Source organism: Streptomyces sp. NPDC047869, from assembly GCF_040704065.1.
In the GTDB taxonomy this organism is placed as follows: Bacteria; Actinomycetota; Actinomycetes; order Streptomycetales; family Streptomycetaceae; genus Streptomyces.
The window spans coordinates 227505-281708 of the sequence record NZ_JBEYRK010000007.1 but is presented as its reverse complement, the minus strand read 5'-3'; the positions used below and the strand labels follow the sequence as shown (position 1 = coordinate 281708).

At 72.2% G+C, this 54204-nt stretch carries 49 protein-coding genes and 2 pseudogenes (1 of these 51 cut by a window edge); 34 read left to right on the top strand and 17 right to left on the bottom strand.

All coding sequences use genetic code 11. The annotated features are described in order from the left end of the window. Nucleotides 1-255 precede the first annotated feature (255 nt). Nucleotides 256-897, bottom strand: coding sequence for a hypothetical protein (locus AB0924_RS12745; protein WP_366911369.1), 642 nt, complete (start codon nucleotides 895-897; stop codon nucleotides 256-258). Continuing rightward, a complete protein-coding gene (locus tag AB0924_RS12740; RefSeq protein ID WP_366911380.1) occupies nucleotides 894-1169 on the bottom strand; it encodes an SHOCT domain-containing protein in 276 nt (91 codons plus the stop codon). The genes AB0924_RS12745 and AB0924_RS12740 overlap by 4 nt, the downstream gene beginning before the upstream one ends. Nucleotides 1170-1362: 193 nt before the next feature. On the opposite strand from AB0924_RS12740, the gene AB0924_RS12735 reads away from it, so the two are divergent. Further along, complete coding sequence (locus AB0924_RS12735; protein WP_366911368.1) at nucleotides 1363-1698, top strand: metalloregulator ArsR/SmtB family transcription factor; 336 nt, start codon at nucleotides 1363-1365, stop codon at nucleotides 1696-1698. Between the two features lie 2 nt (nucleotides 1699-1700). Continuing rightward, a complete protein-coding gene (locus tag AB0924_RS12730; RefSeq protein ID WP_366911367.1) occupies nucleotides 1701-2420 on the top strand; it encodes a cation transporter in 720 nt (239 codons plus the stop codon). Between the two features lie 27 nt (nucleotides 2421-2447). Here AB0924_RS12730 and AB0924_RS12725 read toward each other — a convergent pair whose 3' ends face one another. Together AB0924_RS12725 and AB0924_RS12720 are read right to left on the bottom strand one after the other, a co-directional pair. Continuing rightward, entirely contained in the window at nucleotides 2448-3704 is a 1257-nt protein-coding gene (locus tag AB0924_RS12725; protein WP_366911366.1) for an MFS transporter, read from the bottom strand. Then, on the bottom strand, nucleotides 3701-5080 hold the full coding sequence (locus AB0924_RS12720; RefSeq protein ID WP_366911365.1) for an MBL fold metallo-hydrolase: 1380 nt from the start codon (nucleotides 5078-5080) through the stop codon (nucleotides 3701-3703). The genes AB0924_RS12725 and AB0924_RS12720 overlap by 4 nt, the downstream gene beginning before the upstream one ends. 88 nt (nucleotides 5081-5168) lie before the next feature. Here AB0924_RS12720 and AB0924_RS12715 point away from each other — a divergent pair, with 88 nt between their 5' ends. The 3 genes from AB0924_RS12715 to AB0924_RS12705 all read left to right on the top strand — a co-directional run bounded on the left by AB0924_RS12715 (nucleotide 5169) and on the right by AB0924_RS12705 (nucleotide 7646). Next, complete coding sequence (locus tag AB0924_RS12715; RefSeq protein WP_366911364.1) at nucleotides 5169-5858, top strand: metalloregulator ArsR/SmtB family transcription factor; 690 nt, start codon at nucleotides 5169-5171, stop codon at nucleotides 5856-5858. 238 nt (nucleotides 5859-6096) lie between these two features. Continuing rightward, the gene (locus AB0924_RS12710) at nucleotides 6097-7350 is read left to right on the top strand and encodes an MFS transporter (protein WP_366911363.1); all 1254 of its coding nucleotides are present in this window, start codon (nucleotides 6097-6099) and stop codon (nucleotides 7348-7350) included. Next, nucleotides 7347-7646: a sulfurtransferase TusA family protein gene (locus AB0924_RS12705; protein WP_366911361.1), complete on the top strand. Its 300-nt coding sequence runs from the start codon at nucleotides 7347-7349 to the stop codon at nucleotides 7644-7646. Before AB0924_RS12710 ends, AB0924_RS12705 begins: the two co-directional genes overlap by 4 nt. Before the next feature lie 162 nt (nucleotides 7647-7808). On the opposite strand, the gene AB0924_RS12700 is transcribed toward AB0924_RS12705, so the two are convergent. The 4 genes and pseudogenes from AB0924_RS12700 to AB0924_RS12685 all read right to left on the bottom strand — a co-directional run bounded on the left by AB0924_RS12700 (nucleotide 7809) and on the right by AB0924_RS12685 (nucleotide 10562). After that, complete coding sequence (locus AB0924_RS12700) at nucleotides 7809-8228, bottom strand: arsenate reductase ArsC (RefSeq protein WP_366911360.1); 420 nt, start codon at nucleotides 8226-8228, stop codon at nucleotides 7809-7811. A 354-nt stretch (nucleotides 8229-8582) separates the two neighbouring features. After that, nucleotides 8583-8627: pseudogene (locus AB0924_RS12695) on the bottom strand (hypothetical protein); the annotation flags it as partial. A gap of 89 nt (nucleotides 8628-8716) precedes the next feature. Continuing rightward, nucleotides 8717-8881 (bottom strand): annotated as a pseudogene (locus AB0924_RS12690) (three-helix bundle dimerization domain-containing protein); the annotation flags it as partial. Nucleotides 8882-8957: 76 nt separating this feature from the next. Beyond that, entirely contained in the window at nucleotides 8958-10562 is a 1605-nt protein-coding gene (locus AB0924_RS12685) for a type ISP restriction/modification enzyme (protein ID WP_366911358.1), read from the bottom strand. A 177-nt stretch (nucleotides 10563-10739) separates the two neighbouring features. On the opposite strand from AB0924_RS12685, the gene AB0924_RS12680 reads away from it, so the two are divergent. The 9 genes from AB0924_RS12680 (at nucleotide 10740) to AB0924_RS12640 (ending at nucleotide 17967) form a co-directional block, all read left to right on the top strand. Next, on the top strand, nucleotides 10740-11408 hold the full coding sequence (locus AB0924_RS12680) for a transposase (RefSeq protein WP_366911357.1): 669 nt from the start codon (nucleotides 10740-10742) through the stop codon (nucleotides 11406-11408). Nucleotides 11409-11440: 32 nt separating this feature from the next. Then, nucleotides 11441-12727, top strand: coding sequence for a 4-carboxymuconolactone decarboxylase (pcaC, locus tag AB0924_RS12675; RefSeq protein WP_366911356.1), 1287 nt, complete (start codon nucleotides 11441-11443; stop codon nucleotides 12725-12727). A 36-nt stretch (nucleotides 12728-12763) separates the two neighbouring features. Then, nucleotides 12764-13399: an MBL fold metallo-hydrolase gene (locus AB0924_RS12670; RefSeq protein WP_358927661.1), complete on the top strand. Its 636-nt coding sequence runs from the start codon at nucleotides 12764-12766 to the stop codon at nucleotides 13397-13399. 40 nt (nucleotides 13400-13439) lie between these two features. Next, complete coding sequence (locus AB0924_RS12665) at nucleotides 13440-14219, top strand: exodeoxyribonuclease III (protein ID WP_358927663.1); 780 nt, start codon at nucleotides 13440-13442, stop codon at nucleotides 14217-14219. Between the two features lie 15 nt (nucleotides 14220-14234). Beyond that, nucleotides 14235-14654 carry a DUF6278 family protein gene (locus AB0924_RS12660; RefSeq protein WP_358927665.1) on the top strand — a complete coding sequence of 140 codons (420 nt, stop codon included), beginning with the start codon at nucleotides 14235-14237 and terminating at the stop codon, nucleotides 14652-14654. A gap of 109 nt (nucleotides 14655-14763) precedes the next feature. Further along, complete coding sequence (locus AB0924_RS12655) at nucleotides 14764-15507, top strand: amino acid ABC transporter ATP-binding protein (protein ID WP_358927667.1); 744 nt, start codon at nucleotides 14764-14766, stop codon at nucleotides 15505-15507. Nucleotides 15508-15524: 17 nt separating this feature from the next. Continuing rightward, complete coding sequence (locus tag AB0924_RS12650; RefSeq protein ID WP_366911355.1) at nucleotides 15525-16436, top strand: glutamate ABC transporter substrate-binding protein; 912 nt, start codon at nucleotides 15525-15527, stop codon at nucleotides 16434-16436. A gap of 11 nt (nucleotides 16437-16447) precedes the next feature. Beyond that, nucleotides 16448-17092 carry an amino acid ABC transporter permease gene (locus tag AB0924_RS12645; RefSeq protein WP_366911354.1) on the top strand — a complete coding sequence of 215 codons (645 nt, stop codon included), beginning with the start codon at nucleotides 16448-16450 and terminating at the stop codon, nucleotides 17090-17092. Beyond that, nucleotides 17089-17967 (top strand): amino acid ABC transporter permease, encoded by an 879-nt coding sequence (locus AB0924_RS12640; protein WP_358927673.1) that lies wholly within the window; start codon nucleotides 17089-17091, stop codon nucleotides 17965-17967. The genes AB0924_RS12645 and AB0924_RS12640 overlap by 4 nt, the downstream gene beginning before the upstream one ends. A 48-nt stretch (nucleotides 17968-18015) precedes the next feature. On the opposite strand, the gene AB0924_RS12635 is transcribed toward AB0924_RS12640, so the two are convergent. After that, nucleotides 18016-19581, bottom strand: a complete 1566-nt coding sequence (locus tag AB0924_RS12635; protein WP_366911353.1) for an alpha/beta fold hydrolase — start codon at nucleotides 19579-19581, stop codon at nucleotides 18016-18018. A 116-nt stretch (nucleotides 19582-19697) separates the two neighbouring features. Next, nucleotides 19698-20444: a hypothetical protein gene (locus AB0924_RS12630; protein ID WP_358927677.1), complete on the bottom strand. Its 747-nt coding sequence runs from the start codon at nucleotides 20442-20444 to the stop codon at nucleotides 19698-19700. A gap of 142 nt (nucleotides 20445-20586) precedes the next feature. On the opposite strand from AB0924_RS12630, the gene ggt reads away from it, so the two are divergent. Next, nucleotides 20587-22389, top strand: a complete 1803-nt coding sequence (gene ggt / locus AB0924_RS12625) for a gamma-glutamyltransferase (protein ID WP_366911352.1) — start codon at nucleotides 20587-20589, stop codon at nucleotides 22387-22389. 35 nt (nucleotides 22390-22424) lie between these two features. On the opposite strand, the gene AB0924_RS12620 is transcribed toward ggt, so the two are convergent. Then, on the bottom strand, nucleotides 22425-25124 hold the full coding sequence (locus AB0924_RS12620) for an ATP-dependent Clp protease ATP-binding subunit (protein ID WP_366911351.1): 2700 nt from the start codon (nucleotides 25122-25124) through the stop codon (nucleotides 22425-22427). Between the two features lie 157 nt (nucleotides 25125-25281). Beyond that, nucleotides 25282-26058 (bottom strand): type I methionyl aminopeptidase, encoded by a 777-nt coding sequence (gene map, locus AB0924_RS12615; protein WP_366911350.1) that lies wholly within the window; start codon nucleotides 26056-26058, stop codon nucleotides 25282-25284. A gap of 62 nt (nucleotides 26059-26120) precedes the next feature. On the opposite strand from map, the gene AB0924_RS12610 reads away from it, so the two are divergent. The 10 genes from AB0924_RS12610 to AB0924_RS12565 all read left to right on the top strand — a co-directional run bounded on the left by AB0924_RS12610 (nucleotide 26121) and on the right by AB0924_RS12565 (nucleotide 37625). After that, nucleotides 26121-26372, top strand: coding sequence for a helix-turn-helix transcriptional regulator (locus AB0924_RS12610; RefSeq protein ID WP_358927685.1), 252 nt, complete (start codon nucleotides 26121-26123; stop codon nucleotides 26370-26372). A gap of 148 nt (nucleotides 26373-26520) precedes the next feature. Beyond that, nucleotides 26521-27930, top strand: a complete 1410-nt coding sequence (locus AB0924_RS12605) for a hypothetical protein (protein ID WP_366911349.1) — start codon at nucleotides 26521-26523, stop codon at nucleotides 27928-27930. A gap of 157 nt (nucleotides 27931-28087) precedes the next feature. Further along, on the top strand, nucleotides 28088-28930 hold the full coding sequence (locus tag AB0924_RS12600; RefSeq protein ID WP_358927689.1) for a nitrilase-related carbon-nitrogen hydrolase: 843 nt from the start codon (nucleotides 28088-28090) through the stop codon (nucleotides 28928-28930). After that, nucleotides 28927-30210: an aspartate aminotransferase family protein gene (locus AB0924_RS12595; protein ID WP_358927691.1), complete on the top strand. Its 1284-nt coding sequence runs from the start codon at nucleotides 28927-28929 to the stop codon at nucleotides 30208-30210. Before AB0924_RS12600 ends, AB0924_RS12595 begins: the two co-directional genes overlap by 4 nt. Before the next feature lie 17 nt (nucleotides 30211-30227). Beyond that, on the top strand, nucleotides 30228-31847 hold the full coding sequence (locus AB0924_RS12590; protein WP_366911348.1) for a PucR family transcriptional regulator: 1620 nt from the start codon (nucleotides 30228-30230) through the stop codon (nucleotides 31845-31847). Nucleotides 31848-32002: 155 nt separating this feature from the next. After that, nucleotides 32003-32845 carry a nitrilase-related carbon-nitrogen hydrolase gene (locus AB0924_RS12585; RefSeq protein WP_358927695.1) on the top strand — a complete coding sequence of 281 codons (843 nt, stop codon included), beginning with the start codon at nucleotides 32003-32005 and terminating at the stop codon, nucleotides 32843-32845. A 31-nt stretch (nucleotides 32846-32876) separates the two neighbouring features. Next, nucleotides 32877-34280, top strand: coding sequence for a dihydropyrimidinase (gene hydA, locus AB0924_RS12580; RefSeq protein WP_366911347.1), 1404 nt, complete (start codon nucleotides 32877-32879; stop codon nucleotides 34278-34280). Nucleotides 34281-34291: 11 nt separating this feature from the next. Beyond that, entirely contained in the window at nucleotides 34292-35311 is a 1020-nt protein-coding gene (locus tag AB0924_RS12575; RefSeq protein WP_358927699.1) for a TIGR03842 family LLM class F420-dependent oxidoreductase, read from the top strand. 137 nt (nucleotides 35312-35448) lie between these two features. After that, nucleotides 35449-36987 (top strand): NCS1 family nucleobase:cation symporter-1, encoded by a 1539-nt coding sequence (locus tag AB0924_RS12570; protein WP_358927701.1) that lies wholly within the window; start codon nucleotides 35449-35451, stop codon nucleotides 36985-36987. Between the two features lie 95 nt (nucleotides 36988-37082). Next, a complete protein-coding gene (locus AB0924_RS12565; protein ID WP_358927703.1) occupies nucleotides 37083-37625 on the top strand; it encodes a TlpA disulfide reductase family protein in 543 nt (180 codons plus the stop codon). A 7-nt stretch (nucleotides 37626-37632) separates the two neighbouring features. Here the strand turns inward: AB0924_RS12565 and AB0924_RS12560 are convergent, their stop codons facing one another. Both AB0924_RS12560 and AB0924_RS12555 read right to left on the bottom strand, forming a co-directional pair. Continuing rightward, a complete protein-coding gene (locus tag AB0924_RS12560; protein WP_366911346.1) occupies nucleotides 37633-38301 on the bottom strand; it encodes a hypothetical protein in 669 nt (222 codons plus the stop codon). A gap of 162 nt (nucleotides 38302-38463) precedes the next feature. Further along, the gene (locus AB0924_RS12555) at nucleotides 38464-39528 is read right to left on the bottom strand and encodes a biotin/lipoate A/B protein ligase family protein (protein ID WP_366911345.1); all 1065 of its coding nucleotides are present in this window, start codon (nucleotides 39526-39528) and stop codon (nucleotides 38464-38466) included. 172 nt (nucleotides 39529-39700) lie between these two features. Here AB0924_RS12555 and AB0924_RS12550 point away from each other — a divergent pair, with 172 nt between their 5' ends. The 4 genes from AB0924_RS12550 (at nucleotide 39701) to AB0924_RS12535 (ending at nucleotide 44459) form a co-directional block, all read left to right on the top strand. Further along, nucleotides 39701-41518 (top strand): gamma-glutamyltransferase, encoded by a 1818-nt coding sequence (locus AB0924_RS12550; protein ID WP_358927707.1) that lies wholly within the window; start codon nucleotides 39701-39703, stop codon nucleotides 41516-41518. Nucleotides 41519-41610: 92 nt separating this feature from the next. Beyond that, a complete protein-coding gene (locus AB0924_RS12545; protein ID WP_358927709.1) occupies nucleotides 41611-42456 on the top strand; it encodes an inositol monophosphatase family protein in 846 nt (281 codons plus the stop codon). An 87-nt stretch (nucleotides 42457-42543) separates the two neighbouring features. Next, complete coding sequence (locus AB0924_RS12540) at nucleotides 42544-43953, top strand: NAD(P)/FAD-dependent oxidoreductase (RefSeq protein WP_358927711.1); 1410 nt, start codon at nucleotides 42544-42546, stop codon at nucleotides 43951-43953. Next, the gene (locus AB0924_RS12535) at nucleotides 43950-44459 is read left to right on the top strand and encodes an O-acetyl-ADP-ribose deacetylase (RefSeq protein WP_358927713.1); all 510 of its coding nucleotides are present in this window, start codon (nucleotides 43950-43952) and stop codon (nucleotides 44457-44459) included. Before AB0924_RS12540 ends, AB0924_RS12535 begins: the two co-directional genes overlap by 4 nt. A 562-nt stretch (nucleotides 44460-45021) precedes the next feature. On the opposite strand, the gene AB0924_RS12530 is transcribed toward AB0924_RS12535, so the two are convergent. From AB0924_RS12530 to AB0924_RS12520, 3 genes are all read right to left on the bottom strand, one after another. Further along, on the bottom strand, nucleotides 45022-45345 hold the full coding sequence (locus tag AB0924_RS12530) for an SHOCT domain-containing protein (protein ID WP_366911379.1): 324 nt from the start codon (nucleotides 45343-45345) through the stop codon (nucleotides 45022-45024). A 35-nt stretch (nucleotides 45346-45380) separates the two neighbouring features. Then, nucleotides 45381-45839, bottom strand: coding sequence for a DUF6325 family protein (locus AB0924_RS12525; RefSeq protein ID WP_358927716.1), 459 nt, complete (start codon nucleotides 45837-45839; stop codon nucleotides 45381-45383). A gap of 86 nt (nucleotides 45840-45925) precedes the next feature. Then, on the bottom strand, nucleotides 45926-46600 hold the full coding sequence (locus AB0924_RS12520) for a GAP family protein (RefSeq protein WP_366911344.1): 675 nt from the start codon (nucleotides 46598-46600) through the stop codon (nucleotides 45926-45928). 151 nt (nucleotides 46601-46751) lie between these two features. Between AB0924_RS12520 and AB0924_RS12515 the strand changes: the two genes are divergently transcribed. The 5 genes from AB0924_RS12515 to AB0924_RS12495 all read left to right on the top strand — a co-directional run. Beyond that, a complete protein-coding gene (locus AB0924_RS12515) occupies nucleotides 46752-47639 on the top strand; it encodes a YhjD/YihY/BrkB family envelope integrity protein (RefSeq protein ID WP_366911343.1) in 888 nt (295 codons plus the stop codon). A gap of 487 nt (nucleotides 47640-48126) precedes the next feature. Beyond that, complete coding sequence (locus AB0924_RS12510; RefSeq protein ID WP_366911342.1) at nucleotides 48127-49365, top strand: hypothetical protein; 1239 nt, start codon at nucleotides 48127-48129, stop codon at nucleotides 49363-49365. A gap of 149 nt (nucleotides 49366-49514) precedes the next feature. Next, nucleotides 49515-52238 carry a LuxR C-terminal-related transcriptional regulator gene (locus AB0924_RS12505; RefSeq protein WP_366911341.1) on the top strand — a complete coding sequence of 908 codons (2724 nt, stop codon included), beginning with the start codon at nucleotides 49515-49517 and terminating at the stop codon, nucleotides 52236-52238. 29 nt (nucleotides 52239-52267) lie between these two features. Beyond that, the gene (locus tag AB0924_RS12500; RefSeq protein WP_366911340.1) at nucleotides 52268-53896 is read left to right on the top strand and encodes an MFS transporter; all 1629 of its coding nucleotides are present in this window, start codon (nucleotides 52268-52270) and stop codon (nucleotides 53894-53896) included. A gap of 18 nt (nucleotides 53897-53914) precedes the next feature. Continuing rightward, nucleotides 53915-54204 carry the 5' portion of a hypothetical protein gene (locus AB0924_RS12495; protein ID WP_358927729.1) on the top strand. It continues 229 nt past the right edge of the window, so 290 of the gene's 519 nt are visible here — the first part of the coding sequence; the start codon lies at nucleotides 53915-53917; the stop codon falls past the right edge of the window.

Sequence of the window (54204 nt, the reverse complement as noted above, 5' to 3'; positions counted from 1 at the left end):
CGGGCGTGGCGTGCATGTCCTGCTTCCGGATCGGGGATGGGTACTGATCCAGTGTTCCTCATGCGCCGCGGGGCACCGAAGCGTTCCGGTGCGGCTTCGTCGTCTCACGGCTCCACTGACGCCACGATGTGGTGGGCGCCTCATGCGGTCTGTATTCCTGTGACGCTTCCAGGCGTGCCTACTTTGCGATTGCACTTGCCGGGAGGTCCATGCATTTCGTCAGTGCGCCGCCCAGCAAACGCCACAGTGGTGCAGTCATCGGTCCATGGCGGGGCTCATGCGGAGGAAGCGGCCGTGCCAGGTGTGGTACCAGACGTCACCGGTGGTCGCGTTGACCGAGAGCATGCCCACGATGTGGCCGTCGCGCAGGGTGTGCAAGGTGTAGTAGCCAGGAAAGGCATCGGGCTGGGCGGCATGCAGCCCGGAGCGGTGGTCGCGCAGCCACTGGTCCGCGATCCGGACGGCACGGTCGGGCTTGATCGCCGCTGCGCGGCTCGGGGCGCGGCCGGGTGTCATGCCGTAGCCGGGCATCATGCCGTAGGCGGTGTTCCACATCATGGCCGGCCCGTACTCCAGGTGTACGGCACCCGATCCCGGCTCGACGAGGACTTCTGTGGCGTGCTTGCCGTGGACGTCGAGGAGTTCCGCGTAGTAGTTCTTGCTGAACTGCATGACCTCGCCGACATGAAGATTCCACCGGCTGGCGAAGCGCCCGGCGGCGCGATCGGCGTCGGCCAGGTTGCGCATTGGCTCACCGCGGGCGAGGGAGCCCATCATGGCGGTCGGGCCGGTCCGCTCGAAGCCGCTGCCCGCCACCCAGGCAACGGACACGATCAGCGCGGCAAGCGCACCGACCAGCACGGTCAGAGGCAGCCAACGGCCACGCAGCCGGCTCACTTCGGCCCCGGGCGGTGCGTGGCGAGGTGCTTGCGCGCCTCGTGGTAGGCGTCCGCGTCGATCTCGCCCGAGGCGAAGCGCCGGTCGAGGATCTCCTCCGGAGTCTCCCGCGAAGTCTCTCCGGGAGCCCACCCGCGATCCGCGCCGCCACCCTGACCACCGCTCGGGTGCCGCGCCAGGTGAATCACGGCCCAGACCACCAGCCCGATCAACACGATCCACAACAGCGGCATGAACGCCATCCAGGTCCAGCCGCCACCGTCCCAGTACATCACCAGAACGCACCTCCTCGGGAGGCTTCTCGCACTCCTCATCCTCCGCCCGGGCAGCTCCCCGTGCCAGGGCCCTTCGTCTGAGGCGATGGGCCGGTCGGTACCCGGATGCGGCCGATGCCCAGGCCGCTCGGTCACGGAGGCCCATAAGTTCAGCATTTCGTGAATTCAGGATTTCTTGTACTGTCGTGGGATGCTGACCGCCACCCACGGCATCGACGTACTGGCCCGGTTCGGCCGCGCCCTCGCCGATCCGATCCGCTGCCGCATCCTGCTCGCCCTGCGCGAAGCACCCGCCTACCCGGCCGACCTCGCCGAAGCCCTCGACATCTCGCGCACGCGACTGTCGAACCACCTGGCGTGCCTGCGTGACTGCGGCCTGGTCGTCACGGTCCCCGACGGGCGGCGCACCCGCTACGAACTCGCCGACGAACGCCTCGGCCACGCGCTCGACGACCTGCGCACCGCCGTCCTCGCGGTCGAGACCAACCGCACCTGCCCGGACGCCGACGCCAAGGGGTGCTGCTGACCATGAGCGCGGAGACGTCCATCTCCCTGGGCCCCGCCCCGGCCCGCCGCGAGGCGCTGACCCGTCGCGTACGGCTGCTGGTCGCCGCGACCATCACCTACAACGTCGCAGAGGCGATCGTGGCGATCACCGCCGGCACCGTCGCCTCCTCCACCGCGCTGGTCGGCTTCGGCCTGGACTCCGTCATCGAGGTGTCCTCCGCCGCCGCGGTGGCCTGGCAGTTCTCCGCCCGCGAGCACGCCGTACGGGAAGCGCGGGAAAAGACCACCCTGCGGATCATCGCCGTCTCCTTCTTCGCGCTGGCCGCCTACGTCACCGTCGACGCCGTACGGGCACTGACCGGAACCAGCGAAGCCGAACGCTCCATCCCCGGCATCGTGCTCGCCGCGCTCTCCCTGACCGTCATGCCGTTCCTGTCCGCCGCCCAGCGCAGGGCCGGACGCGAACTCGGCTCCGCCAGCGCGGTCGCCGACTCCAAGCAGACTCCGCTGTGCACGTATCTGTCCGCCGTGCTGCTGGTCGGGCTGGTCCTCAACGCCACCCTCGGCTGGTCCTGGGCCGACCCGGTCGCTGCCCTCGTCATCGCTGTCGTCGCTCTTAAGGAGGGACGCGACGCCTGGCAGGGCAAGGGCTGCTGTGCGGCTCCCGCCGCGGCGATGCCCCTTCCCGGCGCCGAGGCCGAGGGCTGCGGCTGCCGTCCCGGGTGCGACTGCTGCGCCTGAGTATCAAGCGGCGTCCCGGACGGGTTGTCAGGCTCGGTGTTCGGTGATCCAGCGGGCGGCGAAGAATGCGGAGGCGGCGGTGAGGACGGCGGCGGCGATGACGGTGGCGTTCAGGCCGAAGGCATCGGCGAGGATTCCCGCCACCAGGGCGCCGGCGGCGTAGCCGATGTCGCGCCAGAAGCGGTAGGTGCCCAGAGCGCTGGCGCGCCAGGCGGGGTGGGCGTGGTCGGAGACGGAGGCGATCAGGGCCGGGTAGACCATGGCGGTGCCGATGCCCAGGAACACCGCGGAGAGGACCCCGGCGAGTAGGGGGCGGCCCAGGAGGGCGAGGGCGAGGACGAAGCCGACGGCCTGGACGAGCATGCCGTACACGATGAGGGGTTTGCGGCCGATGCGGTCGGATAGGTGGCCGGTGTAGGTCTGGCCGAGGCCCCACAGGATCGGGTAGAGGCCCTTGATCAGGCCGACAGCGGCCAGGCCGAGGCCGTGGTCGGTGAACAGGAGGGGGAAGACGCCCCAGGTGAGGCCGTCGTTGAGGTTGTTGACCAGTCCGGCCTGGCTGGCGCCGCGCAGGGAGCGGTCGTGCCAGGAGGCCCGGGCGAAGGTGGCCTTCAGCCCCGTGTCCTCGTCGGTGGCCAGGGGCCCCGTGTGCTGGGCGAGTTCGAGGGCGACGTGGGCGGCGGTGTCGCGGACGACGAGGGACAGGGCGAGGCCGGCGGCGACGAAGACGACGCCGATCAACTCCGGGACGGGGCGCAGTCCGTAGGCGGTGGCGAGGTAACCGGTGATCAGGGCGGTGGTGCCCACGGCGGTGTACCCGGCGGCCTCGTTGAGGCCGGTGGCCAGACCTCGGCGGGCGGGGCCGACGAGGTCGATCTTCATGTTGACGGTCATCGACCAGGTCAGGCCCTGGTTGAGGCCGAGCAGGACGTTGGCGGCGACGATCCAGCCCCAGGAGGGCGCCCACGCGAGGGCGAAGGGGACGGGAATGCCGATCAGCCAGCCGGTGACGAGGAGTTGCTTGCGGCGGTAACGGGCGGTCAGGGCGCCGGCCGCGAGGTTGGTCAGAGCCTTGGTGACCCCGAAGGCGATGATGAAGGAGAAGACGGCCAGGTCGCTGGTCAGGCCGAAGACGCGGGCGCCGATGAGGGGGACGGTGGTGCGTTCCAGGCCGACCAGGCCGCCGACGCAGACGTTGACGACGACGAGCAGGGTGAACTGGAGCCAGTTCTCCCGCAGGCCCAGGCGGACGGCCGGAGCGGCGGCGGTGCGAGTGGTGTTCATGCGCCGGCACCTTCGGTGGCCTGGATGAGGCGGCGGCCGTGGGCGGCGGCGTAGTCGGCCGGTCCGCCGTCGAGGACGGCGATGTCTGTGTGGCCCGCGCGCTCGAGGAGGCTGGCGGCGGTCATGGCGCGCTCGCCGTGGCCGCAGGCCACGACCGGCCCCTGAGGGGCATTGACGGCGTGGGCGGCGAGGCCGCCGAGTTCGATGTGGACGGCGCCGGGGACGTGTCCGGTGGTGAACTCGGCTTCCTGCCGTACGTCGAGGTAGGGGCGGTCCCCGGCGCGGTCGGCGGTGACGAACGCGGTGGTGGCCTGCTGGTTGCCGTCGCCCAGCCAGGCGGGCATACCGCCGGCGAGGTATCCCGCCAGACGCTCGTAGCCGATCTTGTACGCCTGCCAGACGATATCGCCCAGGTCTTGGTCGTCGTTCGTGACGAAGGCGAGCGGGGCGGTGTCGGGCAGGAGCCAGCCCAGCCAGGTGGCGAACTGGTCCCGCAGCGGAATGGACAGGGCGCCGGGGATGTGGCCGGCCGCGTAGTCGGCCGCCGGGCGCACGTCGACCACGTGCCCGCCGTCGGCGAGCAGGGCCCTCACCTGACCGGCGTCGAGCGCGGACAGCGGCAGGGCGGAGGTGAGGACGCCCGGGCCGCGCCGGTTGGCCTCGGCGAGTCGGCCGAAGTAGGCGGGGTAGCTGCCCACGCCGGCCAGCAGACGGCGTACGAAGGTGTCCTCGTCCGATGCGGCCAGCAGCGGGTTCGTCTGCTTCTGCGCGCCGATGGTGGAGGTGCGTTCGCTGCCGGGCGGGGCGGAGCAGAAGGATCCGGCGCCGTGGGTGGGCCAGACGGCGACCTCGTCGGGCAGCGTGGTGAGGCGCTTGAGCGAGCGGTACTGGGCGCGGGACAGCTCGTCGGCGCGGTTGGCGCCGAGGAGGTCGGTGCGGGCGGCGGAGTTCACGAGCAGCGAGCCGCCGGTGAAGACGCCCAGTTCGCGGTCGTCGTCCAGGAGGAGGAAGGCCAGGTGCTCGTCCGTGTGGCCGGGGGTGGCCAGGGCCCGCAGGGTCAGGCCGCCCAGGTCGACCTCGTCACCGTCGGCCAGGCCGTGGTGCGGGAAGGCGCGGTGCCCGGCGGCGGAGGCCAGAATGGTGGCCGCCTGGTCGTGGGCGAGCTGAACGGCGCCGGAGAGGAAGTCCGCGTGCAGGTGCGTGTCCGCCGCGTACGCCACGGTCAGGCCGCGCCGCTCGGCGGCTTCCCGCAGGGCGCGCAGGTCGCGGCTCGCGTCGACGGCCAGGGCGCGGCCGTCGCCGAGGTCGACGAGGTAGGCGCTGTTGCCGAGTCCGGCGTCGACCAGGGGTATCAGGTGGTCGTCGGCGAAGCCCATCAGGTCCTCCAGGGTTCGGATGCGGGAGGGCGTGTGGTCACGACTCCCGCCTTGATCTACACTATTCCATGGATTTATGGAGGACGGCATGGCGGGAAGCACCACGGCCAAGACCAAGGCCGGTACGAAGGCGCAGCTGTACGAGGCGTTCGCAGCCAGCGGCAAGGCGCTGGCCAGCGGAAAGCGACTGGAGCTGCTCGACCTGCTGGCCCAGGGCGAGCGCACGGTGGACGCCCTGGCCAAGACGGCGGGGCTGAACCTGACGACAGCATCGGCGCACCTCCAGACCCTCAAGCAGGCCGGGTTCGTCGCCACCCGACGTGAGGGCGTGCGTATCCACTACCGGCTCGCCGGTGACGACGTGGCGCAGCTGTTCGCGCTGCTGCGCAAGGTCGCCGAGCGACACCAGGCCGCCGTGCCCGCGGCGCGGGACGCCTACCTGGGTGAGGACGGCGCGGCGGAAGTCAGCCGCGAGGAACTGCGCGCCCGCGTGGCGGCGGGCGACGTGGTGGTGTTGGACGTGCGGCCGGTGGAGGAGTACCAGGCTGGGCACATCCCCGGCGCGGTCTCCATCCCGGTCGAGGAACTGGCCGACCGCATCAACGAGTTGCCCGAGGGCACGGAGATCGTCGTCTACTGCCGCGGGGAGTACTGCGTGCTCGCCTACGACGCCGTACGCCTGCTGACCGATCGCGGACGTAGGGCCATCCGCCTCGACGACGGCATGCTGGAGTGGCGCCTGGCCGAGCTGCCCGTCGACCCCGGGAACCTCGCATGACATGCGGAGCCGGACTCGCACATCCGGAGCCGGCCGACGGACCCGGCCACAATGCCACACCCTCATCGATCCGCGGGTGGCCGAGGCAGCGCTCCCGCACCTGACGGACTTCTTCGGCCTCGCCGGTGATCCTCACCGGCGACCTCACCCGGTCCCTCGCCGACACCTGACCACCCGTACCCCTCCGCCCGCCTTACGGCCAACGCGGCCCTGGCCGCCCCTGACCATGGGAAGAGACATGACCAGCACCGCATCAGCCAGTACGACGGGCTCCATACCCGACGCCGCCCACGCGCAGCGCCGCATCCTGCGTGTCCTGGTCGCCTCCCAGATCCTCAGCGGCGCCGGTCTGGCCGCCGGTGTCACCGTCGGCGCCCTGCTCGCCCAGGACATGCTCGGCACGACCAGCCTCGCGGGTCTGCCCAGCGCCTTGTTCACCGCCGGGTCGGCGCTCACCGCCGTGGTCGTCGGCCGCATCTCCCAGGCCCGGGGCCGCAGACCGGGCCTGGCCGCCGGCTATCTGACGGGAGCCGTCGGCAGCATGGGCGTCATCACCGCAGCCGTCCTGGACAACCCGGTCCTGCTCTTCCTCGCCCTGTTCGTCTACGGCGCGGGCACCGCCACCAACCTCCAGGCCCGCTACGCCGGAGCCGACCTCGCCGCCCCCGCCCACCGCGCCCGCGCCGTCTCCACCGTCCTGGTCGCCACCACCCTCGGCGGCGTCGCAGGCCCCAACCTTGCCGCCCCCACCGGCGACCTCGCCCAATCCCTCGGCATTCCCAACCTGGCAGGCCCCTTTCTTCTGTCCGGTGCCGCCTATGGCCTCGCCGCCCTCGTCCTGGCCACCTGCCTGCGCCCCGACCCGCTGCTCGTGGCCCGCGACCTCGCCGCGACCGAGCAGAGCGTCACCCCTGCCGACACCACCGCATCCGCTCACGAGGCTCGTGGCGGTGTCGTTCTGGGCGCTCTCGTCATGGTCCTCACGCAGCTGGTAATGGTCGCGATCATGACGATGACCCCGGTCCACATGCACGACCATGGCCATGGCACCGCCGCCTCCGGCCTCGTCATCGCCGTCCACATTGGCGCCATGTACCTGCCTTCACCGCTGACCGGCTGGCTCGTCGACCGCTTCGGCCGCATGAAGCTCGCCGCTGCTTCCGGCCTCACCCTCCTGGCCGCCGGCGTCTTCGCCGCCACCGCGCCCGGTGACTCCGTTGCGCTCCTCGCGCTCGCTCTGGCTCTGCTGGGCCTTGGCTGGAACTTCGGCCTCGTGTCGGGCACCGCGATCATCACCGACTCCGTGCCGCTCGCCACACGAGCGAAGACCCAGGGCATGGTCGACGTCTCCATCGCCATCGCCGGCGCCACCGGCGGCATCTCTTCCGGAATCGTGGTGGCGGCGACCAGCTACCCCGTCCTCGCTCTCACGGGCGGCGTACTCGCCCTCGCCATGCTGCCCGCCGTCGCCGCCACCGCCTACCGCCGATGACCCACACGCAACCCGAAACTCCGGCGCCGGACATCACCGTCGACGGCACCGGTCTGCTCTGCGTCACCCTGCTGCTCCGCCTCCGCAAGGAGATCGACGACGCCGAGGTGGGCACGGTCGTGCACGTCATCGCCACCGACCCCGCCGCCCCGCTCGACCTACCCGCCTGGTGCCACATGACCGGCCACCACTACCTCGGACCCGTTCCTGGCGCCCGGCCGGTGTACGCCCTCCAGCTCGCCGCCGACGCACGCGTCACTCGCCCCGATGCACCGTGGCACAGAGCTGATCCCTGAGGTCAGTCACTTCTTCTCGTGGTGGGTGTACCGCTCAAGAAGATCGAACCGTCGAGGACGAGCGGCTCGAGCTGGGCGCGCGGTGTTGAGAGCAGCGGTTTGTCCGGCGGTGGCCGGAACCGATGACGACGACCTCGCGTATGCCGTGGTCCGTCACTGAGGTCACGCCGTCTGGTGCGTGTCGATCTCGGCGATCAGGGCCTCGATGCGCTTCTGGATCTCATCTCGGATGGGGCGGACGGCCTCGACACCCTTGCCGGCCGGGTCCTCCAGGGCCCAGTCGAGGTACTTCTTGCCCGGGAAGATGGGGCAGGCGTCGCCGCAGCCCATGGTGATGACGTAGTCGGACGCTTGGACGGCCTCCGTGGTGAGGATCTTCGGCTTGGCTGCGGAGATGTCGACGCCGACTTCCTCCATGGCCTCGACCGCGGCGGGATTGACCTGGTCGCCCGGGATGGAGCCGGCGGAACGGACCTCGATCCGGTCGCCCGCGAGGTGGCTGAGGAATCCGGCGGCCATCTGGGAGCGGCCGGCGTTGTGGACGCAGACGAACAGCACGGATGCGAGCGGGCTGGAGGACATCGGATTCTTCCTTCGTCAGTGGGTCAAGCAGGTGGTGCGGATCGGGTGCGGGGTCAGGTACTCGGCAGGGAGGCGAGCAGCTCGGTGATGTGGGCGTCGATCTCGTACCGGATGCTCCGGACGACAGCGATCGGGGCGTCCTCTGGGTCGGTGGCGGGCCAGTCCAGTTAGCGGCGCCCCGGCAGCACGGGGCAGGCGTCCCCGCAGCCCATCGTGATGACGATGTTGGCAGCCTGCACGACCTCGTCGGTCAGCGGCTTGGGGAACGCGTCCGTGAGGTCCACGCCGGCCTCGGTGCACCTGTGCGACGACCCGGTCTACCGCGGCACGGGGGTGTTCGCCCGCGGAGGAGACGACCACGTGGCCGTTCGCTCGGTGGGCGAGGAGGGCGGCGGCCATCTGGGAGCGACCGGCGTTATGGCTGCACACGAACAGCACGCGCGGCAGGCCGCTGCCGGGTGCGGGGCACCTCTGTGGGCGAGCGCGTCCAGGCGCTCGGTGGCCAGGTGCTCGGCCAGGACCACCAGGTGGGTGCGGATGCGGGCGTGCTCGGCGAGACGCTCGTAGGGGCAGTCGTGACAGGTGAGGATTCTCGTAGGATCGCTCCGGCGGGGGTTCTGCGTAGACGGGGTCCTGATACAACGACGCCCCACTGGCGCTGCGGCGGGGCGTCGTCGTGCAAATATTCCGTTGATGTTGCGGGCGTCAGGCACTCAGCCCGGAGGGGTGTCAGTCCGAGAAGTCGAGGCTCTCCTGACCAGGGTCGGGGGCGCGTCGAGACTTCCGCGGCGGTTTCGGTTCCTTGGTTGCGTAGGCAGGTACGGGCAGGATGCCCTCGCCCCGTAGGTCGTCGGTGCTGATGAGCGGGCCGCTGGTCACTGCGTCCAGCAGCCGGGCCTGTCGGGGTTCGAGGGCTACGAGGAGCCCGAGCGCGTTGATGAGGTCAAGCAAGTCAACGGTCCACCGGGCAAGCCAGGTCGGGGGCAGGATGTCGTTCAACGAGGTCTGCCGTTCCACGTCTGGCTTGCGCTTGCGGAAGCTGAACCACTTTCGGATCACCTGCACCCCGCCGATCCGATAGTCCCAGACTTCCGGCGCCACCGGACGTATGCAGCCCGTGCCCACCGTGAGGGTTCGCGTGGACGCGTCGTAGGAGATGTCCGCAGGTAATCCGTCGTCCTGTCCGATCACGACGACGCATTCCGGTTGTTCCTCCGGGGGAAGCCTTGGGGACGAGCCAGGCGAACTGTCGTGGTGGGAGGCGAAGCGCTGGCCGTACGTGTGGATCCACACCGTGCGCCTGCCCACTTCCACGAGCTCCGCCCATAGAGCCGGGTCGCGTGTTATAGGGATACGGACACCGCGCTCGGCGAGGTTCGCGGCGAAGCGGCGGGTGTAGCCGCTGTGGCCGGCTGTTCCCGCGATGTACGCGAAGAGGTCCTCGGCGGTGACCGTCACGCCGTGCGTCTTGGTGAGCAGCCGCAGCAGGCCAGGGGTGACGTTTGGTTCAGCCTGGTGGGGGGGGCGGTAGAGAGGGGCGACGCGGCCGCCTTCGGTGCCTTTGAAGTGGTGCATGTCGGGCAGCAGGGCAGTGAAACTCACCGCCGGCCCCGGACGGCCTGATTCCGTGTGGAGTTCGGACAGGTAGATCTGACGCTGGTCGTTGCGGGCGAACCACAAGGCCGGTCGCGGAAAGTCGATCACTCGCCTGTCCGCGATGATGTACTGCCTGTCGAAGGTCATCCGGCCGTAGGGAACAGTAACCGGCAACGTCTCCTTCTCCGCGGCAAGGCTTTCCCTTTCCTGCTGCCCGGGCAGTGGCGGTTCCGGCTTATCCGGACGGCGGTCTCTGGTGGTTTTCAGCAGTGCGGCCTTGTCCTCCGCTGGGGCTTGGACGAGCCTGCGCCACCGGCTCTCCAGGACGTCCCGGCTGGGTGAGACGGGCCAGCTGCGGTTGTTCTTGTTGCCGGAGCTCGTCCAGGGCAGCAGGGCGTCCACCGGTGGCATTGCCGACCACTCGGAGTCGGACAGGACGTGAAAAGGCGCGGTCCACTGTGTGGGACATAGTTGCCAGGAGGTCCCGTCGCGATGACCGTCCAGGCCAAGCCCCTCCAGCCAGTTGAATTTCTCCTCGCGTGTGCCCGCGGGGACGTCAAGTCGCCAGACCCGCGCCGGTGTACCCGCGTCCGGGGCGCCATGGCGGACGAAGACGGCGATGCAGATCTCCCGCTTAACGTCCTGGAAGACACGGGTGCGGGTGTCGGAGTAGGCGCCCTCGGGGGAGAGACCGATGACCCACCCCTCGTCGGCGGCCTCGCGCAGGTAGTGGCGCATGCCGGCCGATCCCTCGCTGTCCAGGTATCCGGAGTTGGTGATGAGGGCGACGATCCCGCTGGGGGCCTTCGGCGCTCCCGAGGCAGTCAACTGGTCGAATACCTTCCAGGTGGACCACGCCCAGAAGTAGACGTAGAGGTTGTCGAGGGCGTATCCGACGCGTCCGTTGTCCTCTGGGTGGAAGCGGGCGAGGATCGGGCCCTGGCCGTTCGGGTTGCCCTCGGTGACCCAGCGTCCAAAGCCGTCCTGGTCATCGCCGACCCCGCACTGCGGGAACAGCTGTCCAGCCTGGGCAACCGCGAGCTGTTCCGCACCTGCGCACGCCTCGGCCTATCCGGCGGTGGGGGAGACGAGGACGCGGTGGCCCAGGCCACCCACCTGACATTGCGTATGCTCGCCGAGCGCGTTGAGCAGCTCACCGGGCAGATCGATGAGCTGAACCAGCGCCTGACCCGGCTCGTCGAACGCCACGCCCCGCAGCTGCTCGAACCGGTGGGCATCGGTCCGGACAGCGCCGTCACTCTCCTGATCACCATGGGAGACAACCCCGACCGGCTGAACACCGAGGCGTCCTTTGCTGCCCTTTGCGGAGTCAGCCCCATCGAGTACTCCTCGGGCTGTCGGAGCACGCACCGACTCAACTACGGCGGCGACCGGCAGGCGAACGCCGCCCTGCACCGCATCGTCTTCACCCGCCTGCGCCACGACCCGCGCACCCAGGCGTACTACGAACGCCGCACCCATGAAGGCAAGACCCGACGCGAGATCATCCGGTGCCTCAAGCGATATGCCGCCCGCGAGGTCTTCAACCTGGTCAGACCGGTTTCCCGCGCCCCCGCGTTATAGGGGCGTCCGTGAGACGTGAGAGGGTCTGGGGCGTGAGTGAGACACCACCGAACACCCTGCAATACCGCTTTGACGGGCCAGAAGACGCTCCGGTCCTGATCTTGGGTCCCTCACTGGGTACCACATGGCACATGTGGGACCGGCAGATCCCCGAGCTGACGAAGCAGTGGAGGGTCTTCCGGTTCGACCTGCCGGGCCACGGAGGCGCACCCGCCCATCCGGCCCCCTCCGTCGGCGAGTTGGTGGCCCGGCTGCTGGCCACGCTGGACGCGGTCGGCGTGCAGCGCTTCGGCTACGCGGGCTGCGCCCTCGGCGGCGCGGTCGGCCTCGAACTGGCCCTGCGCCGCCCCGAGCGCCTCGCCTCACTCGCGCTGGTCGCAGCCTCGCCCCGGTTCGGCACCGCCGACGAGTTCCGCCAGCGCGGGGTGATCGTCCGCACCAACGGGCTGGACCCGATCGCCCGTACCTCCCCCGACCGCTGGTTCACCGGCGGGTTCGCCGCCGCCCAGCCCGCCATCACCGAGTGGGCCGTGCAGATGGTGCGCACCACCGACCCGGGCTGCTACATCGCCGCCTGTGAGGCCCTGGCCGGCTTCGACGTGCGGCCCGAGCTGGGCCGGGTCGGAGTGCCGACGCTGGTGCTGGTCGGCTCCGACGACCAGGTCACCGGCCCCGCCGAGGCCCGCACCCTGGTGGCCGGCATCCCGGACGCCCGGCTCGCGGTCGTCCCCGGCGCCTCCCACCTGGTCCCGGTCGAGCAGCCCGCCGCCGTCACCGACCTGCTGGTCCGCCACTTCTCCACCGCCTGGCAGCAGCCCTACGACACCGGCCAGACCGCCCTGCCGGCCGCCCCGGTCCACCCGGCCGTCGCCGCGCCGCCGCAGGTGGTGCCCGTCGCCGAGATCGCCCCGTTCGTGCCGGCGCAGCCGCTCGGGCCGCCCGACCGGTACCAGAGCGGGCTGAAGGTGCGCCGGGAGGTGCTGGGCGACGCGCACGTCGACCAGGAGCTGGCGCAGGCCGACGAGTTCTCCGAGGACTTCCAGGAGTTCATGACCCGCTACGCCTGGGGCGAGATCTGGGACCGGCCCGGCCTGGACCGCCGCACCCGGAGCTGCGTCACGCTCACCGCGCTGATCGCCGGCGGCCACCTGGAGGACCTGGCCCTCCACGTCCGTGCGGCCCTGCGCAACGGACTCACCCCGCACGAGATCAGGGAAGTGCTGCTCCAGGCGGCCGTGTACTGCGGAGTGCCGGCGGCGAGCCGGGCGTTCCGGGTGGCCCAGCAGGTCGTCCGGGAGGAGACCACGCCCGCCGAGTGAGGCCCCCGGCCGCCGCACGCGGCAGGATGGGGAGTCATGAGGCTCACCAAGAAGACCCACGCCTGCGTCCGCCTCGAGAAGGACGGGCGGACGCTCGTGATCGACCCGGGCGGGTTCAGCGAGCAGGACGCGGCGGCCGGCGCCGACGCGATCCTGGTCACGCACGAGCACCCGGACCACTTCGACGAGGGCCGGCTGCGGGCCGCGCTCGAGGCCCGCCCGGGCGCGGAGATCTGGACCCTGAAGTCGGTGGCCGACCGGCTCGCCGCGGCCCACCCGGGCCGGGTGCACACCGTCGGCCACGGCGACACCTTCACCGCCGCCGGCTTCGACGTGCAGGTCCACGGCGAGCTGCACGCGGTGATCCACCCCGACATCCCGCGCGTCACCAACGTCGGCTTCCTGATCGACGGCGGCCGGGTCTTCCACCCGGGCGACGCCCTCACCGTCCCCGGGCGGCCGGTCGAGACCCTGATGGTCCCGGTGATGGCTCCCTGGAACAAGATCGCCGAGGTCATCGACTACGTCCGCGAGGTCGAGCCGCAGCGCGCCTTCGACGTGCACGACGCACTGCTCACCGATCTCGCCCGCCCCATCTACGACGGCCACATCGGCCGCCTGGGCGGCACGGACCACCGGCGGCTCGCCCCGGGGGCGTCGGCCGAGCTGTGAGCGGGGCCGGTTGTCACACCCGGCGGGTAGGTTGTGAGACATGCGCATCGCCACCTGGAACGTGAACTCGATCACCGCCCGCCTGCCGCGGCTGCTCGCCTGGCTGGAGAGCAGCGGCACCGACGTGCTCTGCCTCCAGGAGGCGAAGGTCGCCGAGGAGCAGTTCCCGTTCGAGCCGCTGCGTGAGCTGGGCTACGAGGCGGCGGTGCACGCCACCGGCCGGTGGAACGGCGTGGCGGTGCTCTCCCGCGTCGGCGTCGAGGACGTGGTCAAGGGCCTGCCCGGCGACCCGGGCTACGACGGCGTGACCGAGCCGCGCGCCCTCGCGGCGACCTGCGGCCCGGTCCGCGTCTGGTCGGTGTACGTGCCCAACGGCCGTGAGGTGGAGCACCCGCACTACGCCTACAAGCTCCAGTGGTTCGAGGCCCTGCGGGCCGCCGTCGCCGGTGACGCCGCCGGCAGCCGCCCGTTCGCGGTGCTCGGCGACTACAACGTGGCGCCGACCGACGAGGACGTCTACGACCGGGCCGCCTTCGAGGGCTCCACCCATGTGACCCCGGCCGAGCGGGCCGCCCTCGCCTCCCTGCGCGGGGCGGGCCTCGCGGACATCGTCCCGCGGCCCCTGAAGTACGACCACCCCTACACCTACTGGGACTACCGCCAGCTCTGCTTCCCCAAGAACCGCGGCATGCGCATCGACCTGGTCTATGGCAACGAGCCCTTCGCAGGGGCCGTGAAGGACGCCTACGTGGACCGCGAGGAGCGCAAGGGCAAGGGCGCGTCCGACCACGCGCCGGTGGTGGTCGACCTGGACGTGTGATGCCACGCTTGGCCCATGAACATTCCGTTCCTGGGCCACCGGCACCACAAGAACGGCCGCGCGGCGCTTCCGGCCGACCCCGAGGCGATCGCCGCGCTGCTGTCCGAGTGCGAACTGCTCCGCTCGCAGGCGGCCCAGGCGGGTGTCCGCCTCGACGACTCCCCGGCCTCCCTGGAGGCACTGGACCAGCTGGTCCCGCGCTGGCGCGACGACGCGGAGATCCTGCCCTGGCTGGGCAACGACGCGGGGCTGTACGTGGGCACGGTCGTGGTGCGCACCGTGCCCGGCGCCGCCTGGCGGATCCGGACCGACGGCGAACCGGTCGTACGGCTCGCCTCCGGCCGTGAGTTCGAGGTCGTGCGGTCGGGGCAGGAGTGGGCCGCGAGCGGAGTCCCCGAACTGTCGCAGTTTTACGCCGAGGTCTCCGAGGCCTGAACAGTGTAAATACGGCTAATGCTCGAAAGGTGCGTGTCGCCGGTCAACTCCGCGTCCGTCTGGATAGCTTGCGGGACCGGGACACGGCTGAGAGTGAGTAGGGCTGCGGATGGCCGCCGATCCGTTGATCGAGCTGCGTGACGTCAACAAGTACTTCGGGGGGCTGCATGTCCTGCGGGACATCGACCTCACCGTCGGCAGGGGCGAGGTGGTCGTGGTCATCGGCCCCTCCGGATCGGGGAAGTCGACGCTGTGCCGGACCATCAACCGCCTGGAGACCATCGAGTCCGGCACGATCACGCTCGACGGACGGCCGCTGCCCGAGGAGGGCAGGGCCCTCGCCCGGCTCCGCGCCGAGGTCGGCATGGTCTTCCAGTCCTTCAACCTCTTCGCCCACAAGACGGTCCTGCAGAACGTCTCCCTCGCCCAGACCAAGGTCCGCGGGCGCGGCAAGGAGGACGCGGACCGCCGTTCCCGGGAGCTCCTCGACCGTGTCGGCCTGCTGAACCAGGCCGCCAAGTACCCCGCACAGCTCTCCGGCGGGCAGCAGCAGCGGGTGGCCATCGCCCGTGCCCTCGCCATGGAACCCAAGGCGATGCTGTTCGACGAGCCCACCTCGGCCCTCGACCCCGAGATGATCAACGAGGTCCTGGAGGTCATGCGGCAGCTCGCCCGGGACGGCATGACCATGGTCGTCGTCACCCACGAGATGGGTTTCGCCCGCTCCGCCGCCAACCGCGTGGTCTTCATGGCCGACGGCCGGATCGTCGAGGACCGCAGCCCGGAGGAGTTCTTCACCAACCCGCGCAGCGACCGCGCCAAGGACTTCCTGTCCAAGATCCTCAAGCACTGACCGGGGGAGTACGACCCGTGTTCCGTACCGCCCGTGCGCCCCGCGCCGTCTGCCTGCTGCTGGCGCTGCTCGCCGCCGCCTGCGGCCGGGAGGGCAGCCCTCCCGGCAAGGGCCCGGCGCCCGAGAAGCTCCCCAAGTACCAGGTGAGAGAGGGGTTCACGCTGCCCGCGTCCAGGACCTGGGCCCGCGCGAGGAAGCGCGGCCACTTCGTCGTCGGCGCCAAGGAGGACCAGCCCTACCTCGGCGAGAAGGACCCGGCGACCGGCGCCTACTCCGGCTTCGACATCGAGATCGCCAGGATGCTGTCCGCCTCCCTCGGCTTCCCCCCGAAGACCATCCGGTTCAGAACGATCGCCTCCGCCAACCGCGAGACCGCCCTGCAGAACGGCCAGATCGACTACTACGTCGGCACCTACACCATCAACGACAACCGCAAGAGACTCGTCGGCTTCGCCGGCCCCTACTACCTCGCCGGCCAGTCCCTCCTCGTCCGCCGGGACGAGAAGGACATCCACGGCCCCGAGGACCTCGACGGCAAGCGCGTCTGCTCGGCGGCCGGTTCGACGCCGTACCAGCGCATGCGGTCCGACTACCCGAAGGCGGTCCTCGTCGCCTACGACACCTACTCCATCTGCGTCGACAACCTGCTCACCTACCAGGTCGACGCGGTCACCACCGACGACGCGATCCTCATCGGCTACGCGGCCAAGGCGCCCCGCGAGCTGAAGGTCGTCGGCAGGCCCTTCTCGAAGGAGCCGTACGGCATCGGCGTCCCGCACGGCGACACCGCGCTGCGCCTGGCCCTCGACGACGCCCTCCGGGCGCGTGAGCGCGACGGCGACTGGAAGAAGGCGTACGACGCGACGCTGGGCCTGTCCGGTGTGCCCGCCCCCCACCCGCCCGCGATCGACCGCTACCCGGCGAGCTGAGCGAGGACGGCATGTACGTACTGAAGGACAACTGGTCCACTTACTGGCAGGGTTTCCTCGGCACCGTCCAACTGACCGTCTGGGCCTCCCTGCTGGCGCTGGTCCTGGGCTTCCTGATGGCCTCGTTCCGGGTCGCGCCCGTCGGGTCGCTGCGCGTCTTCGGCACCGTCTGGGTGACCGTCCTGCGCAACACCCCGCTCACCCTGCTGTTCTTCGCGGTGCTGCTCGGACTGCCCCGGTTCGGAGTCGTCCTGCCCTTCCAGGTGTTCGCGGTCCTCGCCCTCGGCTGCTACACCTCGGCGTTCATCTGCGAGGTGCTGCGCTCGGGCATCAACACCGTGCCCAAGGGGCAGGGCGAGGCGGCCCGCAGCCTCGGCATGAGCTTCGGGCAGACACTGTCCCTGGTCGTGCTGCCCCAGGCGTTCCGGTCCGTGATCCCGCCGGTCGGCTCGACCCTCATCGCCCTCGCCAAGAACTCCGCGATCGCGGGCGCGTTCAGCGTCACCGAACTGCTCGGCACCTACAAGACGATCAACGAGCTGGGCTACAACATCGTCTGGACCTTCGTCTGGATCGCCGTGGGATACCTGATCGTCACCCTCGCCATCAGCGCCCTGTTCCACCTGCTGGAACGGAAGTGGGGGGTGGCACGGTGACCGGGTCCACCGCGCTCTACGATCTCCCGGGCCCGCGCACCAGGCGACGGCACACGATGTACGGCGTCCTGTCCGCCGTCGTCCTCCTCGGCCTCCTCACCTGGATCCTGTATCTCCTCCTGGACACCGGCCAGTTCACCTACACCAAGTGGATGCCGTTCGAGTACCAGGGCATCCAGAAGCTGCTCCTGCGGGGCCTCGGCAACACGCTGAAGGCGTTCGCGCTGGCGGCCGTGCTCTCGCTCGCCCTCGGCGGACTGCTCGCGACGGGACGGCTCTCCGACCACCGGCCGGTGCGCTGGGCGGCCACGGTGGTCGTGGAGTTCTTCCGGGCCATGCCGGTGCTTGTGATGATCTTCTTCATCTTCGTGGCGCTGAAGGCGCAGCCGCTGACCGCCCTGGTCGCCGGACTCACCCTCTACAACGGCTCCGTGCTCGCCGAGGTGCTGCGCTCGGGCGTGCGCGCCGTCGAACGCGGCCAGCGCGAGGCCGCGTTCGCGCTCGGCATGCGCAAGTCCCAGGTCATGGCGCACGTCCTCGGACCGCAGGCCGTGCGGGCCATGCTGCCCGCTGTCATCAGCCAGTTGGTGGTCGCCCTGAAGGACACCTCCCTGGGCTTTCTCATCACGTATGAGGAGTTCCTCCACGCGGGGAAGCTCATCGCGTCCAACCTCGACTACGATTTGCCGTTCATCCCCGTGGTGATGGTGATCTCGCCTATCTACATCGGGATGTGCATGCTGCTCTCGTGGTTCGCCGGCTGGGTGTCCCGCCGTGAGCAGCGCAGTCCCAGGACTGACGCGGTGACGGTCGTCACGGCCGGTCCTGGGGCGCTGCTGCCGGGTGGGGAACCCCCCACGGCCCCGAGACCGTAGGGGGGCGGCAGTTCATACGGGCCAGGCTCGTCCGGCGGCAGCCGGAGATCACTGCTCGCGCACGGGGACTGACAGGTACGACGGGTCGTCCGCCGGCGAGGAGAAGGTCAGCTGCGCGCCGGACGGGTTGTGCTCGAGGTAGAGCGGGTCGACCGTGTCCACCACCAGCGCGAGGCGGTGCCCGGCGGGCACGTCGTAGGCGGTGGAGAACAGGTCCAGATCCACGTCGAACGGCTCACCGGGCGTCCGCCCGTGCCAGGTGAGGGGTGCGTTGGTCACCAGCTTGCCGAAGCCGAGCGGGCCCACGTCGTACAGATAGGCGACCAGGGTGCCGCTCTCCGCGGTCGGGGTGAGCGTGGTGTGCAGCGCCGCCGTGCCGCGCACCCGCTGGGCCGTGCCGTACCGCTCCGACTGCCACACGGCCGCCCAGCGGCGCGGCAGCAGCGGAATCCAGGCGACGGGCGGCAGCTTGGCCACCTGGTCCAGGATGCTGGAGAGGAAGACGATCCCGCCGTCCGCGCCCGAGTCGACGCCTGTGTGGATGGTGGTGGAGCCGGCGAGCGCGATCTTCCGGCGGGTCGCGCCGACCGACTTCCAGTCCGGGTAGCCCTCGTATCCCCCCGCGCTACGGGACTTGAGCTGGACCGGCTGCTCACGGTCGATGCCGTTGCCGGCGCCCTTGAGGTAGTGGTCGAACCAGCGCCCGGTGTCCGTCCACACGTCGTTGGGCACTCCGAACAGACCGGTCAGCTCGGCGGTCGCGTGGTCGCCGGGGCGCAGCTCCAGCCGCTTCGGCCCGGTCAGCTTCTGGTAGAAGTCGGCGTACTGGTTGACCGGGAAGACCGTGTCGCCCCAGGCGTTGGCGAGCAGCACGGCGGCGCCGTTGCGGTTCAGCCGGTCGACGTAGGTCGCGGCGGAACGCTTCCGCCCCCAGTCGATCATCTCCTGCTCGTGGGACAGGTCACCGGCGTAGAAGCGGTCGAAGACCTGCCGGACTTCGGGACTCTCCCGGCCGGTGAGGGTGCCCACGCCGTCCAGCACGGCGCCCGCCTGGACGTGCTGGGTGCGGCCCGAGTAGATGGAGCCGATCAGGTCGGCCCAGCCGCTGAGCGCGGCGACCGCCTTGATCCGCTTGTCCTGGGCGGCGGCCAGCAGGCTGATGCCGGCGCCGTAGGAGACCCCGGCCATGCCGATGTGCTGCTCGTCGGCCGGGGTGTTGGCCAGTGCCCAGTCGATCACCTTGGAGGCGTCCGCTGTGTCCGGCGGACCGGCCACTTCTATCTCGCCGCCGGACTGCCAGAACCCGCGCACGTTGTACGTCAGCACCACGTACCCGGATTCGGCCAGCTTCCGCGCCTGGGCCAGGTACTCCGCCTGGGGAAAGCCCCAGCTCGTGGGCAGCACTATGAGCGGGTAGGCGCGCGAGCCGTCGGCGCTCGCGGGCGTGATGACGTTCGCCTTCAGTACGGTGCCGCCGGCGCCGGTGATGTCGACGAACCGTACGGACGGGGCGGCCTGGGCGGCGGGGGCCAGCCCGACGACCGTACCGGCGATCAGCGCCGTGGCGACGGCGCCGACGGCGGAGGTGCGCAGGCCGGTGCGACCAGTTCTCATGGGGTCACTCCTCACTCGGTGACTCGGTAAGGTGCAAAGTGACCCGACGGTAACCGCGCGCTCCCGCCGTAAGTAACCTGTCGGTAAGTTACGTGCGAGTAAAGGTTGTTGAAGCGCTAAGAGGCGGCCGCCGCGGCGGCCTCCGGCAGCGGTGCCCGGGCCGCCCGGGTCACGTCCGCCACCAGCTCCACCACATCGGGGCCGTACGCCTGCGAGTTGACCACCTTCAGCAGCAGCACGAAGGAGCCGGAGCCGTACTTGCGGGCCAACCGCTCGTGGCCGCGCGCGAGATAGCGGGTCGCGGCCTGGTTGGTGATCGCCCGCTGCCCGCAGAACAGGAACACCGGGCGGGCCTCGCCCCGGTTGCCCGCGGTGAGCCGGGCCAGCAGCACGTACTCGCTTCTGCCGGCCTCCACGCGGTAGTCCTCGCCGCCGATGCGGAAGGCGCCCGCCTCCGGACCCGACTCCGCCTCGGTGTTCACCCCCACGCCCGGCAGCAGGGAGGACAGGTGAGCCGCCATGCGGCGGTTGGAGCTGGGCCCGCCGAGGCAGAACTCCGTGCGTTCCCCGAAGCCCTGCTGGGTCGCGTCGTGCGCCACGACCTGAGCGTGCGCGTTGCAGTCCTTGATCAGGGCGGAGAGCTCCAGCAGGGCGAACACGTCGTGCCGCATCACCGAGAGCTCCGGGCCGCCCGCGTTGCGGTTGACCACCAGCAGCGACTCCGAGTGGTCCGGCAGTCCGAAGAAGGCCTGCTTGCGGCGGAGCCTGCGCCGCCACAGGTAGGTACGGGCGAGCCAGCCCAGCGCGGCACTGACGCCGGCCGCTACGACCCCCAGGACGATGTTGCGCACGTCGTCGTTCATGGCCGCGCATGCTAGCGGTCCACACGCCCACTACGTACCCGTGTTCGAGGTGTGACGTTCGTGTGGCAGGTGCCCGAGGCGTACTGTCGGTTAGGAGGCAATCTCGTTACGCTGCGCGGACTTGTCCCTGCGGGAGGTACGGATGGGTCGTCCTGGCACGCGGAAACTGGCGGTTCTGGCGGTCTCGGCCGTCGTGGTCTCGGTGGGAGCGGCCGCGCCGCCCGCCGCGAGGACCGGCGGCACGGCCACGAAGGTCCCGGTGGCCGTCGGCTACGGCGGCGCCGTCTCCAGCGTCGACCCGGACGCCTCCGCGGCCGGCATCGAAGTGCTGAAGAAGGGCGGCAACGCCGTCGACGCGGCCGTCGCCACCGCCGCCGCGCTCGGCGTCACCGAGCCCTACTCGGCCGGCGTCGGCGGAGGAGGCTACTTCGTCTACTACGACGCCAGGACCCGCACCGTCCACACCATCGACGGCCGCGAGACCGCGCCCCTGTCCGCCGACTCCGAGATGTTCACCGAGAACGGCAAGCCGCTCGCCTTCGTCGACGCGGTCAGCAGCGGCCTGAGCGTCGGCACCCCCGGCACACCCGCCACCTGGCAGACCGCACTGGACCAGTGGGGCAGCGAACGCCTCGGCACGGTCCTGAAGCCGGCCGAGCGGATCGCCCGCCGGGGATTCACGGTGGACGACACCTTCCGGTCGCAGACCGCGTCCAACGAGACCCGGTTCCGCTACTTCCCGGACACCGCGAAGCTCTTCCTCCCGAACGGGCGGCTCCCGGTCGTCGGCTCCACGCTCAGGAACCCCGAACTCGCCCGCACCTACGAGGAACTGGGCCGCAAGGGCGTCGGCGCGATCTACCGCGGGGACATCGGCGACGACATCGTCAAGACCGTCGAACACCCGCCGGTCGACCCCGCCTCCGGCTGGAACGCCCGCCCCGGCAAGCTGGCCGAGAAGGACCTCGCCGTCTACCGGGCCAAGCTCCAGGCGCCCACCAGGACCTCGTACCGCGGCCTCGGCGTGTACTCCATCGCGCCCTCCTCCTCCGGCGGCACGACCGTCGGCGAGGCGCTCAACATCCTGGAGCGGACCGACCTGTCGAAGGCGAGCAAGGCGCAGTACCTGCACCACTACATCGAGGCGAGCCGCATCGCGTTCGCCGACCGCGGCCGCTGGGTGGGCGACCCCGCCTTCGAGGACGTACCGACCAAGGGACTGCTGTCGCAGCGGTTCGCCGACTCGCGGGCCTGCCTGATCAAGGACGACGCGGTGCTCACCAGCCCGGTCGCGCCGGGGGACCCGAGCCATCCGGCGGCCTGCGGCACCGGCGGCAAGGCGGCCCCGACGACCTATGAGGGCGAGAACACCACGCACCTCACGGTGGCCGACAAGTGGGGCAACGTCGTCGCCTACACGCTCACCATCGAGCAGACCGGCGGCAGCGGCATCACCGTCCCCGGCCGGGGCTTCCTGCTCAACAACGAGCTGACCGACTTCTCCTTCACCCCGGCCAACCCGGCCGTGCACGACCCGAACCTGCCCGGACCGGGCAAGCGGCCGCGCTCCTCGATCTCCCCGACGCTCGTCCTGGACGGGCACAACAGGCCCGTCGTGGCGCTCGGTTCACCCGGCGGCGCGACCATCATCACGACCGTGCTGCAGACCCTCACCGGGTTCCTGGACCGGCGGCTGCCGCTGGTGGACGCCATCGCCGCACCGCGCGCCAGCCAGCGCAACGCCGCCCAGACCGAACTGGAACCCGCGCTGTACGACAGCGACCTGCGGACCCGGCTGGAGGCGATCGGGCACAGCTTCAAGCTCAACCCCGAGATCGGCGCGGCCACCGCCGTCCAGCGGCTGCCGGACGGCAAGTGGCTGGCGGCCGCCGAGAAGGTACGGCGGGGCGGCGGCTCGGCGATGGTGGTGAACCCGGCACCGTAACCCCGCCCCGCACGCGGCCGCCCTGCGAATCGGGCCTACGACTCGGGCGCGGCCGGCGGAGGTTCGTCCGCCGGCCCGGTCTCCTCGCCCGGCCGGGCCTCCGCCGCCGGCCCCGTGCCCGCCGCCGGCGGGGATTCAGGGGCCTGCGGGGGAGCGGACGCCGGAGGAGCGGACGGCGGGGGAGCGGCCGTCGAAGGAGCGGCCGGTGTGGCCCGCTCCACTCGGAAGTCCAGCCGCCCGTCCGCGACGTCCACCGTCACCCGGCTGCCCTTGGCGATCGTGCCGTCGAGCAGCAGCCGCGAAAGCTGGTTGTCCACTTCCCGCTGGATGGTGCGGCGCAGCGGGCGCGCGCCGTACTCCGGCTGGTAGCCGCGCTCGGCGATCCACTCGACGGCCGCGTCCGTGAACCGCACCGTCACACCCTGGCCGTCCATCAGCCGACGGGTGCGCTCCAGCAACAGGTCGGTGATCTGCCGCAGTTGCTCGCCGGTGAGCTGCCGGAAGACGACGATCTCGTCGATCCGGTTGAGGAACTCCGGGCGGAAGTGCTCCCGCAGCGGACGCAGGATCTGCTCGCGCCGTGCCTCCTCGTCGGCGTCGGCGCCGCCCGGCCCGAAGCCGATCCCGGCGCCGCGCCGGCTGATCACGTCGGAGCCGAGGTTGCTGGTCATCACGATGACGGTGTTGGTGAAGTCCACCGTGCGGCCCTGCGAGTCGGTGAGCCGGCCGTCGTCCAGCACCTGGAGCAGGATGTTGAAAACGTCCGGGTGCGCCTTCTCCACCTCGTCCAGGAGCAGCAGCGAGTACGGGTGCCTGCGCACCACCTCGGTGAGCTGGCCGGCCTCCTCGTGGCCGACGTACCCGGGCGGGGCGCCGACCAGCCGGGAGACGGTGTGCCGCTCCTGGTACTCGCTCATGTCGAGGCGGACCATGCGCTCCTCGCTGCCGAACAGCGCCTCCGCGAGCGCCCGGGCCAGCTCGGTCTTGCCGACGCCGGTCGGGCCGAGGAAGAGGAAGCTGCCGATCGGCCGGTCCGGGCTGGCCAGCCCGGCGCGCGAGCGCAGCACCGCATCGGCGACCACCGCGACCGCCTCCTCCTGGCCGACCACCCGCTGGTGCAGATGCGCCTCCAGGGCGAGCAGCCGCTCCTTCTCCTCCTGGGTCAGCCGGCTGACCGGGATGCCGGTCTGCCGGGACACCACCTCGGCGATGGACTCCGCCGTCACCTCGAGCTGCCCTTCGTCGGCCTGCCCGTCGTGGCTGGACTCCGCGATCCGCTGCTTCATCTCGCCGATCCGGTCGCGCAGCTGCGTGGCCTGCTCGTACTGCTCGTCGGCGACCGCCTGGTCCTTGTCCCGGACCAGTTGCTCCACCTCGCGCTCCATCGTGCGCACGTCCGTGCCCTTGGTCCCGGCGCCCAGCCGTACCCGGGCGCCGGCCTGGTCGATCAGGTCGATCGCCTTGTCCGGCAGCCGGCGGTCGGTGAGATAGCGGTCGGACAGCTCCACGGCGGCGACCAGCGCCTCGTCGGTGTAGCGGACCTGATGGTGGGCCTCGTACCGGTCGCGCAGCCCGCGCAGGATCTCCACGGTGTCCGGAACCGTCGGCTCGGGCACCAGGATCGGCTGGAACCGGCGGGCCAGCGCCGCGTCCTTCTCGATCCGCCGGTACTCCTCCAGCGTGGTGGCGCCCACGATGTGCAGCTCGCCCCGGGCGAGGGCGGGCTTGAGGATGTTGCCGGCGTCCATCGCCCCGCTCTCGCCGCCGGAACCGGCACCGACGACGGTGTGCAGCTCGTCGATGAAGACGATCAGCTGGTCGGAGTGGGCGCGGATCTCCTCCACGATGTTGTTCAGGCGTTCCTCGAAGTCGCCCCGGTAGCGGGTGCCGGCGACGACCCCGGTCAGGTCCAGGGCCACCACCCTGCGCCCGGCCAGCATCTCCGGCACGTCACCGTCCGTGATGCGCTGCGCGAGCCCCTCGACGACGGCCGTCTTGCCGACACCGGCGTCGCCGATCAGCACCGGGTTGTTCTTCCCGCGCCGGGACAGCACCTCGATGGTCTGTTCGATCTCCTGGTCACGGCCGATGACCGGGTCCAACAGGCTCTGCCGGGCCATGTCGGTCAGATCGCGGCCGTACTTGTCGAGCGTCGGCGTCGAGGTGGGCCGCTGCCGCTCCGGGCGCGCCTGCGCGGCCTCGGGGGCCTCCGGCGGCAGACGGCCCGCCTGGAAGCGCGCCGCGTTCAGGATGTGCCCGGCCGCCGAGTCCGGGTTCATGGCGAGCGCGCTCAGCACGTGCTCCGGCCCGATGTACCCGGCGCCGCTGGCGCGTGCCATGTCGTGCGCGTCCAGCAGGGCGCGCTTGACGGCCGGGGTGAGCGACAGCGAGGTCGGCGGCGGCGCGTCGCCCGGCGGGTGGTGTGTGGGCCCGGCACGGTGGTCGATCTCCGTGGCCAGTGAGTCCGGGTCGGCGCCGGAGCGGCTGAGCAGGCTCCGGGTGGGTTCGGCGGCGAGGGCGGCGCGCAGCAGGTGCTCGGTGTCCAGGTCGCGGCTGCCGTGCTCGGCGGCGTACTGGGCGGCCCCTCTCACCAGCTCACGGGCCGGCTGGCTGAGCAGGCGGCCGATGTCGATGTGGCGGGGGCCGCCGCGTCCGCCGGGGACGTCGGCGCCGCCGAAGAAGCGGGCGAAGAATTCTCCGAAGGGGTCCTCCGGGCCGTTGTAGCCGCTGGTCATCGTTTCGTTTCCTTCGCAGACGACGTGCGGAGCGGCCGGGTAACCCGGGGGTGGGCCGCTCATGCCACGATGACACGACCTTCTCCGAAGGGCATGTGCAGGAACGCCCGCTCAGCAGGGCGTCCCGTTCCTCGCCCGCTGCGGTCGCCCGCGCCCTTCAGGAGGCTTCGCGGGCCGTGAGGATCCGGGGACCGTCTTCCGTGACGGCCACCGTGTGCTCCGCGTGCGCCGCGCGCGAACCGTCGGACGTCCGGAGCGTCCAGCCGTCGCCCGCCTCGTAGTAGGCGTCCTTGCCGCTTCCGATCAGCATGGGCTCGATCGCGAGGACCATGCCGTGGCGCAGCGGCACTCCCCGGCCGGGGCGGCCCTCGTTGGGGACGTCCGGCTCCTCGTGCATGCGGCGGCCCACGCCGTGGCCGCCGAAGCCCGCCGGGATGCCGTAGCCGGCCGTACGGCACACCCGGCCGACGGCGTGCGCGATGTCGCCGACGCGGTTGCCGACGCGGGCCGCTTCGATGCCCGCCGCCAGAGCGCGCTCGGCGGTCTCGATCAGGCGCAGGTCCGCCGGGCGCGGGCGGCCGACCACGAAGCTGATCGCCGAGTCGCCCACCCAGCCGTCCAGCTCGGCGCCGCAGTCGATGGAGACGAGGTCGCCGTCGCTCAGCCGGTACCGGGTCGGGATGCCGTGCACGATCGCGTCGTTGACGGAGGCGCAGATCACCCCCGGGAACGGGGTGAGGGCGAAGGAGGGGCGGTAGCCGAGGAACGGTGAGGACGCCCCGGCCTCGCGCAGCACGTCCCGTGCCACTTCGTCCAGCTCCAGCAGCGAGACGCCGACTCTGGCGGCCTCCCGTACGGCCGTCAGGGCCCGCCCCACCACTTGACCTGCCGCGTGCATCGCATCGATCGACGTGTCCGTCTTCAGATCCATCATGCCAATTACTATACCGGTATTTGAATGGGGTGGCCGCCGAGTGGCGGTATTAGAATGGGGCCATGGTGCGTACCCCCCTCACCCCCGAAGAGCGTGAACGCGGCGAGCGGCTCGGGCAGTTGCTGCGCGATGCGCGCGGCGGGCGGAGCATGGCCGAGGTCTCGGCGGCGGCGGGCGTCTCGGCCGAGACGCTGCGCAAGATCGAGACCGGACGGGCCCCGACCCCGGCCTTCTTCACGGTGGCCGCGCTGGCCGGGGCGCTCGGGCTGTCCATGGACGAGCTGCTGGCCCGCTGTGCTCCGGTGCCCCTGTGACGGGCGCCGGGCGCCGGTTGACGCGCTCCATGGGCGGGACGGCGCGGCGAGCCGCCCGCACACTCGCCGAAAACTCCGCGTAGCGGGCCCGTAACACGGCTGGTGTTGCCTGGCGGGCGAAGCGCTGGCGATCGGGCGGGAGTCGGGCATGACTGTGGAGCAACTTCCGGACCGAGTCCGGGAGTTCGCGGACTACCTGGACGGCCTCCTCGGGCGTCTGGACCAGGGCGGCGGCTGGTGCGCCGTCTTCTGGCAGCGGGACCCCGAGGGGATGCGGGCCTGTCTCCACGGCCGTGAGCTGCCGCCCTGGGACGTACTGGAGTCGTTGCTGCAGGACCTCGCGGCGGCCCATGGCCCCGCCGTCGCCACGGCCGAGCGGGAACGCGCCCGCGCCCTGCACCTGGCGGCCGCCTCGGCGTACGACGCCCTGCCCGGCGCCCGCGACGCCCTCGGCGACCGTCTCGACGTCATGCTCCGCGAGCGGCGGTACGCCGCCGAACGCCGCTCCGAACTGACCCGCCGGCTCACCGGCGCGACCTCCCCCGAGGAGACCGAGGCCCTCCGCCTCGACCTCGCCTGGACCCACGACGACCACGACCGCGCCACCGCCCGCTGCGCCGAACTCAGGGCCCGGCTGTCCCGGCTGTCCCGTCCGGACGAGGGCGGGAGGGGCGCCGACGCGGAACCGCGCCCGGCGGGGCCCGCCCGTCAGGAGGCCGAGCCGCAGACCGGTGCGCGTCCTTCCGGCGGCACGCGGGATTCCACGCCCGCCGAGGACCCCGCCACGCCCCGCACGCTCACCCCTGACCCCGTCCCGCCTCCCGCCGGGCCCCGAAGGCGCCGCCGGGGCGGTGCCCGGTTCGCGGGGGCCGTCGAGGACGACGCCGTACCCGTGACCGTGCCGCCGCAGGCCCCTGTGGCGGCCGCGCCCGAGGTGCCCGGTGGGCGGCGTTCACCGCGTGGGGCGCGGTTCGCCGGGGCGGAACCGGGGGAGGAGCCGGCGGAGCCGCCCTCCGAGGTGGTGGACGCGCAGGCCGGGCCGGCCGTGGCCGGGGTCGTGGAGCGGCTGGTGCGGCTGCGGGCGGAGGGGCGCACGGGCGAGGCGCACGTGCTGCTGGTGGAGATCGCGCACTGGCCGGCCGCCCGGCTCCCGCTGCTCGCGGACGGGCTGCGGCGCGCCGGCCTCGGCGCCGACTGGGACACCCTGCTGTGGGAGGCCGCCGCACTGCCCGCCGAGCGGCTGGTCGCCGCCGCCGGCGTGCTGGAGGCGGCCGGGCGTGCGGCGGACGGACGGCAGATGCTCCGGCAGGGCGTGGCCCGGCCCGCCGCGGAGATCGGCGCGGCCGTGCTGGAACTGGCAGGGCAGGGACGGGACCGCGAGGTACGGGCGCTGCTGGACGCCTACGTCCGGGTCCGCGCGCCCGAGGAAGCGGCCCGCAGTGCCGCCGCCGACCCGGACCGGCTCGTCCCGCTCCTGCTGCAGGCCGCCGCGGGCGCCTCCGAGGAGCGCCACTGGGACCTGGTGCACGCCCTGCGGGTCGCCGGGTTCGCTCCGTGACCGGCGCCGCGATCACCCTAAGGAGTGGCAGACATGATCGACTTGGCGGGTTGGCGACGATGGTCTTGGCAAGGACGTCCGGGAGGCTTACTTTCGTCCCTCTACGGGCCGTTTCTACGGGCGTAGAGGCTCGGACGTAGCGTCGAAGGAGCAGCTCATGGCCAACGTCGTACGTGCCGCACTGGTCCAGGCCACCTGGACCGGCGACACCGGGTCCATGGTGGCGAAGCACGAGGAGCACGCGCGCGAGGCGGCCCGCCGGGGCGCGGGGGTCATCGGCTTCCAGGAGGTCTTCAACGCCCCGTACTTCTGCCAGGTCCAGGAGCCGGAGCACTACCGGTGGGCCGAACCGGTGCCCGACGGGCCGACGGTACGCCGGATGCGGGACCTCGCCCGCGAGACCGGCATGGTGATCGTCGTACCGGTCTTCGAGGTCGAGCAGTCCGGCTTCTACTACAACACCGCCGCCGTGATCGACGCCGACGGCTCCTACCTCGGCAAGTACCGCAAGCACCACATCCCGCAGGTCAAGGGCTTCTGGGAGAAGTACTACTTCAAACCCGGCAACCTGGGCTGGCCCGTCTTCGACACGGCCGTCGGCAAGGTCGGCGTATACATCTGCTACGACCGGCACTTCCCCGAGGGCTGGCGGCAACTCGGACTCAACGGCGCCCAGTTGGTCTACAACCCGTCCGCCACCCACCGCGGGCTCTCCTCCTACCTCTGGCAGCTCGAGCAGCCCGCCGCGGCCGTCGCCAACGAGTACTTCGTCGCCGCCATCAACCGGGTCGGCCAGGAGGAGTACGGCGACAACGACTTCTACGGCACGAGTTACTTCGTCGACCCGCGCGGGCAGTTCGTCGGCGACCCGGCGAGCGACAAGACCGAGGAACTCCTCGTCCGTGACCTGGACTTCGACCTGATCGAGCAGGTCCGGCAGCAGTGGGCCTTCTACCGAGACCGCCGACCCGACGCCTACGAAGGACTGGTGCAGCCGTGAACGACCTCTACACCCGCCACCGGGGCGTCCTGCCCGACTGGCTGGCCCTGTACTACGACGAGCCCCTGGAGATCACCCACGGCGAGGGCCGGTACGTCTGGGACTCCGCCGGCAACCGGTATCTCGACTTCTTCGGCGGCATCCTCACCACGATGACCGCGCACGCCCTGCCCGAGGTGACCAAGGCCGTCACCGAGCAGGCCGGCCGGATCATCCACTCCTCGACCCTCTACCTGAACCGGCCGATGGTCGAACTGGCCGAGCGCATCGCCCAGGTGAGCGGCATCCCCGACGCCCGGGTGTTCTTCACCACCTCCGGCACCGAGGCCAACGACACGGCCCTGCTGCTGGCCACCACCTACCGGAGCACCAACACCGTGCTGGCCATGCGCAACAGCTACCACGGCCGCTCCTTCAGCACGGTCGGCATCACCGGCAACCGCGGCTGGTCCCCGACCTCGCTCTCCCCGCTGCAGACCCTGTACGTCCACGGCGGCGTCCGCGCCCGGGGCCCGTTCGCCGAGCTGGACGACCGCGCGTTCATCGACGCGTGCGTGGCGGACCTGAAGGACGTCCTCGGGCACACCCGGCCCCCCGCCGCGCTGATCGCCGAACCGATCCAGGGCGTCGGCGGCTTCACCTCACCTCCCGACGGCCTGTACGCGGCCTTCCGGGAGGTGCTGAACGCCCACGGCATCCTCTGGATCAGCGACGAGGTGCAGACCGGCTGGGGCCGCACGGGCGAGCACTTCTGGGGCTGGCAGGCGCACGCCCGCAGCGGCCCGCCGGACATCGTCACCTTCGCCAAGGGCATCGGCAACGGCATGTCCATCGGCGGCGTGATCGCCCGCTCCGAGATCATGAACTGTCTGGACGCCAACAGCATCTCGACGTTCGGCGGCACCCAGATCACCATGGCGGCGGGCCTCGCCAACCTCGGCTACCTCCTCGAACACGACCTCCAGGGCAACGCCCGGCGGGTCGGCGGTCTGCTCCTCGAACGGCTGCGGGCGGTCGGCGCGCAGCTGCCCGGGGTCCGGGAGGTGCGCGGACGCGGACTGATGATCGGCGTGGAGCTGGTCAGACCCGGCACCGACGAGGCCGATCCGCGCGCGGCCGCCGCCGTCCTGGAGGCGGCCCGCGACGGCGGCCTGCTCATCGGCAAGGGCGGTGGCCACGACACCAGCGCCCTGCGCATCGCCCCGCCGCTGTCCCTGACCGTGGCGGAGGCCGAGGAGGGCGCGGCGATCCTGGAACGCGCGCTGAGGAGCACGTACTAGAGAGCGGGTCGACGGCGATGACCACCACCTCCCACTCCCGGCGCCCCGGCTGGCAGCCGCTGGAACCCGCCCTGTCCGTTCGGCAGGTGCTCACCCTGGAGCGGGTGCTCGCCGGGGAGCCCGAGGTGGTGGCCGGAGCCGGGCAGCTCGACCGGCCGGTGCGCTGGGTGCACGTCGCCGAGGCCGCCGACGTCGGGGTGATGCTCACCGGCGGCGAGATGGTGCTCACCACCGGGGTGCTGCTGGCCGGTGACGAGGCCAAGCAGGCCGAGTACGTGCAGTCCCTGCACCGGGCGGAGGCCGCGGCCGTCGTCCTCGGGCTCGGCCGGGCCTTCCCCGCGCCGCCCGAGGTGATGCGCCGGGCCGCCGAGCGGTGCGGGCTGCCCATGGTCGTGCTGCACCGGCCCTTCCCGTTCGCCGAACTGACCGAGGAGGTCCAGTCGCGTCTCGTACGGCGGAAGTTCGCCGCCATGAGCCTGTCGGAGACCGTACGGACCGCGCTCACCGGGCTGATCACCGCGGGCGCTCCGCTGCAGCGCCTGCTCGACGAGGTCGCCCAGCACAGCGGCTGCCCCGTCGTCGTCACCAACCTCGCCCACCGCGTCCTCGCCACGGCGGGGGAGCGGCCGGCGGTGGACGACGTGCTGCGCGACTGGGAGCGGATCGCCCGCCAGGCATGGGGGCACCACCCAGGCCGTTCAGGCACTGGGGGAGGCAGCGAGGGCGACGGCTGGATCCGCGCCGAGCTGGGCGGGCGCGGTGAGCGATGGGGCCGGCTGGTGCTGTGCGGGTACCGGGGCGACACGGCCACCGGGCGGCTGCTCGCCGACCGGACCGCCGAGGCGCTCGTGCTGCACCGCATGCTCGGCGGCGGCTCCGCCCACACCTGGGAGGAACAGTCGGCGCAGAGCCTGCTCACCGACCTGGTCTCCGGGGTCGTGCCCGCCCGGCAACTGCTGCCCCGGGCACGGGCGGCCGGGCTGCCGGTCAACCGGCGGACCTTCGTCCCCCTCGTCGTGCCCGGCGGGGACGCGGGCCAACTCGACCGGATGCTGCGGCTGCTGGGCCTGTCCGGGCTGGTCGCGGAGCTGGCCGACGGCGCCACCGCCGTGCTGCTCAGCCTCGCCCGCGACCAGCACGCCGAGGCCCTCACCGCACACTTCGCCGCGCGGCTGCGGACGGAGAGCGGGGCGCCGAACGCCGTGGTCGCGGCCGCCGATCCGCGCACCGTGTGGGAGGACGTACCCGCCGGGCTGCGGGAGGCCCGGCACGTCGCCGACGCCGTCGCCGACTCCTCCGCCGTCCTCGACCTGCCGGCCGTCGTCCGGCTGCGCGACGTCCACCTGCGCGGCCTGGTACGGCTGTTGCGGGACGACCCGCATGTGCAGTCCTTCGCCGAGCGGGAGCTGGACGGGCTGCTGTGCGGGGCCGACCAGGAACTGCTGAACGTGCTGCGGACGTATCTGGCGACGGGCCGCAACAAGTCCCGCACCGCCCAGCTGCACCACGTCTCCCGGCCCGCCCTCTACCGCCGGCTGGAAGCCATACAGGCACGTCTCGGCGTCGACCTCGACGACTTCGAGCAGGCGGCCTCCGTGCACATCGCGCTCCTCGCGCATGACGCGCAACAGGGGTGAAACATGGGACGACCTGGGAAAACGGCGGTGAAACATGAGCCGGCGAACACGTGACACGGTGGCACGCCGACCGCCCGCGGACGTGACACGCTGCAACTCAAACCGGCCCACCGGGCTTCCTAGTCTCGCCGTACACCGAGCGACCGGAGGTCCCGATGAGCCGAGTGATCCGTGCCGCCCTCTTCCAGACCGCCTGGACCGGCGACAAGGAGTCGATGATCCAGGTCCACGAGCAGGCGGCCCGCGACGCGGCCGCGCAGGGCGCCCAAGTCCTCTGCTTCCAGGAACTGTTCTACGGCCCCTACTTCTGCCAGGTGCAGGACAAGGCCTTCTACGAGTACGCCGAGCGGATCCCCGACGGGCCCACCGTCCGGCGCTTCCAGGCGCTGGCGCGGGAGCTGGGCATCGTCCTGGTCCTGCCCATGTACGAGGAGGAGCAGCCGGGCGTCCTGTACAACACCGCCGCCGTGATCGACGCGGACGGCTCCTACCTCGGCAAGTACCGCAAGACCCACATCCCCCAAGTGCAGGGCTTCTGGGAGAAGTTCTACTTCCGGCCCGGCAACAGCGGCTGGCCCGTCTTCGACACGGCCGTCGGCCGGATCGGCGTCTACATCTGCTACGACCGCCACTTCCCGGAGGGCTGGCGGGCGCTGGGCCTCGCCGGTGCCGAGATCGTCTTCAACCCCTCGGCCACCTCGCGCGGTCTCTCCCGCTACCTGTGGCAGCTGGAGCAGCCGGCGGCGGCCGTCGCGAACGAGTACTTCGTCGGTGCGATCAACCGGGTCGGCGTGGAGGACCTGGGCGAGAACGACTTCTACGGCACCACCTACTTCGTGGACCCCGAGGCCCAGTTCGTCGGCGAGGTGGCGAGCGACAAGGAGCCCGAACTCGTGGTCCGCGACCTGGACCTGGCCAAGCTCCGCGAGGTCCGCGACCGCTGGCAGTTCTACCGCGACCGGGCACCCGGCGCCTACACGCCACTGACCGCGCCCTGACCGCAGCGCCCACCCTGGGAGGAGAGGGACCATGAGCAGCCGTACCGTCATCCGCGGTGGTCTCGTCATCACCGCGTCCGACGAGATCCACGCCGACGTCCTGATCGAGGACGGCCGCATCGCCGCCCTCGCCGCCTCCGGCACCCCCGCCGCCGAGGCGTTCGGCGCCGGCCAGGTCATCGACGCCACCGGGAAGTACGTCATCCCCGGCGGCGTCGACGGACACACCCACATGCAGATGCCGTTCGGCGGCACCACCGCCGCCGACACCTTCGAGACCGGCACCCGCGCCGCCGCGTGGGGCGGTACGACCACGATCGTCGACTTCGCGATCCAGAGCGTCGGCGGCACCCTGCGCGAGGGCCTGGACGCCTGGCACGCCAAGGCCGAGGGCAACTGCGCCATCGACTACGCCTTCCACATGATCGTCTCCGATGTGAACCAGGAGACGCTCAAGGAGATGGATCTGCTGGTCGAGGAGGGCGTGACCAGCTTCAAGCAGTTCATGGCCTACCCCGGGGTGTTCTACTCCGACGACGGCCAGATCCTGCGGGCCATGCAGCGCGCCGCCGAGAACGGCGGCCTGATCATGATGCACGCCGAGAACGGCATCGCCATCGACGTCCTGGTCGAGCAGGCGCTGGCCCGGGGCGAGACCGACCCCCGCTACCACGGGGAGGTCCGCAAGGCCCTGCTGGAGGCCGAGGCCACCCACCGAGCCATCCGGCTCGCGCAGGTCGCCGGGGCCCCGCTGTACGTCGTGCACGTCTCGGCGCAGGAGGCGGTCGCCGAACTGGCCAGGGCGCGGGACGCGGGACTCAACGTGTTCGGTGAGACCTGCCCGCAGTACCTGTTCCTGTCCACCGACAACCTCGCCGAACCGGACTTCGAGGGCGCCAAGTACGTGTGCTCCACCCCGCTGCGCCCCAGGGAGCACCAGGCGGCGCTGTGGCACGGCCTGCGCACCAACGACCTCCAGGTGGTCTCCACCGACCACTGCCCGTTCTGCTTCAACGGCCAGAAGGAGCTGGGCCGGGGCGACTTCTCCAAGATCCCCAACGGCCTGCCGGGCGTGGAGAACCGCATGGACCTGCTGCACCAGGCCGTCGTCGACGGCCACATCTCCCGGCGCCGCTGGATCGAGATCGCCTGCGCCACCCCCGCCCGCATGTTCGGCCTCTATCCGAAGAAGGGCACCATCACCCCCGGCGCCGACGCCGACGTCGTCATCTACGACCCGCACGCCGAACAGGTCATGTCCGCCGAGACGCACCACATGAACGTCGACTACTCGGCCTACGAGGGCAGGCGCACGACCGGCCGCGTCGAGACCGTGCTCTCGCGCGGCGAACTCGTCATCGACCAGCGGGAGTACACCGGGCGTGCCGGTCACGGCGCCTTCACTCCGCGCACCACCTGTCAGTACCTCAACTAGGAGTGACGCCCATGGACTTCGGGCTCGTGCTGCAGACCGACCCGCCGGCCTCCCGTGTCGTCAGCCTCATGAAGCGGGCCGAGCGCAACGGCTTCGGCTACGGCTGGACCTTCGACTCCGCCGTGCTCTGGCAGGAGCCGTTCGTGATCTACAGCCAGATCCTCGCGAACACCACCGGGCTGCGGGTCGGCCCCATGGTGACCAACCCGGGCACCCGCACCTGGGAGGTCACCGCCTCCACCTTCGCCACCCTCAACGACATGTTCGGCAACCGCACGGTCTGCGGGATCGGCCGCGGCGACTCCGCGATGCGGGTCGCCGGCCGCAAACCCAACACGCTGGCCCGGATCAGCGAGGCCATGAAGGTCATCCGTGCCCTCGGCCGGGGCGAGGAGGCCGACCTCGGCGGCACGAAGATCCGCTTGCCGTGGGTCGCTCCCGGCGCCGAACTCCCGGTGTGGATGGCCGCGTACGGCCCCAAGGCCCTGAAGATGGCCGGCGAGGAGGCCGACGGCTTCATTCTCCAGCTCGCCGACCTCTACCTCACCGAGTACATGGTGAAGGCGGTCAAGGACGCGGCCGTCGCCGCCGGCCGCGACCCGTCCGAGGTCACCGTCTGCGTGGCCGCCCCTGCCTACGTCACCGCCGACGACTCGCCCGAGGCGCTCGCCCACGCCCGCGAGCAGTGCCGCTGGTTCGGCGGCATGGTCGGCAACCACGTCGCCGACCTGGTCGCCAAGTACGGCGAGCACTCCGCCCAGGTCCCCGGCGAACTCACCGAGTACATCAAGGCCCGCCAAGGCTACGACTACGCCCACCACGGGCGCAGCGGCAACCCCGACACCCAGTTCGTGCCCGATGAGATCGTGGACCGGTTCTGCCTCATCGGCCCGGCCGAGAAGCACATCGAGAAGCTGAACGCCCTGCGCGAGCTGGGCGTCGACCAGTTCGCCGTGTACGACATGCACGACGCCCAGGAAGCCGTCATCGACGCCTACGGCTCCCGGGTGATCCCGGCGGTCAACGCCTGACCGCCACGACCCCGTTGGTCTCCCCCTCGCCGCGGCGGCCCCGCCGCGGCGAGGGGGCACAGGGCGCCCGCCCGCGCACCCCCCATGCGCCGCCCGCACGGCCTCTCCCGACCCACCTCACCCCGATTGGCCCGCCCATGACCGACACCGCTCCCTCCGCCATACCCCTGTCCGGCCAGGTGACCCAGCCCGACGGGCGGGTCGAACTCGCCCCCGGCACCCGGCCGCCCGGCGGCCGGTACGCCAACGAGGACCTGCTCCCCGTCCCGGTGGAAAGACGCACCTGGACGACGTACAACTTCTCCGCGCTGTGGGTCGGCATGGCCCACAACACGGCCTCCTGGACCCTGGCCTCCGGGCTGATCGCGGTGGGCATGGACTGGAAACAGGCCGTGTTCACCATCGCCCTCGCGAACCTGATCGTGCTCGTGCCGATGCTGCTCACCGGCCACGCCGGACCCAAGTACGGCATCCCGTTCCCGGTGTTCGCCCGCGCGAGCTTCGGCGTGCGCGGCGCCAACCTGCCCGCCGTCGTACGGGCGTTGGTGGCCTGCGGCTGGTTCGGCATCCAGACCTGGATCGGCGGCGAGGCCATCTACTTCCTCGCCGGCAAGCTCATCGGCGACCGCTGGGCGAACGCCTCGCACATCGGCGGCCACGCCTGGACCATGTGGCTGTCGTTCGCCATCTTCTGGGCCATCCAGATCGCCATCATCTACCGGGGCATGGAGACCATCCGCCGCTTCGAGAACTGGGCGGCGCCCTTCGTCCTGGTCGGCGCGTTCGTGATGCTGTGGTGGATGAGCAGCAAGGCCGGGGGCGTCGGGCCGCTCTTCGACCAGCCGTCCAAACTGGGCTGGGGCGGCGACTTCTGGAAGCTGTTCTGGCCCTCCCTGATGGGCATGATCGGCTTCTGGTCGACCCTGTCGCTGAACATCCCCGACTTCACCCGCTACGGCCGGAGCCAGCGGGCCCAGACCCGGGGGCAGGCCCTCGGGCTGCCGACCACGATGACCCTGTTCGCGTTCCTGTCCGTGCTGGTCACCTCCGGGTCCCAGGCGGTCTACGGCGAGCCCGTCTGGGACCCGGTCCAGCTCGCAGCCAAGACGGACAACGTGGTCGGTCTGCTCTACGCCCTGGTCACCGTGCTGGTCGCCACCCTGTCCGTGAACATCGCGGCCAACCTGGTCTCCCCGGCGTTCGACTTCTCCAACGTCGCCCCGCGCAAGGTGAGTTTCCGCACCGGTGCGCTGATCACCGCGGTCCTGGCCGTGCTGATCTTCCCGTGGAAGCTGTACTCGGACCCGCAGGGCTACATCTTCACCTGGCTCGGCCTGGTCGGCGGTCTGCTCGGCACGGTCGCCGGCATCCTCGTCGCCGACTACTGGATCCTGCGCCGCACCCGGCTGGTCCTGGCCGACCTGTACCGCGCGGGCGGCCGGTACTGGTACGCGGGCGGCTGGAACTGGCGGGCCGTCGCCGCGTTCCTGGCCGGCGGCGTGCTGGCGATCGGCGGCGCCGACTTCCACCCGCTGATCGACGGCCGCCCCGTCCCGGCCCTGTCGTCCCTCGCCGACTACGGCTGGGCGGTGGGCCTCGGCACCTCCCTGGTGTTGTACCTGACGCTGACGTGGCTCACCGGCCACAAGGAGGACACGGCGGAGGCGGCCGCCTGAGACGGGCCCGCCCCGGCGGCCCCGGCCGCCGGGGCGAACCGCTTCCTCCACCCCAACGCCACTCGCGCACCCGCCCGTTGGGATACTCGGCGCTTGTGAAGAGACAAGCGTTGCTGTGGTCCGCCGCCTGCCTCGCGCTGGCCTCCTGCCATGCCGGGATGGCGACCGCCGGACCGGAGACCGAGCGGAGCGGGCCCGTGCCCGCGGACCAGCGCCGGGCCGCGCCCGATCTCGTGGGCGACAGTCTGGACGGCGGGCCGCTCCGGCTGGCCGACTACCGGGGGGAGGTCGTCGTCCTCAACGCGTGGGCGTCCTGGTGCGGCCCCTGCCGGGCCGAGGCGCCCGAACTCCGAGCGGCACACGAACACCTCGCCGCGAAGGGCGTGCGGGTCCTCGGGCTCGACGCCGACACCGACCCCGCGAGCGGCCGTGCCTTCCAGCGGGAGCACCGGCTCGGCTATCCCAGCTTCCGGGACCCCTCCGGCCGGCAGATGCTGAGGTTCCCCCGGGGGACGGTGCCGCCGGGCGTGCCGTTCACCGTCGTCATCGACACCCGGGGCAGGATCGCGGCCGTCCACGCCGGGCCCGTCACCGAACGGGAGGTGCGCGACCTGGCGCTGCCGCTCACCCGCTCCTGAGGGGTGGTCAGCCGGCCGTGCCCGAACCCAGGGCGGCCACGGCGCTCTTCGCCGCCTTGATGGCTCCCTTGTTGATCTCGTCCGTGCTCGGGGCCTTCTTGCTCTCGAAGTCGCTGCCGTTGTAGGTGACGACGACCAGCGCGTTGGAGGCCCGTACCAGCACCACGCCCTCGCGGGTCTCCTGCTTGCTCTCGGTGGTGAGGTTCACGACCGAGTAGCCGGCGTCACCGACACCAGGAACCTCGCCCCCGCCGCTCTTCTCGCTGACACGCTGCTGGTACTCCTTCTTCGCGGCGTCGTCCGAGTCGGTGATCTCGAACGAGACGTCGAGCCAGCGGTAGTCGTAGCCCTTGAGGGCGTTCCAGGAGCAGGTGCGGCGCAACGAGGTGTCGGTCGACGGGATCTCCTTGCCCGAGGTCTTCGCCCCGGGCACCAGGGACTTGACGGTCGCCACGGGCACGCTGGTGCAGGGGGCGGGCGCGGCCCTGTACGACTTCGACACCGCGGTGGACGACGGCGCGGACGCCGAGCCGGTGGGCGCCTGCTGGGACGACCGGTGATTGGCGGTGGCCGCCGGTGCGGCCGGATCCGACGACAGCGCCCAGCCGGCGCAGGCGAGTACGGCGACCGGCGTCAGGCGCGCGGTCAGGGCGAGCGGCAGAGGCAGTGAACGCACGGCGCACTTCTCGTGGGGGAAGGGGGCGCGGAAGGGTCCCGCGGGGTGGGCTGGGACGACAGTGTCACACGACTCCCTGTGCGGCGGAAGGCCGAACTCGCTGTGTGCCCGGCCGGTGACTCAGGCTCACGGACGCCGTGCTGAAAATTCCGTCATGTCGGGTCAGGGGACGCGCGCGGTCCACTCCGGCGAGGTGAACTTCGTGCGCGCCAGCTCCTCGGCCCGCGCCAGCTCCCCTTCCGTCACCTTGCCCTCGACGAGGCCGTACCGCCCCCGGAACGACTCGATCATCCGCTCGATGACCGCGTCCCGCGGCAGGCCCGTCTGCCGGCGCAGCGGATCGACCCGCTTCTTCGCGCTCCCGGTGCCCTTGTCGGACAGCTTCTCCCGCCCGATCCGCAGCACCTCGAGCATCTTGTCCGCGTCGATGTCGTACGACATGGTCACGTGGTGCAGCACGGCCCCGGGGCCGCCGCCCGGCCCGACGACCCGCTTCTGCGCCGCGCCCGCGATCTTGCCCTGGTCGGTGGCGATGTCGTTCAGCGGCTGGTACCAGGCGCGGATGCCCATCTCGCCGAGGGCGCCGAGCACCCAGTCGTCCAGGTAGGCGTAGCTGTCCTGGAAGGACAGGCCCTGCACCAGCGACTCGGGCACCGACAGGGAGTAGGTGATCGTGTTGCCGGGCTCCACGAACATGGCGCCGCCGCCGGAGATCCGCCGGACCACCTCGATGCCGTGCCGGGCGGCGCCCTCCGGGTCCACCTCGTTGCGCAGCGACTGGAAGCTGCCGATGATCACCGACGGTGCGCCCCACTCCCACACCCGCAGCGTGGGCGGCCGGCGGCCCGCCGCCACCTCGGCGGTCAGGACCTCGTCCAGGGCCATGTGCAGGGCCGGCGGCTGCGGGCCCTCGTGGATGAGCTGCCAGTCGTAGTCGGTCCAGTCCGTGGCGTGCGCGAGCGCCCGGCGCACCGCGATCCCGACGCCCTCCGAGGTCAGGCCGTACATGACCGTCCCCGCGGGCAGCGCCGCGTCGATCCGCGCGGCCAGCCCGGCCGCGTCGGTGTCCGCCGGGGCGCCCTCGAGCGCGCGGTTCACCGCGTCCAGCGCCTCGTCCGGCTCCAGGAAGAAGTCGCCCGCCACGCGCACCTCGCGCAGCACACCGTCCTCGGCCGCCACGTCCACGACGACCAGCTTGCCGCCGGGCACCTTGTACTCACCGTGCACTGCCAGGGCCTCCCTCTTCCATCAGGAGATCAACGCCGCAAGGCGCCGTGGTGTTCCCGTGGAGGAGGTGAAGGAAGGGCCACGGGAGCCGGGCCGGATATCCACGGCGTCCCCGCCGGACGTCTCCGATACTGGTGGGCCCGGCCCACACGCGCGAGCACCGAGGTGACAGATGCGGTTCACCACCCGGCCCACCCTCCAGGGCACCTTCGGCATGGTGTCCGCCACGCACTGGCTGGCCTCCCAGTCGGCGATGGCGGTGCTGGAGGGCGGGGGCAACGCCTTCGACGCGGCCGTGGCCGGCGCCTTCGTGCTGCACGTGGTGGAGCCGCACCTGAACGGGCCCGCCGGCGAGGTGCCCATCCTGCTCGCGCCGGCCGGCGGCGAGGTGCGCGTGCTGTGCGGGCAGGGCGTCGCCCCGGCCGCCGCCACCGTCGCGCACTACCGGGGGCTCGGTCTGGACCTCGTACCCGGCACCGGACCGCTCGCCGCCGCCGTGCCCGGTGCCTTCGACGCCTGGCTGCTGCTCCTGCGCGACCACGGCACCAGGTCGCTCGAGGACGTGCTGAAGTACGCCATCGAATACGCCGAGCACGGGCACGCGCCCGTGGAGAAGGTCGGCGCGACCGTGGAGAGCGTACGGGAGCTGTTCGAGACCGAGTGGATCTCCTCCGCCGAGGTGTACCTGCCCGGCGGCCGGGCGCCCCGGCCCGGCGAACGTCTGCGCAACCCCGCCCTGGCCGCCACCTGGCGGCGGCTGCTGGCCGAGACCGCCGGGGCCGGCGGCCGGGAGGCGCGCATCGACGCCGCGCGCGAGGTGTGGCGCTCCGGCTTCATCGCCGAGGCCCTGGTACGGCAGTCCCGGCGGCCCACCCTGGACACCAGCGGGCGGCGGCACACCGGCACCCTCACCGAGGCCGACCTGGCCGGCTGGTCGGCCGGCTACGAGGCGCCGGCGACCTACGACTGGAACGGCTGGACCGTGTGCAAGGCGGGCCCGTGGAGCCAGGGCCCCGCCTTCCTCCAGCAGCTGGCCCTGCTCCCGCCCGAACTGCCCGCGTACGGCTCGGCGGACTACGTCCACCTGCTGATCGAGGGCTGCAAGCTCGCCATGGCCGACCGGGAGGCCTGGTACGGGGACGCGGCCGACGTGCCGCTCGCCGCACTGCTGTCGGACGAGTACAACGCCGGCCGCCGCGCCCTCATCGGTGAGAAGGCCTCCCACGAGATGCGCCCCGGCAGCCCCGGCGGGCGCTCCCCGCGGCTGCCCGCACAGACACACGCGCGCGTGACCGGCGACGATCCCGGGTTCAACCCGATGGGCGCGGGCGAGCCGACCGTCGCGGACCTGACCGGCGAGGCCCAGGTGGCCGCCGACGGCGGCACCCGCGGCGACACCTGCCACCTGGACGTCGTGGACCGCTGGGGCAACATGGTCGCGGCCACGCCCAGCGGCGGCTGGCTGCAGTCCAACCCGGTCGTGCCCGAACTCGGCTTCCCGCTCGGCACCCGGCTGCAGATGACGTGGCTGGAGGAGGGGCTGGCGAACTCCCTCACCCCGGGCCGCCGCCCCCGTACCACCCTGAGCCCGTCCCTCGCGCTGCGCGGCGGCGTCCCGGTCATGGCGTTCGGTACGCCCGGCGGGGACCAGCAGGACCAGTGGCAGCCGCACTTCTTCCTCGCCTCCGTGCTGCGCGCCCCGGTCCGCGGCGGCCTCGATCTGCAGGGCGCGATCGACGCCCCGAACTGGCACAACGACAGCTTCCCCAGCTCCTTCTACCCGCGCGGCCGGCGCCCCGGCAGCGTCACCGTGGAGTCCCGTACGGACCCCGGGGTGATCGACGAGCTGCGCCGCCGGGGCCACGACGTCACGGTCGGCCCCGGCTGGTCGGAGGGCCGCCTGTGCGCGGTGGCCCGGGACCCGGAGACGGGCGTCCTGTCGGCCGCCGCGAACCCGCGCGGGATGCAGGGGTACGCGGTCGGCCGCTGACGGCCGGTCCGGCACCCGCTCTTCATCCCGATTCCACCCGGTGTCCACCGGGTGGGCGGGGATTGTCAGTGGCACGTGGTCTCATGGAGGACATGATCGACGAAACGGAAACCATCGAGGAGTTTCTCACCCGCGGCTCGGCCGACGTGGAGGAAGCGGTCCGCAAGGCCGCGGCGGCCGAGATACTGCCCCGCTTCCGCCGCCTCGCCGAGCACGAGGTGGACCGCAAGAGCGGCCCGCACGACCTGGTGACGGACGCCGACCGGCTCGCCGAGCAGCGGCTCACCGAAGTCCTCGGCGCCCTGCTGCCCGGCTCGGTCGTGGTCGGCGAGGAGGCGGTGCACGCCAACCCGGCCACCTACGAGGCGATACGGGGCGACGCACCGGTCTGGATCATCGACCCGGTCGACGGCACCCGGCAGTTCGTGCACGGCGACGAAGGCTTCTGCACGCTGGTCGCGCTCGCCCACCGGGGCGTCGTACGGGCCTCGTGGACCTACGCCCCCGTACCGGACCGGTTCGCCACGGCCGTCCGCGGCCGGGGCGCCTTCCTCGACGGCGAGCGGCTGTTCGCGGGCCCGCCCGCGCCCGGCCGTGACCTCGCCGTCGCCACCTCCCACCCGGACTTCACCACCGACGAGCAGAAGCACGCGCTGCGCGCCCTGTGGACCGACGGCCTCGCCCCGCGCCCCTGCGGCTCGGCGGGGCTGGAGTATCTCGCCCTGGCCCGGGGCGAGTTGGACGCCGTCGCGTTCTCCTGGGAGGCGGCTTGGGACCACGCGGCGGGCCTGCTGCTGGTCGAGGAGGCGGGCGGCGCCCACCTCACCCTCACCGGTGAGCCGTTCCGGGTGACCGGTGGCAACACACTGCCGTTCACCGCGGCCCGGGACGCCGCCACCGCCCACCGCGTGGCGCACCTGCTGGCCACGGGCGGCTGAGGCACCCGGCCCGGTCACCGCGGGGCCACCGGCATATCCTGATCGCGAGTGGCCATCGGCTGACGAAGGAGTCCGAAGGTGCCGTCGATGCTCGATGCGGTCGTGGTGGGTGCGGGACCGAACGGACTGACCGCTGCCGTGGAGCTGGCCCGCAGAGGCCACTCCGTCGCCCTGTTCGAGGCGCGGTCCACCGTCGGCGGCGGCGCCCGCACCGAGGAGCTGACCCTGCCCGGCTTCCGGCACGACCCGTGCTCGGCCGCCCACCCCCTCGGCATCAACTCGCCCGCCTTCCGCGCCCTGCCCCTGGAGCGGTACGGCCTGCGGTGGGTGCACGCGGGCCTGCCCATGGCGCACCCGTTCCCGGACGGCAGCGCGGCCGTGCTGGCCCGGTCCGTCGCCGAGACGGCGGCCTCCTTCGGCCCGCGCGACGCGGGCGCGTACCGCAGGCTGGTGGCGCCTTTCCTGACCAAGTGGGACACCCTGGCCCGGGACTTCATGTCGCTGCCGTCGACCGCGCTGCCCCGCGACCCGGTGACCCTGGCCCGCTTCGGCCTCGCCGGCCTTCCGCCCTCCACCCTGCTGATGCGCCGCTTCCGCGACGAGCCCGTCAAGGCCCTCTTCTCCGGCCTCGTCGCTCATGTGATGGCGCCCCTCGACGGCTTCGCCACCGGCGCCATCGGCCTGGTCTTCGCACTGGCCGCGCACGCCCGCGGCTGGCCCCTGGCCCGCGGCGGCTCCCAGGCCATCTCCGACGCCCTCGCCGCCTACCTCACGGACCTCGGCGGCGCCGTCCACACCGACTACGAGGTCAAGCGCCTCGACGACCTGCCGCCGGCTCGCGCGTACGTGTTCGACACCTCGCCCGCCGCGCTCGCCCGTATCGCCGGCTTCGGCGGCTACTACGACCGCTTCCGCTACGGCCCCAGCGTCTTCAAGATCGACTACGCCCTGGACGGCCCGGTCCCCTGGACCGCACCCGAGGCCCGGATCGCCGGCACCGTGCAGGTCGGCGCGAGCCAGGCCGAGATCGGCACCGCGCTGCACGCCGCGTCCCGCGCGGGCCGCGCCCCCGACCGGCCGTTCCTGATCACCGTCCAGCCCAGCGTGGCCGACCCCACCCGGGCGCCCGAGGGCAAGCACGTCTTCTGGGCCTACGGCCACGTCCCGAACGGATGGCGGGGCGACCTCACCGACGCCATCGAACGCCAACTGGAGCGCTTCGCACCCGGCTTCCGCGACCGCGTCCTCGCCCGCGCCACCATGGGCCCCGCCGAACTCGCCGCCCACAACGCCAACTACGTCGGCGGTGACATCGCCTGCGGCGCGGCCTCCGGGCTCCAGCTGCTGCTGCGCCCCCGACTGTCCCTGTTCCCGTACCACACCCCCCATCCGGCCGTCTTCATCTGCTCCTCGGCCACCCCGCCGGGCCCCGGCGTGCACGGCATGTCGGGGCACAACGCGGCCAAGGCCGTCTGGCGGAGACTGAGGCAGACATGACCACCATCACCCTCGTCCAGGGCGACATCACCCGGCAGAGCGCCGACGCGATCGTCAACGCCGCCAACTCCTCCCTGCTCGGCGGCGGGGGCGTGGACGGCGCGATCCACCGCAGGGGCGGCCCCGCGATCCTCGAGGAGTGCCGCGCGCTGCGCGCCTCCCGGTATGGCAAGGGACTGCCCACCGGCCAGGCGGTCGCCACCACGGCCGGCGCGCTGGACGCCCGCTGGGTCATCCACACGGTGGGCCCGGTCTGGTCCGCCACCGAGGACCGCTCGGAACTCCTCGCCTCCTGCTACCGCGAGTCCCTGAAGGCCGCCGACGAACTCGGCGCCCGCACGCTCGCGTTCCCGGCCGTCTCCACCGGCGTCTACCGCTGGCCGATGGACGACGCGGCCCGCATTGCGGTGGGGACGGTGCGCGGCACACCGACCTCGGTCGAAGAAGTACGCTTCGTCCTCTTCGACGCGCGGGCGTACGAGGCGTTCGCCGCGCAGCTCCCCTGACCAACGCCGCGGAGCGCGAGCCACCGCGTGCGCTGGACCGGGCGGCGGCGGTCGACGACGCGAACCGCACCGGACGCTCGGAGAACCGCGGGAGCCGCCGGACGTGGCGCACAACCCCGCCGACCGGCACCGCACGGCCGAGGAGTACGAGCGGCGCGACGGTACGGGGCCGGGGCGCCGCCCCGCTCCGGCGAGGCGGGATCGCTGAGTGAGAGGTCGGTTGCAGCGCCGCGTGGGGGAACGGGGGCGGCGCCGCAACGGGTCGGTCCTGGCGCGCCCGCGGCTTGGTGACCATCCGGGGCCCGTACGCACGGATACGCAATCAGTTCGAGGCCGCCTCCAGGGCGGGCCTGGGCGAGTTGCTGCCTGACCGTGGAGGTACGCGACCGGGGGCGGTGGCGGGAGCGTCCCGGCCCGCGCTGTGAGGAGGCCGACATGGACGCCGAGTTCGGCCGTGGGCTCGCCCTGGTCGACGCGTACTCCGTGGACCGATCCGTGCGCCGTTCCGACGAGGGCACGCTGATGCGCGTGGTGATCGCCCTGTGACAGGGGCGCCCCGCCGTCAGCTCAGCAGCCGGCGCTTCTGGGCATCGAACTCCTCGTCCGTCAGGACCCCCTGCGACTTCAGGTCGGCCAGCTGCTTGAGCTGATCGATCTTGCTGGTCATGTCGTCACCGGCGGCCGGCTGTGCGGCGGCGGGCGCGGGCGGCGGGGCCGTCTGCTGCTGTTGCTGCGCGTACTGCTGCTGTTCGTACTGCTGTTGCTGCTGCTCGCTGTCCTGCTGCGCCCACCGGCCGGCCTGCCGGCGCGAGACCCGGTTGGACACGGCGGTCGCGGTACCGGCGACGACGGCTGTGCGTGCGACGCCTCTGAGCAGTCCGGGCATGATCGTCATCTCCCAGTGTCGAAAGGGCCGGCCGGTCAGGCGGCCGCGGAGCCGCCGGGGGGAACCGTCTCCTCCGTGGCGTCCAGCGAGGCCAGCAGGGCCTGGACGGGGATGCGGCCGCTCGCCACGAGCTGGGCGCCGCTGCGCCGGAGCGCGCGGGCCAGGGGAGCGGCCCACAGGTTCTCGTACACCAGCACCGCGGCGGAGTTGCCGGGCTCCAGCGCGTTGCCCGCCTCGTCGATGTCGCCCTGGTCCAGCACGCCGGCGGAGGCGCCTTCGAAGACGGTCAGGTCGATCTCGTCACCGAGGTCGCGCAGCTCCAGCGCGACGACCGAGCCGTCGGTCTCCTTGCGGATGAAGGCCAGGTCGATGATGCGGACGATGCCCCGCTCGGCGAGATCGACCAGCAGCGGGAACGCCTCGCCCGTCATGCGGTTGCCCGGAAACTCGATCACGAGGTAGTCGACGGGGCCCATTTCTTCGACGCTGTCCATGACCACTCCTTGGAAGCCGTGTGCGTCCGCCCCCAGCGCCAATTGCAGCACGCGGCGCGGGGCCCCGCACTTCCGAACCGGACGCGTCAACCGGTGAGCTGGTAGATGCTCTTGCCCACCAGCCAGAACCCCAGCACCAGACAGAGGCTCACCAGCGCCTGGTCCTGGTGGCCCGCCATCCACGCGCGCAGCCTGAGCAGGCGGGCCTTCGCCGCCGCCGGGGAGAACAGTACGTACAGCTCCACGGCCAGCAGGGTCGCGGTGGCGAGCAGACAGAAGCCGCACAGGGCGAGCCAGGTCGTGAAGTGCGAGGTGTCCGCCTCCACCACCGTCGTCGCCCCCGCCGCGACCATGCCCCAGGGCTGCAGCAGGACGGCGAGCCCCGCGGCGGCCCAGGGCGTACCGCGGTCCATCCGGGCGGTGAGCCGTGAGGACGAGGACTCCTTGGCCGGAGCGGGGGCCGGGGCCGCGCCGGCCGTCCGGCGGCGACGCCGGCGTTCGCCGTAGAGGATCAGCGACAGCCCGATGAGCAGCTTGAGCGCGAGGACGCGGGTCGAGGGCGGGGACCTGGGCGGGGGCGGCTGCCCGCCGGTGAAGGCGAGGACGATCGCGATCACCGCGACCAGGCAGGCCAGCCAGCTCAGGATGAACACCAGCCCCTTCCACACGCCCTTCGCCGACGCCACCACCAGGACGAAGGCCATGAGGGGCAGCGGGTCGAGCGTGATGGCCAGGCCGATGAGCAGCAGGTCGAGCACCATGGCGGACCCCAACGTGTCGGAACACCACGAGAGTAGGCAGGGCCCGCCGGAACGAACATCTCGTGGCCGCGGACCCCGGCCGGCGGATCGTCTCCGGGGTGCCGTGCCGGGCGCCGCCCCCCAGTCTGTACGCAGCGAAAGGAGCCACGCCATGCCGACCTCCGCACGCGTGTCGTCGGTGGGCCGGATGGTCGCCTGGGCGAAGTCGGCACACCGCCGGGCGGAGAGCCGCTTCCCGGTGGTCACGCATCTCGCGGACCGCATGGTGTCGGTGAACATCTTCGACTCCGGCACCCGCCTCGCCGCGCAGTGCTTCCTGACGGCGGTCCCGCTGCTCTTCGTGGTCGCGGCCTATGCCCCCTCGTCGGTGCGTCATCAACTGGTCGAGTCGGTGCGCGCGGTGTTCGGGCTGACCGGCCCGGCCAACGCCGAACTCGTGAAGGTGTTCGAACCCACGACGGGCAATCTCCAGGAGGCCACGGGCATCGTGGGCGGTCTGATGGTGCTGTTGTCGGCCACCGCCGTCAGCCGGGCGATGCAGCGGCTGTGCAAGCGCGCCTGGGAGATCCCGAGAGCGGGCACTCATATCGCCCCGTGGCGGTGGCTGGCGTGGCTCGTCCTGTGGCTCGGTGTCCTGGTGCTCCAGGGCCCGGTCCGCGACGGGTTCGGGGTGGGCGCCTGGCTGGGCGTCCCGCTCACGCTCCTCAGCCAGGTGGGGCTCTGGTGGTGGACCCAGCATCTGCTGCTCGGCGGGCTGGTCGGCTGGAAACCCCTGCTGCCGGGCGCCGTGCTCACGGCGGTCGTGCTCACCGTGCTGGCGATGACCGCGCGCCTGTACATGCCGCGGGCGCTGAACAGCGCCCTGGCCGAATACGGCCCCGTCGGCTCCGTCTTCGTGCTGCTGTCCTGGCTCATCGTGGTCTGCGTCGCGGGAGCCGTCAGCCTCAGCGTCGGCGCCGTCACCGCCCAGGAGCCGTTCCTGGCGCACCGCCTCGGAAGCCCGCCGGCCCTGCGGGACCGCGACCCGCGAACCCTCTGAGGGGCCGTACGCGCGCAACGTTCCCGGCATCGCCCGTACGGCCGCGTTCACCGCGCGGAGGGCCCACTGCCCCTCGCCCGTCCGGGCTACCCAGCGCGCGTGGGACGCGCGGGCCTGACGCAATGGGGATGTCAGGCCCCTACCACGCCGGAGGCCCCACGTGCCCGCCTCGTCCGACCCGCACGCACCCGGCCCCGACCCCCAGCGCCCGGACCAGGCCCCACCCGCGTCGGCCCGCGAACCCGAGCGCCCGGACCAGGGCTCGCACGCCTCCGGGCCGGGCCCCGGCCGCCCCGAGCCGGGCCCGGGCCCGGACGCGTCGAGTGCCGGCCCGCACGCCTCCGGCCCCCCGGCGCGCGGGGACGGTCCAGACGCCGACCGGCGCCTGCCCGGCGGGCCCCCCGGGCCCTCCGGGCCTCCCGGACCGGGGCCCGGCGGTGGCGGCGGCGGGGAGGGCGGGGCGCGGCGGGGCAGGAGCGCGGGGCATGTGGCGCGCGCCGTCGCCTCGGCCGTGCTGATCGTGCTGACCTGCGTCCTCGTACCCGTCGCGCTGCTCGCCACCTGGGTGCACGACATCGTCCTCGACACCGACCGCTACGTGGCCACGGTCGATCCGCTGGCCACCGACCCCGCGATCCAGGACGCCGCGGTCCACCGGATCACCGAGGCCGTCGGCGCGCACGTGGACGGTCAGCGGGCCGCCGGGGACATCGCCTCCTGGCTGCAGTCCCAGGGCCTGCCGCCGCGCGCCGCCGACGCGATCAGGGGGCTGGGACCGCAGCTCGACTCCGCGGTCAACCAGGCCGTCACGAAGACCGCCACCCGAGTCGTCGAGAGCGACGCCTTCGCCACGGTGTGGAACACCGCCAACCGCGCGGCCCACAACGCCGTCGTGCACGCCCTGACCGGCCAGGGGCGCGGCGCGGTCGGCGTCAGTGACGGCACCGTCACCCTGGACGTGGGCACGGCCGTCGACCGGGTCAAACAGGAGCTGGTGAACGCCGGCCTGAAGCCCGCCGACAAGATCCCGCAGGTGAACAAGCAACTGGTGCTGTTCCACTCCGACGAACTCGCCAAGTTCCGCAAGGCCGCCCACCTCCTCGACGTCGTCGGCAACTGGTTCCCGGTGCTCGTCGTCGTCCTCGGCGCCGCCGGGGTGTTCCTGGCCCGCCGGCGCCGAAGAGCGCTCGCGCGCACCGCGCTGGGCGCCGCCTTCGCCTGCCTGGTGGTGGCCATCGCCCTGATCGTGGCCCGCCGCTACTACCTCGACCATCTGCCGCCGAAGGTGCAGTCCAAGGCCGCCGCCGCGGCCGTCTTCGACACCCTGGTGCACTTCCTGCGGGTCAGCCTGCGCACGGCCGTCGTCCTCGGCGTCGTCATCGCGCTCGGCGCCTATTTCGTCGGGCCCGGCCGGCTGCCCGTGGCCGTCCGCGGCGCGTCGGACCACACGGCCGACTCCGCCGCGCGCTGGGCGGCCGCCCACCACATCAGCACCGGACGGTTCGGCTCCTGGGCACTGGCCTACCGCCGGATCATCACCCTCGCCGTCCTGCTGATCATCGCGCTGGTCTTCGCGCTCTGGAACCATCCGACCGTGCTCACGGTCCTGCTGCTGGTCCTCGTGCTGCTCGGCGTCCTGGCGGTGCTCGCCCTGCTGGCGGCGGCCGGCCGCACCCAGCTCCACGCGGCACGCGGGGCGGCGCGCCCGCCGACCGACAAGACCTGACCGACCCCGCTCCGCCGGGCGGGCCCGGAACGCGGGACCCCATGGGCCGCCCGGCCCGTCCCCGCGCGAACTGCGCGGGAACGGGAACACTGCGATGCTGATCGAGGAGAGCAAGCGTCCATCGGCTGTCGGACGGGGGTGAAGACCCCGTGGCTGCGAGACACGAGAACACACGGGGAAGTGCCGTCGGGTACGTCGACCCGCTGGGAGAGCCGTTCCTGCAGACCCGTTTCGCCCTGCCCGCCAGGCCGGCCACCTTCCTGCGCCGGCGGCGGCTGACCGAACACCTCGACCAGGCCCTCGGCACCCCGCTGACGATGGTCAACGGCTCGGCGGGCGCGGGCAAGACCCTGCTGGTCGCCGACTGGGCCGCCCGGCTCGGACAGCCGGTCGCCTGGTTCACCAACGAGGCGGAGGACCAGGGCTGCGGAGTGTTCTGGGCCTACGTCCTGCAGGCACTGCGCGCCGCCGGCATACCGCTGCCCGCCGGGATCGGCTGCCCCGGGGACGCCGGCCGGGTGGAGCACACGTTGCTGGCCCGCCTCGCCGACGAGCTGAGCGGGCGGGCGCGCCCCGCCGTCCTCGTGCTCGACGAGTTCGACCGGGTGACCGCCCCGCGGATCGCGGAGCAACTGGAGTTCGTCCTGCACCACGCGGGTCCGGGACTGCGCCTGATCCTCGTCACCCGGACCGAGCCGCTGCTGCCGCTGCACCGGTACCGGGCCGCCGCGGCCATGACCGAGATCCGGGACGCCGAGCTGGCCTTCACCGCCGACGAGGCGGCCGCCCTCCTGGACCGGCACGGCCTGCGGCTCTCCGCCGAGGCCACCCGCGCCCTGGTGGAGCGCACCCGCGGCTGGGCCGCCGGGCTGCGTCTGTGCGCCATGGCCGCCCAGCAGCGCCCGGACCCCGAGACGTATCTGGCCGACTTCGAGGCGGGCCGGAGCACGATCGCCGACTTCCTCCTCGCCGAGGTGCTGAAACGGCAGCCGTCCCGGACCCAGGAACTGCTGCTGCGCGTCAGCGTCATGGAGCGGTTCTGCCCCACGCTGGCCGAGGCGCTGACCGGCACCTACGGCGTCGAGCCCGAGCTGGCCGGACTGCACACCCAGAACGCGTTCGTGGAGGACCTCGGGCACTCCTGGTACCGGCTGCACCCGCTGTTCGGTGAGATCCTCCGGACCCATCTGCGGGTCCGCTCGCCCGGCCTCGAACCGGAACTCCACCGGCGTGCCGCGCGCTGGCTGCGTGCCTCCGGTTCGCTGCCGGAGGCACTGGCGCACGGAGCCGCCGCGGGCGACTGGGAGTTCACCACCCGTGCCCTCGTGGACGACCTGGCGATCGGCCAGCTCTTCACCGGCCTGCGCGCGGACGACCTCACCGAGTTGTTCACCCGGATGGGCCCCGAGGTCCCGGGCGCGGCGGCGGACCTGGTGCGCGCCGCGCGCGACCTGTCGGGGCGCGACGTGGACCGCGGCCTGAGTCATCTGCGCCGGGCCGAGGACGGCCTGCGCGCCGAGAGCGGCCGGCGCTCCGGGCACGGCCGGCACCCCGGGGATGTTCCGCCCGCGCTCCCGGCCGACGCGGCGGGGCGGCTGAGCTGCGTCCTGCTGGAGGCCCTGGCGGCGCGGCTGACCGGATCGCCCGGCCGCGCCGAGAAGGCGGTGGCCGAGGCCGGCCAACTGCGCGACGAGGTCCCCGGCCACCTCCTGGAGAAGCACCCCGAACTCACCGCCCTGCTGCTCACCCATTTGGGTTCCGCCCGGCTCTGGGCCGGTCGCTTCGACGACGCGCGCGACGCCCTGACCGAGGCGGCCGGCTGCCCTGGCGGGGCGTCGACGGCGCTGCCCCGGGAGGACTCCCTCGGGCACCTGGCCCTGATCGACTACCTGAACGGCTGGCTCGGCCGGGCGGAGCGCCAGGCGCTGGCCGCGCTGCACGAGACGGAACGGTTCGGTCTGGGCCGCCCCTCGGGCCCCGGGCTGGGACAACTGGTGCTGGCCGCCGTGGCCGTCGAACGCGACGACCTGGCACGGGCCCGCGGCCTGCTGGACGAGACGGCCGGCTCCGGGACGGTCCCGCTCGACCCGGTGACCGCCGCCGGCCGGTCCCTGGCGACGGCACGGCTGCTGCTCGCGCGGGGCGAGCCGAGGGCCGCCGCGGCCGTGGCCGATCCCGCCGTACCGGCCCTGACGGCCTCCCCGTGGGCGGAGGTGCACACCGCGCTGGTCACCGCCGCCGCCCACCTGGCCGAGGGCCGGCCGGACTGCGCCGCGAAGGTGCTGGACGACGTGCCGTACGACGGCGAGCCCGCGTACGCGGCGGAGCTGGCCCGGGCCCAGTTGGACGCCGGCAACCGCGACGCTGCGATCGGTCTCCTCGACCTGGTGAACGGCGGGAACCGCACCGGCCCCGGGGTCACCGTCCGGGCCGCGCTGGTGCGCGCGCGGGTGGCTCAGGAGCAGGGGGACGACGCCACCGCCCGCAAACTGCTCGCCCGGGCCCTGCTGGACGCCCGCGGGGAAGGGCTGCGGCGCCCCTTCATCGAGTCCGGACCGCGGATCCGGCACCTCCTGGACACCCCGCCCCTGCTGGCCCTGGCCGCAGGCTGGCTCACCCCCGGCGGCCCCACCGCGCGGGCCCGTCCGGGCACGGCCGCGGAGCCCGCGCCGCTGGTCGTCGAGGAGCTGAGCGGCCGCGAGCGCGAGGTGCTGGGCCGGCTCGCCCAGTTGATGTCCACGGAGGAGATCGCCGCCGACCTGTACGTGTCCGTAAACACCGTGAAGACCCACCTCAAGAGCGTCTACCGGAAACTCGGCGTGAACCGGCGCGGCGACGCGGTGCGGCGGGCACGCGATCGCGGATTGATCTGACCCCGGCACGGATCGGCGAGGTGGAGAGCGTGAGACATTGGCGAGCGCTGATGGTGCTGGGCACGGCTCAGTTCCTCATGGTGCTGGACACGTCCGTCATGAACGTCTCCATCAGCCGGCTGGTCGAGGACTTCCACACCGAGGTCACCGCCATTCAGGCCGTCATCACCCTGTACGCGCTGGTGATGGCGGCGTTCATGATCATCGGGGGCAGGCTGGGCGACATCCACGGCCGCCGCCGTCTCTTCCTCCTCGGTCTCGTCGTGTACGGCACCGGGTCGGCCCTGACCGCCCTGGCGCCCACGCTGTGGGTCCTCGCCCTGGGCTGGTCCGTCATCGAGGGACTCGGCGCCGCGATGGTGTTGCCGGCCATGGCGGCCCTGGTCGCCGAGTCCTACCGGGGGAAGGACCGGGCGGTCGCCTACGGCATCATCGGCGGACTGGCCGGTGCGGGGATCGCGGTCGGTCCGCTGCTGGGCGGCTGGGTGACCACGTATCTGACCTGGCGGCTGGTCTTCGCGGGCGAGGTCGTGGTCGTGGTCGCCGTCCTGTGCTGCCACCGGGTGATCAAGGAGTCCCGCCGGACCGGACCTGCGCCCCGGATGGACGTGGTCGGCGCGGTGCTCTCGGCGGCCGGGCTGGCGCTGGGCGTGCTCGGGGTGCTGCAGAGCAGCACCTGGGGCTGGGTGCAGCCGCGCAACCCGCCCTTCACCGTCCTCGGCTTCGCGCCGACCCTGTTCGTCATCGGCGCCGGGGTGGCCGTGCTGTACCTCTTCGTGCGCTGGGACCGCGCACGGGAGGCCAGGGGCGCCGACCCGCTGGTGCACCTGGCGCTGTTCCGGGTGCCGCCCCTGCGGTCGGGGCTGCTGACCCTGCTGAGCCAGAACCTGATCCTGCTGGGGCTGTTCTTCACGATCCCCCTGTACCTGCAGGTGGTGCAGGGGTTCGACGCCTTCCAGACGGGACTGCGGCTGCTGCCGGTGTCCATCACGATGCTCGTCACGTCGCTGACCGCCGCCCGGCTCGGCCGGACCCTGGGGCCGCGCCGGGTCGTACGGCTGGCCCTGCTGACGCTCACCGTGGCCGTCGTGTGGCTGCTGGCCACCATCAAGCCCGCCATCGACGACGCGCAGTTCGCCGCCGCCATGGCCGTGCTCGGCATCGGCATGGGCCTGCTCGCCTCGCAGCTCGGCAACGTCGTGCAGTCCAGCGTGGGCGAGGAGGAGCGCAGCGAGGTCGGCGGCCTGCAGTTCACCGCGCAGAACCTCGGGTCGGCGCTGGGCACCGCGCTCATCGGGTCGGTGCTGATCGGAGCGCTGGCACACGCCTTCACCGCGGACGTGGAGAACGATCCGCTGCTGTCGGCGCAGACCAAGCAGCAGACCGGGGTGGCCCTCGAAGCCGGCCTCACCTTCGTGCCCACCGACCAGGTCCGCTCGGCGGCCCAGCACGCCGGGCTGCCCCCGGCCGAGGTCGACGCCATCACCGGCTCCTACGCCTCGGCGCAGCTCGACGGTCTGAAGGCGGCGATCCTCGCCACCGGCGCGATCACCCTCGCGAGCTTCCTCGTCACGCCCGGCCTGCCGTCGGCGCCGGAGCGTGGTGCCGAGCGGCCGGAGCGCGGCGCTCCGGCCGGCGCCGGCGACCCGGTCCTGTGAGCGCGAAAGGATGTGCCGATGTCCTCGACCCGCCCGACCACCGCACGGACACAACGTGACAGCCGCCGCAGCCACGCCGACTACACGGGCGCCGTCTACGGATCGATGCTCGCCGCGTCGGTGGTCATCGGCGCCGGCGGCCTGGGCAAGTTCCCCCGGGTACAGCTGGTGCTGCTGCTGGTGCTCACCGGTCTCGTCTTCTGGGTCGGGCACGTCCACGCCACGCTGTTCGGCGCCCGGCTCGCACAGCGGTCGCTGACCCGGCCGACCATACTGCGGGTGTGCCGCGAGGAGTGGCCGATCGTGGA

Bases quoted from the DNA above. Each gene is read 5' to 3' on its own strand.
- AB0924_RS12660 (WP_358927665.1), top strand. From the start codon at position 14,235: ATGAACATTCCGTTCCTGGGCCACCGGCACCACAAGAACGGCCGCGCG.
- AB0924_RS12550 (WP_358927707.1), top strand. From the start codon at position 39,701: ATGCGGTTCACCACCCGGCCCACCCTCCAGGGCACCTTCGGCATGGTG.
- AB0924_RS12710 (WP_366911363.1), top strand. From the start codon at position 6,097: ATGACCAGCACCGCATCAGCCAGTACGACGGGCTCCATACCCGACGCC.
- AB0924_RS12700 (WP_366911360.1), bottom strand. From the start codon at position 8,228: ATGTCCTCCAGCCCGCTCGCATCCGTGCTGTTCGTCTGCGTCCACAAC.
- AB0924_RS12705 (WP_366911361.1), top strand. From the start codon at position 7,347: ATGACCCACACGCAACCCGAAACTCCGGCGCCGGACATCACCGTCGAC.
- AB0924_RS12545 (WP_358927709.1), top strand. From the start codon at position 41,611: ATGATCGACGAAACGGAAACCATCGAGGAGTTTCTCACCCGCGGCTCG.
- AB0924_RS12730 (WP_366911367.1), top strand. From the start codon at position 1,701: ATGAGCGCGGAGACGTCCATCTCCCTGGGCCCCGCCCCGGCCCGCCGC.
- AB0924_RS12540 (WP_358927711.1), top strand. From the start codon at position 42,544: ATGCTCGATGCGGTCGTGGTGGGTGCGGGACCGAACGGACTGACCGCT.
- AB0924_RS12525 (WP_358927716.1), bottom strand. From the start codon at position 45,839: ATGGACAGCGTCGAAGAAATGGGCCCCGTCGACTACCTCGTGATCGAG.
- map (WP_366911350.1), bottom strand. From the start codon at position 26,058: ATGATGGATCTGAAGACGGACACGTCGATCGATGCGATGCACGCGGCA.
- hydA (WP_366911347.1), top strand. From the start codon at position 32,877: ATGAGCAGCCGTACCGTCATCCGCGGTGGTCTCGTCATCACCGCGTCC.
- AB0924_RS12530 (WP_366911379.1), bottom strand. From the start codon at position 45,345: ATGCCCGGACTGCTCAGAGGCGTCGCACGCACAGCCGTCGTCGCCGGT.
- AB0924_RS12715 (WP_366911364.1), top strand. From the start codon at position 5,169: ATGGCGGGAAGCACCACGGCCAAGACCAAGGCCGGTACGAAGGCGCAG.
- AB0924_RS12725 (WP_366911366.1), bottom strand. From the start codon at position 3,704: ATGAACACCACTCGCACCGCCGCCGCTCCGGCCGTCCGCCTGGGCCTG.
- AB0924_RS12635 (WP_366911353.1), bottom strand. From the start codon at position 19,581: ATGAGAACTGGTCGCACCGGCCTGCGCACCTCCGCCGTCGGCGCCGTC.
- AB0924_RS12520 (WP_366911344.1), bottom strand. From the start codon at position 46,600: ATGGTGCTCGACCTGCTGCTCATCGGCCTGGCCATCACGCTCGACCCG.
- AB0924_RS12685 (WP_366911358.1), bottom strand. From the start codon at position 10,562: ATGCGCCACTACCTGCGCGAGGCCGCCGACGAGGGGTGGGTCATCGGT.
- AB0924_RS12600 (WP_358927689.1), top strand. From the start codon at position 28,088: ATGGCCAACGTCGTACGTGCCGCACTGGTCCAGGCCACCTGGACCGGC.
- AB0924_RS12735 (WP_366911368.1), top strand. From the start codon at position 1,363: ATGCTGACCGCCACCCACGGCATCGACGTACTGGCCCGGTTCGGCCGC.
- AB0924_RS12515 (WP_366911343.1), top strand. From the start codon at position 46,752: ATGCCGACCTCCGCACGCGTGTCGTCGGTGGGCCGGATGGTCGCCTGG.
- AB0924_RS12645 (WP_366911354.1), top strand. From the start codon at position 16,448: ATGTACGTACTGAAGGACAACTGGTCCACTTACTGGCAGGGTTTCCTC.
- AB0924_RS12665 (WP_358927663.1), top strand. From the start codon at position 13,440: ATGCGCATCGCCACCTGGAACGTGAACTCGATCACCGCCCGCCTGCCG.
- AB0924_RS12740 (WP_366911380.1), bottom strand. From the start codon at position 1,169: ATGTACTGGGACGGTGGCGGCTGGACCTGGATGGCGTTCATGCCGCTG.
- AB0924_RS12720 (WP_366911365.1), bottom strand. From the start codon at position 5,080: ATGGGCTTCGCCGACGACCACCTGATACCCCTGGTCGACGCCGGACTC.
- AB0924_RS12610 (WP_358927685.1), top strand. From the start codon at position 26,121: ATGGTGCGTACCCCCCTCACCCCCGAAGAGCGTGAACGCGGCGAGCGG.
- AB0924_RS12585 (WP_358927695.1), top strand. From the start codon at position 32,003: ATGAGCCGAGTGATCCGTGCCGCCCTCTTCCAGACCGCCTGGACCGGC.
- AB0924_RS12570 (WP_358927701.1), top strand. From the start codon at position 35,449: ATGACCGACACCGCTCCCTCCGCCATACCCCTGTCCGGCCAGGTGACC.
- AB0924_RS12605 (WP_366911349.1), top strand. From the start codon at position 26,521: ATGACTGTGGAGCAACTTCCGGACCGAGTCCGGGAGTTCGCGGACTAC.
- AB0924_RS12620 (WP_366911351.1), bottom strand. From the start codon at position 25,124: ATGACCAGCGGCTACAACGGCCCGGAGGACCCCTTCGGAGAATTCTTC.
- AB0924_RS12630 (WP_358927677.1), bottom strand. From the start codon at position 20,444: ATGAACGACGACGTGCGCAACATCGTCCTGGGGGTCGTAGCGGCCGGC.
- AB0924_RS12655 (WP_358927667.1), top strand. From the start codon at position 14,764: ATGGCCGCCGATCCGTTGATCGAGCTGCGTGACGTCAACAAGTACTTC.
- AB0924_RS12535 (WP_358927713.1), top strand. From the start codon at position 43,950: ATGACCACCATCACCCTCGTCCAGGGCGACATCACCCGGCAGAGCGCC.
- AB0924_RS12670 (WP_358927661.1), top strand. From the start codon at position 12,764: ATGAGGCTCACCAAGAAGACCCACGCCTGCGTCCGCCTCGAGAAGGAC.
- AB0924_RS12575 (WP_358927699.1), top strand. From the start codon at position 34,292: ATGGACTTCGGGCTCGTGCTGCAGACCGACCCGCCGGCCTCCCGTGTC.
- AB0924_RS12590 (WP_366911348.1), top strand. From the start codon at position 30,228: ATGACCACCACCTCCCACTCCCGGCGCCCCGGCTGGCAGCCGCTGGAA.
- ggt (WP_366911352.1), top strand. From the start codon at position 20,587: ATGGGTCGTCCTGGCACGCGGAAACTGGCGGTTCTGGCGGTCTCGGCC.